This is a genomic window from Streptomyces bicolor (assembly GCF_000719285.1).
In the GTDB taxonomy this organism is placed as follows: domain Bacteria; phylum Actinomycetota; class Actinomycetes; order Streptomycetales; family Streptomycetaceae; genus Streptomyces; species Streptomyces bicolor.
This window is the reverse complement of the sequence record NZ_JOFS01000016.1, coordinates 1-55771: the sequence shown is the minus strand read 5'-3', so window position 1 is coordinate 55771 and position 55771 is coordinate 1. Positions and strand designations below refer to the sequence as shown.

The 55771-nt window shown below is 69.2% G+C and carries 58 protein-coding genes, 1 rRNA gene and 1 pseudogene (1 of these 60 cut by a window edge); 33 read left to right on the top strand and 27 right to left on the bottom strand.

Features of this window, described 5'->3' with window-relative positions:
- Both IF78_RS0121555 and IF78_RS0121550 read left to right on the top strand, forming a co-directional pair.
- A protein-coding gene (locus IF78_RS0121555) for a pectinesterase family protein (RefSeq protein ID WP_031479149.1) crosses the window boundary here: on the top strand, positions 1-1336 show its 3' portion. It extends 761 nt beyond the left edge of the window; 1336 of the gene's 2097 nt are visible here — the last part of the coding sequence; its start codon lies beyond the left edge, outside the window; it ends in the stop codon at positions 1334-1336.
- Between the two features lie 163 nt (positions 1337-1499).
- Complete coding sequence (locus tag IF78_RS0121550; RefSeq protein WP_031479151.1) at positions 1500-2270, top strand: carbonic anhydrase; 771 nt, start codon at positions 1500-1502, stop codon at positions 2268-2270.
- Positions 2271-2292: 22 nt separating this feature from the next.
- On the opposite strand, the gene IF78_RS0121545 is transcribed toward IF78_RS0121550, so the two are convergent.
- From IF78_RS0121545 to IF78_RS0121535, 3 genes are all read right to left on the bottom strand, one after another.
- Positions 2293-2493, bottom strand: coding sequence for a hypothetical protein (locus IF78_RS0121545; protein ID WP_031479153.1), 201 nt, complete (start codon positions 2491-2493; stop codon positions 2293-2295).
- Between the two features lie 20 nt (positions 2494-2513).
- The gene (locus IF78_RS0121540) at positions 2514-3734 is read right to left on the bottom strand and encodes an LmeA family phospholipid-binding protein (RefSeq protein ID WP_031479155.1); all 1221 of its coding nucleotides are present in this window, start codon (positions 3732-3734) and stop codon (positions 2514-2516) included.
- Positions 3735-3827: 93 nt separating this feature from the next.
- A complete protein-coding gene (locus tag IF78_RS0121535; RefSeq protein ID WP_031479157.1) occupies positions 3828-5648 on the bottom strand; it encodes a bifunctional metallophosphatase/5'-nucleotidase in 1821 nt (606 codons plus the stop codon).
- A 202-nt stretch (positions 5649-5850) separates the two neighbouring features.
- Between IF78_RS0121535 and mshD the strand changes: the two genes are divergently transcribed.
- Entirely contained in the window at positions 5851-6777 is a 927-nt protein-coding gene (gene mshD, locus IF78_RS0121530; RefSeq protein ID WP_031479159.1) for a mycothiol synthase, read from the top strand.
- 27 nt (positions 6778-6804) lie between these two features.
- Here mshD and IF78_RS0121525 read toward each other — a convergent pair whose 3' ends face one another.
- Genes IF78_RS0121525 through IF78_RS48505 form a run of 3 tightly spaced genes read right to left on the bottom strand, consistent with a single transcriptional unit; the run spans position 6805 to position 8152 of the window.
- Positions 6805-7506: a hypothetical protein gene (locus IF78_RS0121525; RefSeq protein WP_158751464.1), complete on the bottom strand. Its 702-nt coding sequence runs from the start codon at positions 7504-7506 to the stop codon at positions 6805-6807.
- The gene (locus IF78_RS0121520; protein ID WP_234439770.1) at positions 7503-7892 is read right to left on the bottom strand and encodes a hypothetical protein; all 390 of its coding nucleotides are present in this window, start codon (positions 7890-7892) and stop codon (positions 7503-7505) included. The genes IF78_RS0121525 and IF78_RS0121520 overlap by 4 nt, the downstream gene beginning before the upstream one ends.
- Entirely contained in the window at positions 7889-8152 is a 264-nt protein-coding gene (locus IF78_RS48505; protein WP_158751462.1) for a hypothetical protein, read from the bottom strand. The genes IF78_RS0121520 and IF78_RS48505 overlap by 4 nt, the downstream gene beginning before the upstream one ends.
- A 190-nt stretch (positions 8153-8342) precedes the next feature.
- Here IF78_RS48505 and IF78_RS0121510 point away from each other — a divergent pair, with 190 nt between their 5' ends.
- The 4 genes and pseudogenes from IF78_RS0121510 to IF78_RS0121495 all read left to right on the top strand — a co-directional run bounded on the left by IF78_RS0121510 (position 8343) and on the right by IF78_RS0121495 (position 10102).
- Positions 8343-9167 carry a helix-turn-helix domain-containing protein gene (locus IF78_RS0121510; RefSeq protein ID WP_031479167.1) on the top strand — a complete coding sequence of 275 codons (825 nt, stop codon included), beginning with the start codon at positions 8343-8345 and terminating at the stop codon, positions 9165-9167.
- Positions 9164-9367 carry a DUF397 domain-containing protein gene (locus IF78_RS0121505; RefSeq protein ID WP_031479169.1) on the top strand — a complete coding sequence of 68 codons (204 nt, stop codon included), beginning with the start codon at positions 9164-9166 and terminating at the stop codon, positions 9365-9367. The genes IF78_RS0121510 and IF78_RS0121505 overlap by 4 nt, the downstream gene beginning before the upstream one ends.
- Positions 9364-9572: pseudogene (locus IF78_RS45100) on the top strand (DUF397 domain-containing protein). Before IF78_RS0121505 ends, IF78_RS45100 begins: the two are co-directional and overlap by 4 nt.
- The gene (locus IF78_RS0121495) at positions 9521-10102 is read left to right on the top strand and encodes a CbrC family protein (RefSeq protein WP_234439771.1); all 582 of its coding nucleotides are present in this window, start codon (positions 9521-9523) and stop codon (positions 10100-10102) included. Before IF78_RS45100 ends, IF78_RS0121495 begins: the two are co-directional and overlap by 52 nt.
- Positions 10103-10195: 93 nt before the next feature.
- On the opposite strand, the gene IF78_RS0121490 is transcribed toward IF78_RS0121495, so the two are convergent.
- From IF78_RS0121490 to IF78_RS0121475, 4 genes are all read right to left on the bottom strand, one after another.
- The gene (locus IF78_RS0121490) at positions 10196-10720 is read right to left on the bottom strand and encodes a hypothetical protein (protein WP_158751460.1); all 525 of its coding nucleotides are present in this window, start codon (positions 10718-10720) and stop codon (positions 10196-10198) included.
- Between the two features lie 75 nt (positions 10721-10795).
- Positions 10796-11389, bottom strand: coding sequence for a hypothetical protein (locus IF78_RS0121485; protein WP_031479175.1), 594 nt, complete (start codon positions 11387-11389; stop codon positions 10796-10798).
- A gap of 150 nt (positions 11390-11539) precedes the next feature.
- Complete coding sequence (locus IF78_RS0121480; RefSeq protein ID WP_031479177.1) at positions 11540-12223, bottom strand: Lsr2 family DNA-binding protein; 684 nt, start codon at positions 12221-12223, stop codon at positions 11540-11542.
- Positions 12220-16917: an RHS repeat-associated core domain-containing protein gene (locus IF78_RS0121475; RefSeq protein ID WP_031479179.1), complete on the bottom strand. Its 4698-nt coding sequence runs from the start codon at positions 16915-16917 to the stop codon at positions 12220-12222. The genes IF78_RS0121480 and IF78_RS0121475 overlap by 4 nt, the downstream gene beginning before the upstream one ends.
- Positions 16918-17193: 276 nt before the next feature.
- On the opposite strand from IF78_RS0121475, the gene IF78_RS0121470 reads away from it, so the two are divergent.
- The 12 genes from IF78_RS0121470 to pstB all read left to right on the top strand — a co-directional run bounded on the left by IF78_RS0121470 (position 17194) and on the right by pstB (position 30102).
- Positions 17194-17604: a GntR family transcriptional regulator gene (locus IF78_RS0121470; RefSeq protein WP_031498428.1), complete on the top strand. Its 411-nt coding sequence runs from the start codon at positions 17194-17196 to the stop codon at positions 17602-17604.
- Complete coding sequence (locus IF78_RS0121465) at positions 17601-18491, top strand: ABC transporter ATP-binding protein (protein ID WP_031479183.1); 891 nt, start codon at positions 17601-17603, stop codon at positions 18489-18491. The genes IF78_RS0121470 and IF78_RS0121465 overlap by 4 nt, the downstream gene beginning before the upstream one ends.
- Positions 18488-19492: an ABC transporter gene (locus IF78_RS0121460; protein WP_031479186.1), complete on the top strand. Its 1005-nt coding sequence runs from the start codon at positions 18488-18490 to the stop codon at positions 19490-19492. Before IF78_RS0121465 ends, IF78_RS0121460 begins: the two co-directional genes overlap by 4 nt.
- Positions 19489-20475, top strand: coding sequence for a hypothetical protein (locus IF78_RS0121455; protein ID WP_031479188.1), 987 nt, complete (start codon positions 19489-19491; stop codon positions 20473-20475). Before IF78_RS0121460 ends, IF78_RS0121455 begins: the two co-directional genes overlap by 4 nt.
- Entirely contained in the window at positions 20472-21389 is a 918-nt protein-coding gene (locus IF78_RS0121450; protein WP_031479190.1) for a hypothetical protein, read from the top strand. Before IF78_RS0121455 ends, IF78_RS0121450 begins: the two co-directional genes overlap by 4 nt.
- Positions 21390-21573: 184 nt before the next feature.
- Positions 21574-23946, top strand: a complete 2373-nt coding sequence (locus tag IF78_RS0121445) for an RNA degradosome polyphosphate kinase (protein WP_199921373.1) — start codon at positions 21574-21576, stop codon at positions 23944-23946.
- Positions 23927-25087, top strand: coding sequence for a CHAD domain-containing protein (locus tag IF78_RS0121440; RefSeq protein ID WP_031479194.1), 1161 nt, complete (start codon positions 23927-23929; stop codon positions 25085-25087). The genes IF78_RS0121445 and IF78_RS0121440 overlap by 20 nt, the downstream gene beginning before the upstream one ends.
- Before the next feature lie 78 nt (positions 25088-25165).
- The gene (locus IF78_RS0121435; protein WP_031479196.1) at positions 25166-25588 is read left to right on the top strand and encodes an NUDIX hydrolase; all 423 of its coding nucleotides are present in this window, start codon (positions 25166-25168) and stop codon (positions 25586-25588) included.
- A 364-nt stretch (positions 25589-25952) separates the two neighbouring features.
- On the top strand, positions 25953-27080 hold the full coding sequence (gene pstS / locus IF78_RS0121430; protein WP_031479198.1) for a phosphate ABC transporter substrate-binding protein PstS: 1128 nt from the start codon (positions 25953-25955) through the stop codon (positions 27078-27080).
- A gap of 141 nt (positions 27081-27221) precedes the next feature.
- Entirely contained in the window at positions 27222-28226 is a 1005-nt protein-coding gene (pstC, locus tag IF78_RS0121425; protein ID WP_031479200.1) for a phosphate ABC transporter permease subunit PstC, read from the top strand.
- The gene (gene pstA / locus IF78_RS0121420; protein ID WP_031479202.1) at positions 28223-29284 is read left to right on the top strand and encodes a phosphate ABC transporter permease PstA; all 1062 of its coding nucleotides are present in this window, start codon (positions 28223-28225) and stop codon (positions 29282-29284) included. The genes pstC and pstA overlap by 4 nt, the downstream gene beginning before the upstream one ends.
- Positions 29285-29325: 41 nt before the next feature.
- A complete protein-coding gene (gene pstB / locus IF78_RS0121415) occupies positions 29326-30102 on the top strand; it encodes a phosphate ABC transporter ATP-binding protein PstB (RefSeq protein WP_031479204.1) in 777 nt (258 codons plus the stop codon).
- Between the two features lie 279 nt (positions 30103-30381).
- On the opposite strand, the gene IF78_RS0121410 is transcribed toward pstB, so the two are convergent.
- Together IF78_RS0121410 and IF78_RS0121405 are read right to left on the bottom strand one after the other, a co-directional pair.
- Positions 30382-31380, bottom strand: a complete 999-nt coding sequence (locus tag IF78_RS0121410; RefSeq protein ID WP_031479206.1) for an inorganic phosphate transporter — start codon at positions 31378-31380, stop codon at positions 30382-30384.
- Positions 31381-31389: 9 nt separating this feature from the next.
- On the bottom strand, positions 31390-32010 hold the full coding sequence (locus IF78_RS0121405) for a DUF47 domain-containing protein (protein WP_031479208.1): 621 nt from the start codon (positions 32008-32010) through the stop codon (positions 31390-31392).
- Between the two features lie 237 nt (positions 32011-32247).
- Here IF78_RS0121405 and IF78_RS0121400 point away from each other — a divergent pair, with 237 nt between their 5' ends.
- Positions 32248-32604: a metal-sensitive transcriptional regulator gene (locus IF78_RS0121400; RefSeq protein WP_031479210.1), complete on the top strand. Its 357-nt coding sequence runs from the start codon at positions 32248-32250 to the stop codon at positions 32602-32604.
- A gap of 24 nt (positions 32605-32628) precedes the next feature.
- On the opposite strand, the gene IF78_RS0121395 is transcribed toward IF78_RS0121400, so the two are convergent.
- The 5 genes from IF78_RS0121395 to IF78_RS0121375 all read right to left on the bottom strand — a co-directional run bounded on the left by IF78_RS0121395 (position 32629) and on the right by IF78_RS0121375 (position 35422).
- A complete protein-coding gene (locus tag IF78_RS0121395; RefSeq protein ID WP_031479212.1) occupies positions 32629-32820 on the bottom strand; it encodes a hypothetical protein in 192 nt (63 codons plus the stop codon).
- Positions 32821-32930: 110 nt separating this feature from the next.
- Positions 32931-33770 carry an SCO4651 family lipoprotein gene (locus tag IF78_RS0121390; protein ID WP_031479214.1) on the bottom strand — a complete coding sequence of 280 codons (840 nt, stop codon included), beginning with the start codon at positions 33768-33770 and terminating at the stop codon, positions 32931-32933.
- A 342-nt stretch (positions 33771-34112) separates the two neighbouring features.
- Entirely contained in the window at positions 34113-34553 is a 441-nt protein-coding gene (locus IF78_RS0121385; protein WP_031479216.1) for an SRPBCC family protein, read from the bottom strand.
- Positions 34554-34622: 69 nt separating this feature from the next.
- Complete coding sequence (locus IF78_RS0121380) at positions 34623-34961, bottom strand: ArsR/SmtB family transcription factor (RefSeq protein WP_031479218.1); 339 nt, start codon at positions 34959-34961, stop codon at positions 34623-34625.
- On the bottom strand, positions 34958-35422 hold the full coding sequence (locus IF78_RS0121375; protein ID WP_031479220.1) for an SRPBCC domain-containing protein: 465 nt from the start codon (positions 35420-35422) through the stop codon (positions 34958-34960). The genes IF78_RS0121380 and IF78_RS0121375 overlap by 4 nt, the downstream gene beginning before the upstream one ends.
- A gap of 355 nt (positions 35423-35777) precedes the next feature.
- Here IF78_RS0121375 and IF78_RS0121370 point away from each other — a divergent pair, with 355 nt between their 5' ends.
- On the top strand, positions 35778-37346 hold the full coding sequence (locus tag IF78_RS0121370; protein WP_031479222.1) for an FAD-binding oxidoreductase: 1569 nt from the start codon (positions 35778-35780) through the stop codon (positions 37344-37346).
- Positions 37347-37403: 57 nt separating this feature from the next.
- Here the strand turns inward: IF78_RS0121370 and IF78_RS0121365 are convergent, their stop codons facing one another.
- The 6 genes from IF78_RS0121365 to IF78_RS0121340 form a co-directional block, all read right to left on the bottom strand.
- Positions 37404-38120, bottom strand: coding sequence for a phosphatase PAP2 family protein (locus IF78_RS0121365; protein ID WP_031479224.1), 717 nt, complete (start codon positions 38118-38120; stop codon positions 37404-37406).
- 197 nt (positions 38121-38317) lie between these two features.
- Positions 38318-39262, bottom strand: coding sequence for a C40 family peptidase (locus IF78_RS0121360; protein ID WP_078662541.1), 945 nt, complete (start codon positions 39260-39262; stop codon positions 38318-38320).
- A gap of 113 nt (positions 39263-39375) precedes the next feature.
- Positions 39376-41073, bottom strand: a complete 1698-nt coding sequence (locus IF78_RS0121355) for a serine/threonine-protein kinase (RefSeq protein WP_031479228.1) — start codon at positions 41071-41073, stop codon at positions 39376-39378.
- 22 nt (positions 41074-41095) lie between these two features.
- Complete coding sequence (locus IF78_RS0121350) at positions 41096-41863, bottom strand: trypsin-like serine peptidase (RefSeq protein WP_031479230.1); 768 nt, start codon at positions 41861-41863, stop codon at positions 41096-41098.
- 36 nt (positions 41864-41899) lie between these two features.
- Positions 41900-42223, bottom strand: a complete 324-nt coding sequence (locus tag IF78_RS47765) for a Uma2 family endonuclease (RefSeq protein WP_051828065.1) — start codon at positions 42221-42223, stop codon at positions 41900-41902.
- 97 nt (positions 42224-42320) lie between these two features.
- Positions 42321-42752, bottom strand: coding sequence for an ATP-binding protein (locus IF78_RS0121340; protein WP_031479234.1), 432 nt, complete (start codon positions 42750-42752; stop codon positions 42321-42323).
- A 196-nt stretch (positions 42753-42948) separates the two neighbouring features.
- Between IF78_RS0121340 and IF78_RS0121335 the strand changes: the two genes are divergently transcribed.
- The 4 genes from IF78_RS0121335 to IF78_RS0121320 all read left to right on the top strand — a co-directional run bounded on the left by IF78_RS0121335 (position 42949) and on the right by IF78_RS0121320 (position 44669).
- Complete coding sequence (locus IF78_RS0121335; RefSeq protein WP_031479236.1) at positions 42949-43794, top strand: helix-turn-helix domain-containing protein; 846 nt, start codon at positions 42949-42951, stop codon at positions 43792-43794.
- A 10-nt stretch (positions 43795-43804) separates the two neighbouring features.
- Complete coding sequence (locus IF78_RS0121330; protein ID WP_031479238.1) at positions 43805-43987, top strand: DUF397 domain-containing protein; 183 nt, start codon at positions 43805-43807, stop codon at positions 43985-43987.
- Positions 43980-44207 (top strand): DUF397 domain-containing protein, encoded by a 228-nt coding sequence (locus IF78_RS0121325; RefSeq protein WP_031479240.1) that lies wholly within the window; start codon positions 43980-43982, stop codon positions 44205-44207. Before IF78_RS0121330 ends, IF78_RS0121325 begins: the two co-directional genes overlap by 8 nt.
- 114 nt (positions 44208-44321) lie before the next feature.
- Positions 44322-44669 (top strand): DUF1330 domain-containing protein, encoded by a 348-nt coding sequence (locus IF78_RS0121320; protein WP_031479242.1) that lies wholly within the window; start codon positions 44322-44324, stop codon positions 44667-44669.
- 46 nt (positions 44670-44715) lie between these two features.
- Here IF78_RS0121320 and IF78_RS0121315 read toward each other — a convergent pair whose 3' ends face one another.
- Positions 44716-45054, bottom strand: a complete 339-nt coding sequence (locus IF78_RS0121315) for a hypothetical protein (protein ID WP_051828063.1) — start codon at positions 45052-45054, stop codon at positions 44716-44718.
- Positions 45055-45198: 144 nt separating this feature from the next.
- Here IF78_RS0121315 and IF78_RS43780 point away from each other — a divergent pair, with 144 nt between their 5' ends.
- Complete coding sequence (locus IF78_RS43780) at positions 45199-45615, top strand: hypothetical protein (RefSeq protein ID WP_234439772.1); 417 nt, start codon at positions 45199-45201, stop codon at positions 45613-45615.
- A 119-nt stretch (positions 45616-45734) separates the two neighbouring features.
- Here IF78_RS43780 and IF78_RS0121305 read toward each other — a convergent pair whose 3' ends face one another.
- Positions 45735-46682 (bottom strand): oxidoreductase, encoded by a 948-nt coding sequence (locus IF78_RS0121305; protein ID WP_031479248.1) that lies wholly within the window; start codon positions 46680-46682, stop codon positions 45735-45737.
- Between the two features lie 90 nt (positions 46683-46772).
- Between IF78_RS0121305 and IF78_RS0121300 the strand changes: the two genes are divergently transcribed.
- The 7 genes from IF78_RS0121300 (at position 46773) to IF78_RS0121270 (ending at position 55067) form a co-directional block, all read left to right on the top strand.
- Positions 46773-47384 (top strand): TetR/AcrR family transcriptional regulator, encoded by a 612-nt coding sequence (locus IF78_RS0121300; RefSeq protein ID WP_031479250.1) that lies wholly within the window; start codon positions 46773-46775, stop codon positions 47382-47384.
- Between the two features lie 490 nt (positions 47385-47874).
- On the top strand, positions 47875-48183 hold the full coding sequence (locus IF78_RS0121295; protein WP_007494892.1) for a hypothetical protein: 309 nt from the start codon (positions 47875-47877) through the stop codon (positions 48181-48183).
- Between the two features lie 198 nt (positions 48184-48381).
- Positions 48382-49212: a hypothetical protein gene (locus IF78_RS0121290; RefSeq protein ID WP_031479253.1), complete on the top strand. Its 831-nt coding sequence runs from the start codon at positions 48382-48384 to the stop codon at positions 49210-49212.
- Complete coding sequence (locus tag IF78_RS0121285; protein WP_031479255.1) at positions 49202-50530, top strand: membrane protein; 1329 nt, start codon at positions 49202-49204, stop codon at positions 50528-50530. Before IF78_RS0121290 ends, IF78_RS0121285 begins: the two co-directional genes overlap by 11 nt.
- Positions 50527-52083, top strand: coding sequence for an SCO6880 family protein (locus tag IF78_RS0121280; protein WP_031479257.1), 1557 nt, complete (start codon positions 50527-50529; stop codon positions 52081-52083). Before IF78_RS0121285 ends, IF78_RS0121280 begins: the two co-directional genes overlap by 4 nt.
- Before the next feature lie 6 nt (positions 52084-52089).
- On the top strand, positions 52090-53499 hold the full coding sequence (locus IF78_RS0121275; protein ID WP_031479259.1) for an ATP-binding protein: 1410 nt from the start codon (positions 52090-52092) through the stop codon (positions 53497-53499).
- Between the two features lie 17 nt (positions 53500-53516).
- Positions 53517-55067, top strand: a complete 1551-nt coding sequence (locus tag IF78_RS0121270; protein WP_031479261.1) for a type IV secretory system conjugative DNA transfer family protein — start codon at positions 53517-53519, stop codon at positions 55065-55067.
- Between the two features lie 8 nt (positions 55068-55075).
- Here the strand turns inward: IF78_RS0121270 and IF78_RS0121265 are convergent, their stop codons facing one another.
- Both IF78_RS0121265 and rrf read right to left on the bottom strand, forming a co-directional pair.
- The gene (locus IF78_RS0121265) at positions 55076-55621 is read right to left on the bottom strand and encodes a GNAT family N-acetyltransferase (RefSeq protein ID WP_031479263.1); all 546 of its coding nucleotides are present in this window, start codon (positions 55619-55621) and stop codon (positions 55076-55078) included.
- Between the two features lie 70 nt (positions 55622-55691).
- Positions 55692-55771, bottom strand: a 5S ribosomal RNA gene (gene rrf, locus IF78_RS0121260); the annotation flags it as partial.

Here is a 55771-nt window from a genome sequence, read left to right as displayed (position 1 = left end):
CGCCGCCCACGCGCACCTGTACAACAACTTCCTCGAGGACGTGGCGAACACCGACATCAAGTCCTCGTACGGCAACTACTCACGCGGCAGGACGGCCATGGCCCTGGAGAACTCCTACTTCCAGGGCATGACCAACCCCGTCATCAAGGACAGCACCGCAGCGCTCGTCCAGCGCGGCAACGTGTTCTCCGGCACCAGCGCGCGGAATGAGAGTGGGGGTACGGCCTTCGATCCGAAGGCTTACTACTCGTACACGCTCGACCCGGCGGCGAATGTTCCCGGGTTGCTCAAGTCGGGTGCGGGCCCGCGGAGTTCGATAGGGACGACCACCGCGACCGCCACCGCGACCGCCACCGCGACCGCCACCGCGGCCGCCGCCGCGACCACCCTCACCGTCGCCAAGGACGGCTCCGGCCAGTACTCCACCGTGCAGGCCGCCATCAACGCCGTACCGGCGAACAACCCCTCCCGCGTCGTCATCCAGGTGAAGCCGGGCACGTACCGCGAGGCCGTGACCGTGCCGGCGAACAAGCCGCACGTGACGATCGTGGGGACGGGCGGCAGCCGCAGGGACACCGTCATCGTCGAGGGGCACGCCGCCGGCATGACCAAGCCCGGAGGCGGCACGTACGGGACGCCCGGCAGCGCCACCCTCAGCATCAAGGCCGACGACACCCAGGTCCGCAACCTCAGCGTCACCAACGACTTCGACGAGGGCGCCAACCAGTCGCTCTCCGGCCACCAGGCCGTCGCCCTGCTGACCCAGGCCGACAAGGTGTTCCTGGACAGCCTCATCATCACCGGCGACCAGGACACCCTGGAGATGGAGACGGCCGCCAAGGGCACCCTCGGCCGGGTCTACGTCAAGAACTCCTACGTTCTCGGCAACGTCGACTTCATCTTCGGGCGCGGCAGCGCCGTCATCGACCAGTCCGTCATCACGCTGCGCAAGCGCTGGGACGGCTCGTCGGCCGGGTACATCACCGCGCCGAGCACCGAGGCGGGCCGCAAGGGCATCCTCATCACCCGCTCGACCGCGAACGGCGACGTGAGCAACGGCAGCTTCTTCCTCGGCCGCAACTGGCATCCCGGCGGCGACACGACCGTGGACCCGCAGACCACGGTGCGGGAGACGAGCCTGAGCGCCGCGATCAAGTCGACCCCCTGGTCGGACATGGGCGGCTTCTCCTGGAAGGACGACCGGTTCGCGGAGTACCGGAACACCGGCGCGGGCGCGGGCGATGCGAGCAGCGAGCGACCGCAGCTGACCGATGCGCAGGCCGCCGGCCAGGAGGTCGCGGACTGGCTGGGGGACTGGACGCCGACAGCATCCTGAGCGGCAGATCGAGCGGTGGCTGATCGAAAGACTGATTGAAAGGTCAAGAAAAGCGCGGGAGAACGCCAAGGACGGACCAAGCTCCGGCCAGGACTTTCCCGCGCCCGGCCATGATTCAGTAACACGAACGTTCGCCGCCGGAATCGGGCATACGTTCCTCTCCGTGAACTCCGACAGAGGTGCCGGCGTCAAGCCGGCCATATCCACCTTCGCCCGGCGCGCACTCCTTCGCGCCGGGCTGACGGGGGCGGCGGCCCTGGGTGCCGCGACCACCCTCGGCTCCACTCCCGCCTCCGCCGCCTCCGCCGCTCCCGGGTCCGCCGCTCCGGCCGCCACCAGCCGCCGCCGGCCCAGCACCCCCGAGGAATCCCTCCGGGAGCTCGCGGCGGGCAACCGGCGCTGGCGCACCTTCTGCGAGCGCCATCCCGACGAGTCGCCCGCCGTGCGGCAGAGCCTGACGTCGGGTCAGCACCCGTTCGCCCTCGTCCTCGGCTGCATCGACTCCCGCGTACCTCCGGAGCTGGTCTTCGACCAGGGCCTCGGCGACCTGATGACCGTACGCAGCGCCGGTGAGGTCCTGGACGAGGCCGTGCTCGGCAGCGTCGCGTACGGGGTGCTCGAGCTGGACATCCCGCTGGTCGTGGTCCTCGGCCACCAGTCGTGCGGCGCGGTGAAGGCCGCGGTCGAGGTGGACGAGACCGGCGAGCGGCTGCCTGCCCACATCCAGTACATCGCCGACCGGATAGCGCCGAACATCGACCACAGCAAGGAGGGCACCGCCCGCGTCGACTCCACCATCGACGCCAACGTACGGGCCGTCCACGCCCACCTCGCCGCGGAGCCCGACCTCGCCGCGAAGGTGGCCTCCGGCAAGCTGGCCATCGTCGGCGCCCGCTACGAGCTGGACACGCAGCTGGTGCACCGGGTCGCCTGACGCCGCCGGCTGAGCGAGCCGCTCAGCTGTCCAGCAGCGTTCCCGGCAGGTCGAAGCTCTTCGTCCGGCCCGTGGCCGGGTCCACCCGGGTCACCGCCTTCTCGGTGTAGAGCAACCAGCCCGCCGAGGAGGCGGTGATGTCCAGGGAAGCCGCCACTCCCTTCACGCGGACGCGGTGGAGTTCCTTGCCGGAGGATCCGGAGGACGTGGACGTCGAACCCACAAATCGGGGGATTCTGGGCGTCAGCGGCCGCGGCCGACCGTCAGCCCCGCCCCCTCCAGCCGCACCCTGATCCCGTCCTTCTCCACCCGCACATCCCGCAGCCTCAGCTGCCCGCTCGGCGGCTCGGGCAGCCGGAAGCCCAGGGACAGCTGGTCGGCGAGGACCGGGCGGGTGAGGCGGGGCAGGGCGTCGAGGAGGGCGGGATCGAAGCCCAGGAGCTTGAGCAGCTGGGGGTGTTCGAGGGCCAGGTCGATGAGGTTGAGCTGCATCGCGCGGTGGGCGAAACGCGGGGTACCGGTCAGCTCGCTGAGCTTGGACTCGTTGCGCAGGGCCTCGCGGACGACGGAGTCGGGGACTCCGAGGCGCCGTACGACCGACGGGACCGACAACAGCTCCTTCGCCTTGCGGGTCTCATGGGCGAGGCGGGCCACCGACTGCCGGCTCAGGTGCAGGCCGTCCGAGGCGCGGGCGCCGGGGCGGTACGTGGCCAGGTCCCCGATCTCCAGGCGCATCCCGCCGATGTGCGTCGCGATGCCGCTGTCGCCCTCGCGCACGATCCGGGCCTCGGCACGCACCCGCAGATCATGCCCGGCGACCGGCAGCGTGCCCCGCGCCCGGACCCGGTCATGCCCCTCGCCCGTGAACGTGACCTGGGACGCGCCCAGTTCACGGTTCAGATCCGCGAAGGAGAGCAGGACGTCACCCTCCAGCTCCGGGACGTCGGCGCCGCGCACCGACGTAGGGCCGTCGGTGTCCAGTCGTACGCCTCTGGCCGTCGCCGTCACCTGGGCGAGAGAGACCCGGTCGGCGGCCACGTCGGGGACGGTCACCTTGACCGAGTCCAGCCGTTCGTCGGCGAGTTGGGTGAGGAAGGGGAAGCCGCCGATCTCGACTTCGGGGGCCGCCGCCAGATTCAGGCGGTCCTTGAGGGTGTCCGCCGCTCTGCGCTCGGCGTACAGCAGGGCCCAGCGGTCCGCGAGGCCGAGGAAGGCGGCGAGGACGACGACGGCGACCACGGCCTTCAGCGCGAGCGGCAGGCCCGCGAACCGGCCTCTCCGCCTGCGGCGGCCGTTACGGCGGTGGTTGGGCGGGGCCCAGGGATCGTCCTGGGCCTCCGCCTCTTCCCGCTCGTCCTGCCGGTCCTCGTGGAGGAACTCCTCCAGCGGACCGTCATCCAGTCTGCCGAGTTCCTCGTACGGGTTTGCATAGGGATGCGCCGTTATGTGGTGGGGGGAACGCATCGGCCCATCCGACCATGCGCACGCCCCCCACCCGCAACCTCTACCGGGGGTTTGCGATCTAGTTCACGCCACTTCACCCAGTACTGCGTTGAACTACTTCACGACCGTGATCCGGTTCGCCGCCGGCGGCGCGATCGGGTTGGCGGCCGAGGAGTTGGCCGTCAGGTACTTCTCCAGGGCCGTCAGGTCGTCCGAGCCGACCAGGTCGTTGGTGCCCTGGCCCAGCGTCGGGAAGCCGTCGCCGCCGCCCGCGAGGAAGCTGTTGGTGGCGACGCGGTAGGTGGCCGTCGGGTTGACGGCCTCGCCGTTCAGCTTGATCGAGTCGGTCACGACCCGGTCGGTGCCCGACTTCGTCAGGTCCAGCGTGTACGTCAGACCGGACGAGACCTGCAGGATCTTCGGCGCGGCGGCGTTCGTCCCGCTCACCTGCTCCTTGAGCACCTGGATCAGCTGCGCTCCCGTGAAGTCCTGGAGGTTCACCGTGTTGGAGAACGGCTGCACGGTGAAGCCCTCGGCGTACGTCACCACACCGTCGCCCTCGCTGCCCTTGGCCGCGTAGGTCAGCGGTGCCCGGACACCGCCCGGGTTCATCAGCGCCAGGTCCGTCTCCGGGTCCAGCTCCTTGCCGTGCGCGAGCTGCGCGTCCGCGATCAGGTCGCCGATCGGGGACTCGGTACCGGTGTTGGAGATGTCGGCGGATATGTAACCGATGGCGCGGTTGCCGATGGGCGCCGCGAGGGTGTTCCACTTGCTGATCAGCTCGGTCATGTCGGGCGCCTTGGGGACGTCCCGGGTGACGACGCGGTTCGCGGACTTCACGGACGTACGGGCGATGTCGCCGGTGAAGCGGTCGTACGTCAGTGTCGTGTCCGTGTAGAGACGGCCGAAGGACGCGGCCGACGTCACCATGCGCGGCTTGCCCGACGGGTCGGCGATCGAGCAGACGTACGCGGCGTGCGTGTGGCCGGTGACCAGCGCGTCGACCTGCGGCGTGATGTTCTTGGCGATGTCGACGATCGGGCCGGAGATGCCGTCGCCGGCGCCCGGCGCGTCACAGTCGTAGTTGTACGACGCCGACGCCGGGGCCCCGCCCTCGTGGATCAGGGCGACGATCGACTTCACGCCCTGACGCTGGAGCGCCTTGGCGTACTTGTTGATCGTCTCGACCTCGTCCTTGAACTTCAGGCCCTTGACGCCCTCGGCGGAGACGACGCCCGGAGTGTCCTCCAGGGTGACGCCGATGAAGCCGATCTTGACGTCCCTCTTCTTCCACACCCAGTAGGGCTTGAGGATCGGCTTGCCGGTCTTCTCGTCCAGGACGTTCGCGGCGAGATACGGGAAGTCGGCGCCCTCGAACTCCTCGCCCTCGACGTAGCAGCCGGCCGTGGGGTGGCAGCCGCCGTTCTGCAGGCGGGCCAGTTCCCTGGCGCCCTCGTCGAACTCGTGGTTGCCGACCGAGGTGACGTCCAGGTCGAGCTTGTTCAGCGCCTCGATGGTGGGCTCGTCGTGGAAGAGACCGGAGATGAGCGGGGAGGCGCCCACCATGTCACCACCGGCGGCGGTGATGGAGTACTTCTTGCCCTCGCGGGCCTGACGCAGATGGGTGGCCAGGTACTCCACACCACCGGCGTCGATGGTCTTCGTCGTGCCGTCGTGCTGCAGCTCGGTGACCCGGCCGGAGGAACCGGCCGGTGGCTCCAGGTTGCCGTGCAGGTCGTTGAAGGACAGCAGCTGGACGTCCTGGTAGCGGCTGAACTGCTGGCCGCCGCCGTACTTCTGGGAGCTCTCCTCCGCGGTCGCCGTCGCGGGGAGCGCCGCGGCCAGCGCGCCCGCGGTGGCGAGACCGGCGGCTCCGGCGAGAAGAAGATGAGTACGGCGTTTGCGGCGCTGGTGCGCGCGTGACTCGGCTGGCATACGCCCCCCTGTGGGTCGAAAGTGACATGGCCCCGTCGGGCCGCAGCCTAGAGTCAACGCGCGTAGCGCGACAGAGGTTCATGGTTACTTTCTGGTTTCCCTTTGCCTGGACCTTTGCCGGCGCCCTTGCCTGGGCCGTCCCGGCCCCCGTGCCTGAGCCGTTGCCGCCACATTGCCGGGCACGCCCTTTACCCTCGTACGCATGACCAGCGACGACAGCGCACGCCCCCTCCCCACCCGTTCCATCGAGACCCACTCCGCGCTCTCCCCGGAACGGACCGAGGCCGTACTGGAGCTGCTGGCGGAGGCCGCCCGGAACGACGGGCAGCAGGCGGTGTCCGAACAGGGCAGGTTGCAACTGCGCGGCGGCGAACGCGAAGGCGTCTCGCATCTGCTGCTCACCGTCGCCGACGAACTCGTCGGCTACGCCCAACTGGAGGACACCGATCCGGTGGAGGCCCCGGCCGCCGAACTGGTCGTCCACCCCGCGCACCGCGGCCACGGCCACGGCCGCGCACTGGGCTCGGCCCTCCTCGCCGCGTCCGGCAAACGACTGCGGGTGTGGGCCCACGGCGGTCACGCCGCCGCCCGCCACCTCTCCCAGGTGCTCGGCCTCACCCTCTTCCGCGAACTGCGCCAGATGCGCCGCTCGCTGGCGGACCTCAACCTGCCGGACCCGGTGCTCCCCCAGGGCGTGACGGTCCGCGCCTTCGTACCCGGCCAGGACGACGCGGCCTGGCTCGACGTGAACGCCGCCGCGTTCGCCCACCACCCCGAACAGGGCTCCCTGACCCAGCGCGACCTCGACGACCGCAAGGCCGAGCCGTGGTTCGACCCGGCCGGCTTCTTCCTGGCGGAACGGGAGGGCGAGCTCATCGGCTTCCACTGGACGAAGGTCCACGCGGAGGAGGCGCTCGGCGAGGTGTACGTCCTCGGCGTACGGCCCGGCGCGCAGGGCGGCGGCCTGGGCAAGGCGCTGACGACGATCGGGCTACGGCATCTGGCGGCACAGGGGCTGCCGACGGCGATGCTCTATGTCGATGCCGACAACAAGGCGGCGGTGTCGGTGTATGAGCGGTTGGGGTTCGTGACGTATGAGACGGACCTTATGTACCGGACGGAGACGTGATGGTGGTGGTCGTGGACGTGAGGGCCGTTACTGCACGACCGGCCGGGCGCGTACGACGAGTACGTCCAACCCCAACTCGTCGTCCCCGATGTCCAGCCCCGCCCACAGGGCCTGCGCGGCCAGCAGGTTGAACGCCCGCTGCGGGGCGCACACCACATCACTCTCACGTCCGCCGACCAGCCGCTCCGCCACCACCCGGGCGGCCGCCTCGGCATCGGCGGCGTGCTGTCCGAGGACGGTGGCCACCGGCTTCCCGGCCCCTGACACGAAGGCCTCCACGAGCAACAGCCGGGCGGCACCCGGCCTCCCGGCCCCCCACCGCCGTACCTGAGTCGTGACCGACAGCCCGCTCACCACCCGACCCAGCTCGGCGAGCATCCACGCGCCCTGCACGAGCCCCGTCCCCAACGCCCCGGCCCCCGCGCTCGCGGACCAGGGCCGGTTCCCCTCACCGGCACGCCCCTTGCCCAGCAGCGCCCAGTCCCCCGGCACGGGCACGGCCATCGGCGCCTCCAGCGCGAGCACCGCACACCCACCACCCACCAGCCCGTCGGCAACCGCCTCGACCGCCGTCGCCGGGTCACTCCCGAACCCGGCGAGCGCCTCCGGCAGCGGACCGTCCTGCGGCACGTCGACGGCCGCCCAGGCGAAGGAGCCGGTCCGTACGGAGCCGATGTCGACGGCGACCACTCGTAGGTCTCGCGGGGCTGGGAGTCCGGTCGATGTCACGGACGGTTCCTCTTCTCCGGCTGGGGTGAGACGGGAGGGCCGGAGATCCACGGTAGAACGCGAGAGGGGTCCGGCGACGCTGGATGGCCGTGCCACCTGTCGGCTGCCTTGATGCGTTCGCCGCGGCTGACGGCGATGCGGAGTACGTCCTCCAGAGACTCCGTGGCACGAGTGAGCGCGAAACGCACGGCACGTTCGCCTGCCTTGGAGTCGGCGAGGACGGCCCTGGCGCCGACGAGTACCTGGTCACCCGAGTCCAGTTGGGCCGCCTCGATGTCATCGGCGAGCCGGGAGAGCCTGCTGTCTTCGCTGTCGGCGCTGAGGTAGCAGGGTTTGCCGTCGGGAGTGGTCCAGGGGAGGAGGCGGAGCACTTCGGGAACGTTCATGCGGAGACCGCCCCTCCGTGGTGGCGGCGCGGGACGGCGTCGATGCCGTAAGTGGCGATCCAGTGGGCGCGGCGGCGCTGCAGGATTCGTTCGCGCTCGCAGGGGCAGACGTGCACGGGGTAGCGGGGAGGTGCGGCCAACCGCTGCTGGACGAGCGGGGGTTGGGGACCTACCGCTCGGCGGCGGCCGTGGGTCGGCAGCAGTGATCGTACGAGTGCAATCAGTAGCGATTCGATGAGGCGGGCGGTACGTTCGCGCATGTCGGCGTTCCTTGGGTTTTTAGCGTCGGCCACGCCCCCGGGCCGAGGTGCATTCGGCTGCGGGGGTTTTGGCATGGCAGGCGGTTTGACGAGCGGTGATTACCGTTCGTGCCTAGATCGTCACTGATTCTGCGTACGCTGCGGAAGAGGTTGGGTGTTGTCTGGCGCGCAGACAACGGAGAGGGGTGACGTGGGCGAAAAGGTTGACGCTGAGCCTGTTTCCGGGCGGGCGATGCTGGGGCAGACGCTGAAGGTGCTGCGGGAGAAGGCCGGGAAGTCACTGGGGCAGTTGGCTGACGAGACCGGGTACGAGAAGAGCTATCTGAGTCGGCTGGAGTCCGGGGATCGGCTGTCCAAGGTGACGGTCATGGAGGACCTGGACGGGTACTACGGCACCGGTGACCTGCTGTTGAGCCATTGGAAGGCTGCTCGGCTGGACGCGTTCAAGGACCAGTACAAGGAGTACATAGCGCTGGAGGCGACCGCACGGATCATGTGGGTGTTCGCGCCGGGGATTCCAGGGCTTCTCCAGACCGAGGACTTCGCTCGGGAGGTGTTGTCTGGGGCTCAGACAACGGCTGACGGTGACGAGGTCGTCGAAGAGCAAGTGGCCGCACGGCTCGGGCGACAGTACCTGCTGAGGCAGAGGCCGGAGCCCGAGGTCCGGGTCATCGTCGACGAATTCGCACTCCGGCGTCCCGCTGCCGTGGGCAAGACCTGGCAAGACCAACTGCTTCATCTGGAGACGGCCGCGCTGTGGCCCAATGTGACGCTCCAGGTACTGCCGTTTGTGGCAGGAGCGCACCACCATATGAACGGGTCGTTGACGCTGCTCTGGCAGAGAGACGGAAGTGCCGTTGCCTACAAGGAAGGTAACGGCTGCAGTCGGTTGATCGAAGATCCGGACGAGGTTCTTCGCCAGCGACTGTCCTACGATCGGCTCCGCGACCTGGCGCTGTCCCCGTCGGACTCGCTCGCCTTCATCAGGGACGTACTGAAGGAGCAGAGATCATGACGCGCACCCCCGACCTCAGCACGGCCGTATGGCGCAAGTCCAGCTACAGCGAAGGGGGAGCCAACGACTGCGTCGAGGTCGCCGACGGCTACCCCGGCATAGTCCCGGTCCGCGACAGCAAGGCTCCGGAAGGCGGTGTCCTGGTCTTCGGCGCGTCGTCCTGGTCCGCGTTCGCGCAGGGAGTGAAGGAGTCCGCATGACCCTCGACCTCGGCACCGCCGTGTGGCGCAAGTCGTCCTACAGCGACGGGGGCGGCACGAATTGCGTCGAGGTCGCCGACGCCTACCCGGGCGTCGTCCCGTCCGCGACAGCAAGCTCCCGGACGGACCAGTCGTCGTGTTCGGGTCAGCTCCGTGGGCGTCATTTCTGAGGACGCTTCGGGCCGGCAGCTCGACGCACCGGTGAGCGCCGACCTGCCCACCTTCCGCTACCACCCCGATCCGCTCGCCAGCGGGTCCATCCGCGAGAGCACCGAGACATGCGAGTGCTGCCACCGCACCAGGGGATGGATCTACACGGCGACTTTCTACACCGCCCAGGATGTCAACGGCCGCTTCTGCCCCTGGTGCATCGCGGATGGCAGTGCCGCGGAGCGATTCGCTGGTGAATTCACCGACTCCTACGGACTCGAAGGCGTCACCGAGGCGACCCTGCACGAGGTCACCCGCCGCACTCCCGGCTTCCGCGCCTGGGAGGATCCGCACTGGCTCGTCCACTGCCACGACGCCGCCGCCTTCATCGGCGAGGTCGGATACAGCGAACTGGAGGCCCACCCCGAGGCCCTCGACCAGCTCAGGCAAGACCTGCGCATGGACGGCTGGCACGACGCAACTCAACTCGAGCGGTTCCTGAACCACCTCGGTGAGGGAGCCACCGCCATGCTCTTCCGCTGCACCATCTGCGGCACCCACCTCGCCTACGCCGACGCCTCATAACCCGCCGCCAGCCTGGCAAAAGGGCAGTCCAGCTGATCGTGCCGCTGAACGACAAGGCGGCCGGCGACGGCTGCCGTGGCGGGGCTGATCTGGTCAGAACCCCATCGGATCCCGGTGCGGCTTGGCTTCTGGATCTGTGGACCAGACGAGGCGCAATTCGAGGTTGTCCCTGCCAATGAGGTCGCACAGGAGATCTGCCGCCCAGCCGTTCCAGTGCACGGACCAGGCGCTTCCGGGGACTCGGAAGGCAGGCAGGTGGAGAGGCAGGGCCTCGGGGCGGAAGACGGCTCGTTCGATTTCGTCAAGGGGCATCCGCGGTTCGGACGACTGCTCGTGGTCAAGGCAGTCCACCACCTGCTCGGCCACATACAGCTCGTAGGCCCCCTCGGGCTTGCCCGGGAGGTCAACGGGCACGAACGTGCCGCCGTCGGCGAAGAGTTCTCTCACGCGGTCGGCAATGCGCCGACTGAAGACGGGCGCGGCGGCGGAGATGGACGGATAGTCCATCTCCTGCCACTCCGGCGGACCCTGCCAGTCGCGCAGCCGCGCGCTGGGGGAAGTCAGCGGGGTCGCCCTTGTACTGCCAGCGGGCCAGCTGTGTTCCTTCGACGAGGACAAGGCGAAAGGTTGTCCCGGAGGGGGGCATGATGCGGTAGACGGCGAGCGGTTCGCTGTGTCCTTCGCTCACCCTGGTCAGAAGCCCATCGGAGCCCGGTGCGGCTTGGCTTCCGGATCTGTGGACCAGACGAGACGTAGTTCCAGGTTGTCCTCGCCGATCAGGTCGCGCAGCAGGTCCACGGCCCAGCCGTTCCAGTGCACGGCCCAGGGGCATTCGGGGATACGGAAGGCGGGCAGGTGGTAAGGCAGGGCGTCGGGGCGGAAGACCACTCGTTGGATCTCGCCCCTGGGCATGCGCGGTTCAGACGACTTCTCGTGGTTGAGGCAGTCCACCACATGCTCAGCCACAAACAGCTCGTAGGCCCCCTCGGGCTTCTCCGGGAGGTCGACGGGCACGAAGGTGCCACCGTTGGCGAAACGGTCGCGTACGCGGTCGGCGATGCGCCGGCTCAGTACCGTGGCGGAGCTGCTGCTGGAGGGGTAGTCGATCTCCTGCCACTCCGGCGGACCCTGCCATTCGGCAGTGACGCGTGCGGGGAAGTCGTCGGGGTCTGCGTGCCGCTGCCAGCGGATCAGCTGCTCGCTGAGGACGAGTACGGTGCGCAGGTTTTCCCGGAAGGGGGGCATGATGCGGTAAACAGCGAGTGGCGGGGTGAGTACTTCGGTCACGGTGCTATCCATATGGCTGAGGATCTGGCGCCCGCCGGTCAATTCCGACTGGATTGTCTGCCTACGCGACAGCCGACCAACAAGCTGCCCATGCAGAATTCTCCGCTCTGGACGAGCAGAACAGGGTCCCGTCCCAGCAGGGGACTCGGGTCACCTTCCTCCTGGACCATCTTGGTTGGCCTCCCTCCAAGCGTCGATGATGGCTGCGGGTACTCGGCCGCGAGGAGGGAGATCGTCGTAGCCGTTGGCCCAGGCCCACTCCCGGATGACGTTGGTGTCCACGGGCAGCGGAGCAGGGCCGGGGGACTGAGTCGAGGGGCGAACGGCTGAGGGAACGAAGTCCATGGGCCCGCGAAGTAGACCTTCGGGGAACTGGGGTACGGCTGTTTCTCCGCTCAGCACGGAGACAAGGAAGTCGGTGAGCGTTCCCTCGAAGGTGAACCACTCACGGCCGTCCCTGTCATTGACCGCGATGTGCCAGTTGTTGGGTTCGGTCTCGGGATCGGTGATCCAGAACAGGTGATCGCCGTTGTCGGTCACGCCTACGACGACGAGTAGCCGAGGGTCGTGTGGGACCGGGAAGTTGCTCCGGTTGCGGTCGCGGTCGCGCTGGAGTTGTCGTTGAAGGTCGGCCACCGCAGGTCCTGTCAGACCGCTGAGCGGGTGATGGACACGGATGAAGCGGCAGAAGCTGCCAGGGCCGTACACCGTGGCAAGCTGTTTGTAGTCGGCTGGTAGCCGCCGATCGAGAGAGCTCTCTACGGCGGGCCAGTCGACAGTGGGCGGCGAGGCCGGGGGTGGGCACAGGCGAATGAGATCGTCGATGCTGGTCACAGGAGTCCTTGGCGGCGTAGCTGTTGTTGCGCGTGTGCGGGGTTGGTCAGGGGCACGTCCAGTTTGAATCCGCGGTTGCCTTCAGCTTCGAGCTGGATGTATTTCGGTACGGAGTCCTTCAAATCGTCGGTGTACTCAAGGTAGACGTTGTAGTTGATGACCTCCCCCTTGCTCACTGCGTCGTAGATGTCCTGTTCCCAGTCGCGCATCTCCGGGCTGTTTGTCGGGTTCTGGGTGATGGCGAACAGGTTCTCTGGTATGTCACCGGATCCGCCCAGCATCTTGGCCAGTAGGTGGCCGCGCGCCTGGTTGTAGTCACCGCCGAGGAAGCCGGGCGGATGGATCGACTGGTTGGCACTTGTGCCTTCGTCCAGCATGTCCCGGGTGAGGACCGCGTTCATCTCGTACGGGCGGCCGTGCTCGTCGGAGGTCCACTTGACCCGTCCGCCCCAGGTGGGGTCGTTCTCGCAGCCCGCGAGTCCCAGGGGGTCGGCCAGGATGAAGGGGTTCGGGACGTAGGCGTAGTGATTGACGGCCGGAGCCAGGCCCAGCGGGTCGGGGGTTGTATAGCGGCCCAGGTCGGGGTCGTAATAGCGGTTGAAGTTGTAGTGCAGCCCCGTCTCCGGATCGAAGTACTGCCCGGGATAGCGCAGCGGGGTGTACGCCGTGGCTGCGCGGTGGGACTGGGTGGCACCCCAGGCGGTACTACGGCCGCGCCATGCGATCGTTCCGTCGGGAGCAATGAGTTCGCTGGGGGTGCCGGTGAGGTCGCTGACGATGGCGAAGAACCGGCGGTCGATCTCTTCCTGGGAGGCGGAAAGGCTCTTGACCTCGCGCTGTGCCAGGGGCAGCAGGCCCAGGTAGTCCCAGACCAGGGTGACGCCGTTGCTGTGCTGTTCGGCCAGTTGGGCGCCGTCCCAGCAATAGGTCGTGGCTTCTGCGACGTGGCCCTCAGCGCTGAGGCGCTGCTTCGCGATGCGGCGTCCGAGAGCATCGTAGAGATAGCGCCAGGAGGTGTTGCCGGGAGCCTGGACTTGAGTGAGGCGGTCTTCGGCGTCCCAGGTGAAGGCCCAGATAAGGGTCTTGCCGCTGAGTGTGGTGGTACGGCGCTCGACGAGGCGGCCTTGGGCGTCGTAGCGGTAGCGCGTGCGTCCGGCCTGCGCGACGCGGCTTCCGGTGTAGTGGCGTTCTCCGGTGGTGTCCTGGCCTGGGGCTTCGGCAGGAACTGTGGCGTGCGTCTGGTCGCCCGCGGCGTTGTAGGCGTAGCGCTCGCTCCAGCCTTGCGCGGTGACGCCGGTGATACGGCCGGCCGCATCGACGGTATAGGTCCGTCGGCCGGTGAGACTGTCGTCGACGGTGTGTGGTGTGCCATCGTCGTGATAGGTGACAGAACGTTCAAGCAAGGTGTCCTGAGGGTTGCCGAGAGCCTGGCGCACGATGCGTCCGACGGGGTCCCAGGCCTGTCGCAGGGCAAGGTGGTCGTCGAGGGTGCGGCTGGTTTCACGGCCCAGGGCGTCGCGTTCGAAGCGGAAGGTGTGCTCACCCGCCGTGTAGGCGGCCAGCCCCTGCTCGTCATAGGTCAGAGAGCTGGTCGCGCCGGAGGGGGTGCGCCGGTGGGTGGGCCGCCCGAGGGCGTCGAAGGCACGGGTGAGTGTGTGGCCGTTCACTCTCTCCACCACGATGCGCCCCACCCGATCACGTTCGAGGTCAATGCGGGCGTGCGGGTTGGTGATCTGGACGGCGTGGCCGGTGACGTCGTAGGAGAACGTGGAAGTGGTGCCGTCGTCGTGCTGGAGCCGCACGACGCGGCCCATGACATCGCGTACGTAGGTCAGCGACTGGCCGGCGGCGTTGGTACGTCGGATCAGGCGGCCAAGAGCGTCGTGTTCGTAGGTCAGCGTACGACCGTCGAAGTCCGTCTCGGATATGAGGCGACCGGCCGCGTCGTCGTGGTATTGCCAGTCATGGCCCTGGGCGTTGGTGACGTTTATCAGGCGCAGCTCGGTGTCGTGGGTGAAGCGGTAGTCGCCGCCATCAGTGGTGTGGGTGGTGGCGGGCCGGTCGAAGTGAGTGACGGTGTATGTGCTGGTGCGGCCGGTGCGGTCGGTGTGGCTGATCAGGTTGCCTTCGCCGTCCCAGGTCCATTCCTCACGGGTGCCGTCGGGAAGTTCACGCCAGGCGGGTTTGCCTTCGACGGTCCAGCCCTGGCGAACCATTTCACCCATCGCGTCGGTGGCAGCAGTGATGCGGCCGAAGTGGTCGCGGGTGAAGGTGGCACGGGCGCCATCAGGCGCAGTGATTTCCACGGGCAGGCCAGCCGCATTGTTCCGTATGCGGGTGACGGCTCCATTCGCTTTGCGGACAGCGGTCACGTGGCCGCGCTCATCGACCTCGTACTGCGTACGGGCACCGTTGACCTCCACGGTGGCGGTTCGGTTTCCGCTTGCGTCGTACTCGTAGCAGCGCTGGCGGCCGGCCCGCTCCGTGATGACCACGGGTAGGTCGAGGTCGTTGAACGCAGCGGTGGTTCGAACTCCATCGGCGGCAATGAGGCCGACGAGATTGCCGCGGTCATCGCGTTCAAAGCGCGTGGTATTGCCCAGTGCGTCGGTGTGTTCCAGGATCCGGTCGCGGGCGTCGAACGTGAAACGGGTGGTGTGCCCCAGGGGATCGATCTCGGCAATCACCTGGAGGTGGCTGTTCAACTGGTAGACGGTCGTAGCGCCGGTCGAGTCGGTGTAACGGGTTGTCCGGTTGGCAGTGTCGTAGGTAAACGTGGAGGAGAGGAATCCCTCCGGTCCGATCGTCTGGGTGACACGTCCGGCCGAGTCGTACACGTACCGGAACGTCGAGCCGTTGCGGTCAGTCCAGGAGGTCATCCGTCCTGCACTGTCGTACTCGAACTGCAGGGGCAGACCGGAGGAGTTGGTGACGGCGACCAGGTCCCCGGCTTGGTCATAGTCGTAGCTCCTGACCAGGACTGTGGGGTCTGAGCCTTCGGGGGTGCTGATTGACAGGCCACCTATTCGGCCCGACTCTCGTTCGGCCGTGAGCTTGACGTCGTAGCCGCCGTTGTGAGTGACCGACAGCGGCATGCCCGCGGGATCCCGGTGAATGTCCACCTGATTGCCGTTGCGGTCCTCGATGGCTACCAGCCACAGCCGCCAATCCCGCTGCGTTCTGGCGAAGTAACGGGTGAGTCCGCTCTTGGGATCCGTGACAGCGAACTCCATGTCCCCGCTGCCGAATTCACTGGTGCGGCGCAGCGGGATGCGCGGCCCCTCGATCGGCAGTACCTCGGGCTGCTGCGGAGTGGGCAAGTGGTCGTAGACCAGCAGGCAGCCGTCTTCGCGTGCCCAGATGGCCTTGTTACGGATGTCGACTTCTATGCGTTCATCGAGCGTCGAGGCCCAGGAACGACCGAACCACACGCCGAAGGTGTAGTCGGACAGATGGGTGCGCTTGAGCGCGAGGGAAAGAACCCCGGGCAGGCTCAGGTCGGTCTGGGAGAGCACCAGCTGCCCCGTCGCCACGTCGACAGGATCGTTCTTGCACTTACGGACGTTGAGCGGGACACCGTGGTGTCGAGGATCTTCCAAGGCCTTGTTCAGAGGGTCTGTCCTGGACCCTGCAGCGCTCTTGTTACTTCCGGGGCCCTTCGAAGGTGAGTTGGGGCCGCCCTTCCCATCCTGTCCGCCCGTGATCCTGTTCAGCGCGTCCTCGGTGGCCGATTCGTTGCGCCGATGGTTCTCCGAGGTGTTCCGCAGGGTCTTCGGGATCGTCTCGCCGGTGTGCTTGACGATCCTCTGGACCGCCTTCTTCATGCCCTTCGTCGCCCCGTCCACCACGGCGTCGATGCCCTGCGTGAAGGGATCCTTGCCGCGAGTACGGTCGTTGGCGCCCGCCGCGCGGTCCAGTGAACCCGTCAGACGGGTCAGCGAGCTTTCGCTGATCCGGCCCAGGTCGCCCGCGGCCCGGTCGTACTCGGCGTGGTCGATCCGCATACGGCCACCGCCACCGCCGCCTCCGCCGCCACTGGGGCCGTCGGCCGAGTTCAGGCGCATCCCCGGCCCGCCCGTGCCGTGGCCACCACCGTCGCCGCCTGCGCCGTCAGCCGGGGAGATGGCGCCGGACGCCAGGTCCAGCACCGCGTCCGTGATCATGGTCTCGAGCCTGGCGGCGACCGGTTCGGTGACCATCGCCATGATCCGGTCGACGATCTCGTCGGCCGCCTCCTTGATGATCCGGCGCACGACCTCCCGCATCGCCGTGACCTGCGCTGCGCCGATCAGTGCTGACAGACCGCCGGTGACGAAGGCCAGGCCGATGGCAACGCCTGCCGACGCGGCCATCGCCCCGAGTTCGATCTCGGCCTTGACCTTCATGCCGTAGATCACGTCCGCGACGACGTCCATCGCGTCCGCGAACAGTCGGGCTGCTTCCGGGAGTTGCTCCAGGTGCGAGGTCTTCACCTTGCCCCAGTGCTCCTGCAGGGCGTCCACCGCCCAGCCCTCGCTGGAGGACAGGAGGCGGTTCACCGCGGCGTGGGCTTCTCCCGCGTGGTCGTCGAAGGCGTCCGCGAGTTCGCGCATCGCGTCCGCCATCTCGCGGTAGTCGTCCTCGTCGACATTCGGCCAGTTGATCCCGATGAAGTCCAGGATCTCGTCCAGCCAACCGGGCAGAACGTAGCCCATCCCCCGTCAACCTCCCCCTGAAACCGTGACCGTGACGCCAACCCCATGGTCATCACATGTGCGAATCCGACCGTAACTGATCGCACTGACAGCCGACATGGGCACACTGCGGCCCCCTCGGAACATGGCGTGAAATCCCCCCGAGCGCAGAGGTGCTCTCACTTCACGACGGCCCACATGACCTCGCCCGGCCCTCGCCTCACCAGCCCACTTGACTTCCAAGCCCCCCTTCCACCACCCTTTCACTACTCAATTAGTGAAAGGGTGGTGCAACGGATGGTCGAGTACCGCATCGACCGACGCTCCGGCGTCGCCACCTACGTGCAGATCGTCCAGCAGACCAAACAGGCCCTGCGCCTGGGCCTGTTGGAGCCCGGCGACAAGTTGCCCACGGCCCGGGAGGTCGTCGAGGCGACCGCCATCAATCCCAACACCGTCCTGAAGGCCTACCGGGAACTGGAGCGCGAGGGCCTGGTCGAGGCACGGCGGGGGCTCGGCACCTTCGTGCGGCGGGCGCTGGGGGCCGCCCCGGCCGACTCGCCTCTGCGGGCCGAACTGGACGCGTGGGCCGTGCGGGCCCGCGAGGCCGGGCTGGACCGCGACGACGTGGACGCTCTCTTCACTTCCGTACTGGACACGCACTTCGACACGCGCTTCACCACGCACACCAAGGGGGACGAGTCATGACCGAGACCGCCATCGAGGCGGCCGCGCTGAGCAAGGGCTTCGGACGCCGGCGCCGCAAGCCGGCCTTGGACGACTGTGCCTTCCGGCTCCCGGCGGGCCGGATCTGCGCCCTCGTCGGACCGAACGGCGCGGGCAAGTCGACCCTGCTCTCCCTCGCCGCCGGCCTGGCCCGGCCCAGCGAGGGCACGATCAGCGTCCTCGGCCAGGCCCCGGCGGCCGTTCGGGAGCGAGTCGCGTACGTCGCCCAGGACAAGCCCCTGCACCCCCAGCTCACCGTTGCCGACACCCTGCGCTTCGGCCGCGAGCTGAACCCCCGCCGCTGGGACGCCGCCGTCGCCGAACGGATCGTCGCCGAGGGCGGCCTCGACCCGGACGCGAAGGTGCGCACGCTCTCCGGCGGCCAGCGCACCCGCGTCGCACTCGCCCTCGCCCTCGGCAAGCGCCCCGAAGTGCTGCTCCTGGACGAGCCGATGGCCGACCTCGACCCGCTCGCCCGGCACCAGCTGATGGCCGCGCTCATGGCCGACGCCGCCGAACACGGCACTACGGTTGTCATGTCCTCGCACGTCGTCGCCGAACTGGACGGCTCCTGCGACCACCTCCTGCTGCTCGGCGCCGGCCGCGTCCGCCTCGCCGGCCCCCTGGACGACCTCCTCGCCGCGCATCGGCTCGTCACCGGGCGGGCGGACGCGTCCCTGGAGCCGCACACCGTGGTCGAGTCCCGTACGACGGGTCGTCAACTCACCGCGCTCGTACGGCCGGAGGGTTCCCTCGGCGACGGCTGGCAGGTCACCGCCCCGACCCTGGAGGAGCTGGTCCTCGCCCACCTGCGCACCCCCGAGGCCCCGGCCCTGCGGCTGGACTCCGCGCGAGAGGCCGCCGTATGACCACCGCCCTGACCGTCGAGACGCCGTCCACCGGCGTCGCGCCCTCCCGAGGGCCGCGCGGACTGGTCTGGGCGATGCTGCGCGTGCACCGCTGGGCGCTGTGGTTCTGGGCGCTGCTGGTGGCCGTCGGTGCGGGGGCTCTGCTGTTCACGTACGGGCCGGGGACGGACGCCGCCTGGGCCGAATACCGGGCGATGGGCTGCCACTTGCGGGACGTCGGCCCGGACTGCGACTTCTCGGGTCCCGCCATCAGCCGCCTCAACCTGGCCAACACTCTCGGCGACCCCCTCCTGAGCTTCGTGCCGCTGCTCGTCGCCGCCTGGGCCGGCGCCGCGCTCATCGGGCGCGAACTGGAGAGCGGAACCGCCCAGTTGGCCTGGACCCAGTCGGTGTCCCCGGCCCGCTGGCTGGCCGCCAAGCTCGCCGTGGCGGCCGTCCTGCTCGTGTCGGGCACGACCGTGCTCACGCTGCTGCACCGCCTGGCATGGTCGTCGACCGGCCGGCTGCGGTCGATCACGCCTTGGCGGGAGTGGTACGAGGACGACATCTTCCTGGCCAACGGCACCCTCGCCACCGCGTACGCCCTCCTCGGCCTCGCCGTCGGCGTCCTCGCGGGCCTGCTCCAGCGCCGCGCCCTGCCCGCGCTCGGCACCGCGGCCGTGGGGCTCCTCGTCCTCATGTACACGCTCTCCGCATGGCGCCCGCACCTGTGGCCGGTCGAGACGCTGACCAGCAAGGACGGGCACCCCGAGGGCGTCGGCATGCCCCTCGGCGAGGGCGCGCTCACCTCCACCGGCGCCCGCATCTCGGACCCCGTCTGCCTCGAGGACACCAAGTGCCTCGCCGAGCACGACGTCGTCGGCTACTACCGCGACCACCACCCGGCCTCCCACTTCTGGCCCCTCCAGCTCATGGAGACCGCCCTCGTCCTCGCCGTCGCGGCCCTGGCGGTCCTAATCGCCTTCCGGCTGCTGCGCCGCCGTACCGGAGCCGCCGTATGACCACCGCACTCCCCGCCACGGCGGCCCCCGCCACCGGCCGTCCGCCGCGCGGGCCCCGTGGCCTGACCTGGACCGTCCTGCGCCTGCACCGCTCGGCCCTGATCGTGTGGGCGGTCGTCGTCCTCGGCGGAGCGGCCGTACTGCTGTGGGCGTACGGCCCGGGTGCCGACGCGGCGCAGGCGGAGTGGGACCGGGTGTGCGCCGGCCGCGAGGCCTGCGTGTGGGGCGACCCGATCCACGACTACGACCGCCTCTTCAGAGCCGCCGGGTTGGGCCTGAACTGGCTCCCCGTGCTGGTCGCCGCCTGGGCGGGCGCCGCCCTCGTCGGACGGGACATGGAGAACGGCACGGCACGCCTCGCCTGGACCCAGGGCATCACCCCCGTCCGCTGGCTGGCCGCCAAGCTCGCCGTCCCGGCGCTCCCGGTCGCCGTCGGCATGACCGTCCTCGTCCTCCTGCACCGCCTGGTGTCCGACGCGCACCCGCTCTCGCTGGGGAAGTGGTCCTGGTACACCGAGGACAACTTCCAGGCCAACGGCACCGTCGCCATCGCCGCACCCCTGCTCGCCCTCGCCGTCGGCGCCCTCGCGGGCCTGCTCCTGCGCCGCGCGCTCCCGGCACTCGTCGCCGCCCTGGTCGCCACCGGCGCACTGGAGGAACTCGCCACCGTCGCGAGCCGCAACCTGGTGCCCTGGGAGACCGCGACCGGCACCGGCTACCAGTCACCGGATCACGTCATCGTCCAAGGCCCCCAGGGCGCCCTCACCTCCACAGGCGCCCGCGTCCCCAACCCGATGTGCGGCGACGACGGCGGTACGTGCCTCGCGGCCCACGACATCGTCGGCTACTACACCCACTACCACCCCGCCTCACACTTCTGGCCGCTCCATCTCGTCGAGACCGGCCTCCTGCTGGGCGCCGCCGCGCTGGCCACCGCCGCCGCCTTCTGTCTGCTGCACCGCCGTACCGGAGCCGCCGTATGACCACCGCACTCCCCGCCACAGCGACCCCCGCCACCGACCGGCCGCCGCGCGGAGCACGGGGCCTGACCTGGACCGTCCTGCGGCTGCACCGCTCGGCCCTGATCTTCTGGTGCCTGGCCGTGGCCGCCGCCACTGGCGTACTGATCTGGATGTACGCCATCGGCGACGAGGCCCGCCGGGGCGTGGGCGGGTGTGCCGAACCGGTCGCCGTCGACGGCCTGCCCTCCTGCCGGGCCATGGAGGCGGTCACCGCCGACGACACGTACCGCACCTTCATCGCACTGATCGCCGGGGCCCTGTCGTACGCGATCTTCGCCGTGGCCGCCTGGGCGGGCGGCGCGCTCATCGGGCGCGAGCTGGAGAGCGGCACCGCGAAGCTCGCCTGGACCCAGTCGGTCACCCCGGCCCGCTGGCTGGCCGCCAAGCTCGCCGTACCGGCCGTGCTGCTCACCGCGGGCACGGGCGCGGTCACGCTGCTGGGCCTGTGGGCACGGGGGGACGACGACCCCAACCTGGTCGGGGACTGGTACTACCCGGACGTCTTCCTCAGCACCGGCCCGACCGCGGTCGCGTACCCCTTGGCGGGCCTCGCCCTCGGCGCGCTCGCCGGACTGCTGCTGCGTCGGGCGCTGCCCGCGGCCGGGGTCGGGTTCGGGGCCGCGCTCGTCCTCTACAACGTGCTGGAGCGTTACCGCTGGGAGTTCTGGCCGACGGTCACCCGCGCCGAAGCGGGCGGCTTCGAGCTGCCTCGCTCGGCCTGGCAGCTGGGCTGGGCCGACAGCCTCACCCGAGCGACGTTCCACCCCCACTCCCACTTCTGGCCTCTCCAGTACGTCGAGACCTGCCTCGTCCTCACCGTGGCCGCCGTCGCGACCCTCGCCGCCTTCTGGCTGCTGCGCCGCCGCACCACGTAGACACCGGCGCATCACACAGCGACCGGCGCGTCCCACAAGACCAACCGCACGTCCCTCCACGGGGGGAGGGACGTGCGGTCTGGACAGCCGGCCGGACACGTAGACGCCCGCGAGCCGCCCCCCGCTATCCCACACGCCATGTCTCCGTAACCATTGGTTCAGACGGGCTTGTGACCCTTAGCCAATGACCGCCGCCGTGCCAGCGCCTTCGCCGCCCCCGGAGGGGAACGCGAGGAACGGGGACGCCCGACACCTCCCCGCGCCGCTCCCACCCGCGCTTTCCGACGCGCCCATAAACCTCGACGCGCGGAACAATGGGCATATGAGCCAGTCCACAAACGCCCAGGCCAAGGTCCAGCACGCGCAGCCCTCCGTGGGCTCCATCGCGGCTCACCGCCCGCACACGGTCTCCGCGGTCGTCTCCGACCTGGAACCGGACATCGACGCCGACCTCGACGCTTACGAGGAGTCACTCGTCGACGGCGTCCAGCTGCCCCAGGGCCGGTTCCTGGACCGGGAGCGCAGCTGGCTCGCGTTCAACGAGCGCGTCCTCGAACTCGCCGAGGACCCGAACACCCCGCTCCTGGAGCGGGCCAACTTCCTGGCGATCTTCGCCAGCAACCTGGACGAGTTCTTCATGGTCCGGGTGGCCGGACTGAAGCGCCGTATCGCGACCGGTGTCGCCACCCGCTCCGCGTCCGGCCTGCAGCCCCGCGAGGTCCTGGAGATGATCTGGGCCCGCTCCCGCGAGCTGATGGCCCGGCACGCCGCCTGCTACCACGAGGACGTCGCCCCCGCGCTCGCGGAGGAGGGCATCCACCTGGTCCGCTGGAACGAGCTGACGGAGAAGGAGCAGGCCCGCCTCTTCACCCTGTTCCGGCACCAGATCTTCCCGGTCCTGACCCCGCTGGCGGTCGACCCCGCGCACCCGTTCCCGTACATCTCCGGCCTGTCCCTGAACCTGGCCGTGCGGGTGCGCAACCCCGTCACCGGCACCCCGCACTTCGCCCGCGTCAAGGTGCCGCCGCTGCTCTCCCGCTTCCTGGAGGCCTCCCCCGGCCGGTTCGTCCCGCTCGAGGACGTCATCGCCGCGCACCTGGAGGAGCTGTTCCCGGGCATGGAGGTGCTGGAGCACCACGCCTTCCGGGTCACCCGCAACGAGGACCTGGAGGTCGAGGAGGACGACGCCGAGAACCTGCTCCAGGCCCTGGAGAAGGAGCTCATGCGGCGCCGCTTCGGGCCGCCGGTGCGCCTGGAGGTCGAGGAGAACATCAACCAGGAGGTCCTGGACCTGCTGGTGCGCGAGCTGAAGATCAGCGAGGCCGAGGTCTACCCGCTGACCGGCCCCCTGGACCTCACCGGCCTGTTCCGCATCGCCTCCATCGACCGGCCCGAGCTGAAGTACCAGAAGTTCGTCGCGGGCACCCATCGCGATCTCGCCGAGGTCGAGTCGGCGTCCGCGCCGGACATCTTCGCCGCGCTGCGCAAGCGGGACGTGCTGCTGCACCACCCGTACGACTCCTTCTCCACCTCCGTGCAGGCCTTCCTGGAGCAGGCGGCCGACGACCCGGACGTCCTCGCGATCAAGCAGACCCTGTACCGCACCTCCGGCGACTCCCCCATAGTCAACGCGCTCATCGACGCCGCCGAGGCCGGCAAGCAGGTCCTCGTCCTGGTCGAGATCAAGGCCCGCTTCGACGAGCACGCAAACATCAAGTGGGCGCGCAAGCTGGAGGAGGCCGGCTGCCATGTGGTCTACGGCCTCGTCGGCCTGAAGACCCACTGCAAGCTGTCGCTGGTGGTCCGCCAGGAGGGCGAGACGCTACGGCGCTACAGCCATGTCGGCACCGGCAACTACCACCCGAAGACGGCCCGCCTCTACGAGGACCTGGGTCTGCTGACGGCCGACCCGCAGGTCGGCGCCGACCTGTCCGACCTGTTCAACCGGCTCTCCGGCTACTCGCGCCGGGAGACGTACCGGCGGCTGCTGGTCGCCCCCAAGTCCCTGCGTGACGGCCTGGTATCGCGGATCAACAAGGAGGTCCAGCACCACCGTGCCGGGCGTCCCGCCTACGTCCGCATCAAGGTCAACTCCATAGTCGACGAGGCGGTCATCGACGCCTGCTACCGCGCGTCCCAGGCGGGCGTGCCGGTCGACATCTGGGTCCGCGGCATCTGCGCGGTCCGCCCGGGTGTGGCGGGGCTGTCGGAGAACGTCCGCGTCCGCTCGGTACTCGGCCGCTTCCTCGAACACTCCCGGGTCTTCGCCTTCGGCAACGGCGGCGAACCCGAGGTATGGATAGGCAGCGCCGACATGATGCACCGCAACCTCGACCGACGTATCGAAGCCCTGGTCAGGGTCACCGACCCGGCCCACCGCGCCGCGCTCAACCGGCTCCTGGAGACCGGTATGTCCGACACCACCGTGTCCTGGCACCTCGGACCGGAAGGCGAGTGGACCCGGCATGCGACGGACGCGGACGGCCAGCCCCTGCGCAACGTCCAGGAGATGCTCATAGACGCCCGGAGGCGCCGGCGTGGCACAGCAACACCTTGACCCGACGGATCCCACGGCCGGGGCTGTGACCGGGGACGCCCTCGCGGGCTACCTGCGCGCCCAGGCCACGGAGTTCCTCCGAGCCCTGCGCCTGCACCGGGAGACCGGTGGGGGCGCGGCCAACGGCTCCCAGGAGTCCGTCGACGCGGCCCGGGCGCTACGCCGCTCGGCCCGCCGTATCAGCGCCAGCCTGCACACGTTCCGCCCCTTGCTGGACACCGACTGGTCGGAGGCCATCCGCCCGGAACTGGCCTGGCTCTCGGGCACGCTCGCCATGGAACACGCATGCGCGGCCCGCCTGGACCGCCTGTTGCTGGCCCTGCACCGCTTGTCGGGGGCAACGGTGCTGCCCGCCCAGATGGGCACGGCGGAGGTGCCCGGGCCGGGTTCGGCGGGCGGCTCGGCGGAACTCGCCGACTCGGCTGGAGGCAGTCGTGCCGCCGGGGCGGCGCCCGTCCCGCAGCGAGCGGCACCGTCCCACTCGGGCCCGCCCACCCCGACGCCCACTCCGGAACGCGGCAACCTCACCGTGGGCGCGGCCAAAGCAGGCGCCCTGCTCGAGCGCCAGCTCACCCTCGCCCGGACCCGAGCGCACAGCACCGCCCTCCAGGCCCTCGGCTCCTCCCGCTTTCACGCCGTCGCCGACAACATCGCCGTACTGGCCAGCGAGGTCCCCCTCACCCCCGCCGCACCCACCGCCACCCTGCGCCCCCTCGCCGCCGCGGCCGAGGAGCGCCTCACGGACGCGGTCGCGGCACTGCCCCTGGTGACCGCCGGCCACCCCTACAACGCCGAGGCCCTGATCCACGGCCTGTCCCCGGACCCGGCCCCGCACCCGCAGGACGCCCCCTGGCACCAGGTCCGCCTCCTGCTGCGCCTGCACCGCTACGCCCGCGAGGTCCTGTACGGCGACAGCGCCCCGGTGGACGTACGGCTGCTGGCGGCGGGTCAGGCACTCAACCGGCACCGCGACGCCTCCGAGGCGGCGGCCGCCGCGGCCCAGGCGGCCCGCACCCCGCGGATCGCCCCGGCGACGGCGTACGCCCTCGGCGTGCTGCACGCCGACCAGCGGCACGAGGTGGAGGCGGCGCGTTTCGCGTTCCAGCAGTCCTGGCAGATGCAGACGGTGGGCACCGCGTAGGCGACCTGAGCAGGGCAGGCACCCCGAGCCCCTGAAGACGGCAGGCACCCCCGGGCCCCCGAAGGAGGCACACCCCCGGTGACTCACGCGAAGGACCTCACCGTCCACGCGGCCGGCTGCGTCCTGTGGCGCCGTTCGCCGGTAGACGGTGAGCTGGAGATATGCCTGGTCCACCGACCGAAGTACGACGACTGGTCCCACCCGAAGGGCAAACTCAAGCGCGACGAGGACCCCCTCGACGGGGCCCTGCGCGAGGTGGCCGAGGAGACCGGCCACACCGCCCGGCCCGGCGCCGAGCTGCCGACGCTGCGGTACATGGCGAACGACCGCCCCAAGGAGGTGCGCTACTGGGCTGCCGAGGCGGGCCCCGGCACGTTCACCCCCACCACCGAGGTGGACCGCCTGTTGTGGCTCTCCCCGACGGCCGCCCGGCTCCGGCTGACCCAACCCCGGGACCGCACCCTGGTCGACGCCCTCCTCAGCTCCCTGCACAGGACGTAGCCGACACGGCACCCTCGACCGCACGGACCGCCCGGACCGCACGAGCCACAAAAGGCCGCACGCGTGTCCGAAAAAGGCCCCTCCAGTTCCCCGGCAGGAAGCGCGCCACTACTCAGAGTGCCCAGGCCGGAACGGTTGCCGTCGGTATCCCGCCGTGTCCCCAACGTGAGCGTTCCGTTACCTCACCGCACCGTCCCCAGGGGTTCACCCCCCGTTCATTTACGCCCATCGGCGGCTTCACCTGTTCTGCCTAATTTCGGCCCTGCACGATGACGGACTGCGGCCCCGGGGGGACGTGTCCGCATCCCTCATTCTTCGCACGCCGCCGATTCAGGACGGCGGCTCCTGGAAGGAACTCCCTCAAGTGAAGCTTCAGCGCAAGAACCGGCGGGCACTCGCTCTCGGCGCTCTCGCCGTCTCCGGCGCCCTGGCCCTCACGGCGTGCGGCTCCGACGACACCGGCACCAACGGCGGCGGGGACACCACCTCCAGCACCGGCGCCAGCAACATCAAGTGCGACGACGCCTCGGGCCAGCTGCTCGCCGACGGCTCCTCCGCGCAGAAGAACGCCATCGACGCCTGGGTCAAGCAGTTCACGGCCGCGTGCAAGAACGTCCAGATCAACTACAAGGGCGGCGGCTCCGGCGCCGGCGTCACCGCGTTCACGCAGGGCCAGGTCGCCTTCGCCGGCTCCGACTCCGCGCTGGACGAGGAAGAGATCACCGCCTCCAAGCAGGTCTGCAAGGGCGGCCAGGGCATCGACCTCCCGATGGTCGGCGGCCCGATCGCCGTCGGTTACAACGTCCCGGGCGTCGACAACCTCACCCTGGACGCGAAGACCATCGCCCAGATCTTCAACGACAAGATCAAGAACTGGAACGACCCGGCGATCGCGAAGCTGAACCCCGACGCGAAGCTTCCCGACCTCAAGATCCAGGCGTTCCACCGCTCGGACGAGTCCGGCACCACGGACAACTTCACCAAGTACCTGATCGCCACCGCCAAGGCCGACTGGCCGTACGAGGGCGGCAAGGCCTGGCAGGCCAAGGGCGGCCAGTCCGCCTCGGGCTCCACCGGTGTCGCCCAGCAGGTCAAGCAGACCTCCGGCGCCATCAGCTACATGGAGCTGTCGTACGCCAAGGACGCCATCAAGTCGGCCCAGATCGACACCGGCGCCTCCGCCCCGGTCCAGGCCACCACGGAGAACGCCTCCAAGATGGTCGCCGCCGCCAAGCGCGTCGGCACCGGCAAGGACATGGCGCTCGAGCTCGACTACGCCACCAAGGCCGAGGGCGCCTACCCGATCACCCTGGTGACGTACGAGATCGTCTGCGACAAGGGCAACAAGGCCGAGACCCTGGCCGCGACCAAGGCGTTCCTGCGCTACATCGCCTCCGAGGACGGCCAGAAGGTCCTCGCCGAGAACGACTACGCCCCGATGCCCGAGGAGATCATCTCCGAGGTTCGTACCACCATCGAGGGCCTGAGCTGACCTGAGTGCGGTCCGGTCCGGGCGTCGAGAACCCGGACCGGACCGCACCGTCCGGTGCACCGCCGCCCGGAGCCGTGTGTCCCATACGGCTCCTCCGAGCCGCCGTAGACCCGCGTGTGGCTCCGCAGACCGGAGAACCCGATGGACATATCGACACAGAACACACAAGCACCCCCAACTCCACAGCCCTCCCCGGCCGAGCAGAAGCGCGCGGCCCGTGGCGCCACCCGACCCGGTGACCGGATCTTCCTCGGTCTGTCCCGGGGTTCCGGCATTTTCCTGCTGGTGATCATGGCCGCCATCGCGGTCTTCCTCACCTACCGCGCGACCCTCGCCATCAGCAAGGACGAGGGCAACTTCCTCACGACCTTCGAGTGGAACACCGGCACCGTCCCGCCGGTCTTCGGTATCGCCGTCCTGGCCTACGGCACGATCGTGTCCTCGATCATCGCCATGGTCATCGCGGTCCCGATCGCCGTCGCCATCGCGCTTTTCCTCACGCACTACGCCCCGCGCAAGCTCGGCGGCCCGATCGCGTACGTGATCGACCTGCTCGCCGCCGTGCCGTCCATCGTGTACGGCCTGTGGGGCGCGCTGATCCTCGTACCGCACATGGACGGCCTCTTCCACTGGCTGAACGACTACTTCGGCTGGACCGGGATCTTCTCCTGGGAGGAAGGTCCGGCCCGCTCGATGCTGACGGTCGGCATCCTGCTCGCGATCATGATCCTGCCGATCATCACCAACGTGAGCCGTGAGGTCTTCCGCCAGGTCCCGCAGATGCACGAGGAGGCGGCCCTGGCGCTCGGCGCCACCCGCTGGGAGGTCATCCGCATGGCGGTCCTCCCCTTCGGCCGCTCCGGCGTGATCTCCGCCTCGATGCTCGGCCTCGGCCGCGCCCTCGGCGAGACCATGGCCGTGGCCACCGTGCTCTCCCCCGACTTCGACATCCACGCCAGCCTGCTCAACCCGGGCGGCGGAACCTTCGCCCAGAACATCGCCAGCAAGTTCGGTGAGGCGTCCGAGTTCGGCCGTGACGCGCTGATCGCCTCCGGTCTGGTCCTGTTCGTCATCACCCTGCTGGTCAACGGCGCGGCCCGCGCGATCATCGCCCGCCGCAAGGAGTACTCGGGGGCCAACGCATGAGCCACGCCACCATCGCCGACAAGCGCCCCAGCACCCTGCGCGGCGCCCGTCTGCCCAAGTGGTCCCCATACGCCATCGCCCTCGGCTCCATCGCCGTCGCGATCGGCATCGGCCTGGGCGCCGGCCTCGACAGCCGGATCCAGATCGGCCTGATCGCCGGTCTCCTCTTCCTCCTCGGCACGTACGTCATCGCCGCCCGCGTCGAGGGTTCCCGCCAGGCCAAGGACCGCATCGCGACCTCGCTGGTCTGGGTCGCCTTCCTGCTCGCCGTCGTCCCGCTGGCCTCCCTGGTCTGGTCGACCGTGGTGCGCGGCATCAAGGTCCTCGACGTCTACTTCCTGACCCACTCCATGGGTGTGGTCGCCGACTCCGAGCCGGGCGGCGGTATCTACCACGCCATCCTCGGCACCCTGGAGCAGGTCGGCCTCGCCACCCTGATCGCCGCGCCCGTCGGTGTGCTCACCGCGATCTACCTGGTGGAGTACGGCCGCGGGAAGCTCGCCCAGGCCATCACCTTCTTCGTCGACGTCATGACCGGCATCCCGTCGATCGTCGCGGGTCTGTTCATCCTCAGCATCATGCTGATGCTGGACATGCAGCCCTTCGGCTTCGCCGGCTCGATGGCCCTGGCGATCCTGATGATGCCGGTGGTCGTGCGCTCCACCGAGGAGATGCTCAAGCTCGTCCCGAACGAGCTGCGCGAGGCCTCCCTGGCGCTCGGCGTCCCGAAGTGGCGCACGATCCTGAAGGTGGTCGTGCCGACCTCCATCGGCGGCATCACGACCGGCATCATGCTGGCGGTCGCCCGTATCACCGGTGAGACCGCTCCGGTTCTGCTGCTGGTGTTCGGCAACTCGTTCATCAACGCCAACCCCTTCGAGGGCGCGCAGTCCTCGCTGCCGCTGTACATCTACCAGCAGTACGCGAACAGCGCGGGCTCGGAGGCGGCGTTCGACCGAGCCTGGGCGGCGTCGCTCACGCTGATCGCCTTCGTGATGATCCTGAACCTGGTGGCCCGCGGCATCGCCCGCTGGAAGGCCCCGAAGACCGGTCGCTGACGCGGCCATACAGCGACCGAAGATCTGGAAGTGAAGTAGTCATGGCCAAGCGAATCGACGTAAGCGGACTGACCGCCTACTACGGCTCCCACAAGGCGATAGAAGACATCTCGATGACGGTCGAGCCGCGCTCGGTGACGGCCTTCATCGGCCCCTCCGGCTGCGGCAAGTCGACGTTCCTGCGCACGCTGAACCGCATGCACGAGGTGACGTCGGGCGGCCGCGTGGAGGGCAAGGTCCTCCTGGACGACGAAGACCTGTACGGCGCCGGCATCGACCCGGTGTCGGTCCGCCGCGAGGTCGGCATGGTGTTCCAGCGCCCGAACCCGTTCCCCACGATGTCGATCTTCGACAACGTGGCGGCGGGCCTGCGCCTGAACGGCAGCTACAAGAAGAGCGAGCTGCAGGACGTCGTCGAGAAGTCCCTCAAGGGCGCCAACCTCTGGAACGAGGTCAAGGACCGCCTGAACAAGCCCGGCTCGGGCCTCTCCGGTGGTCAGCAGCAGCGTCTGTGCATCGCCCGCGCGATCGCGGTCGAGCCCAACGTCCTCCTCATGGACGAGCCCTGCTCGGCCCTGGACCCGATCTCGACCCTGGCGATCGAGGACCTGATCGGTGAGCTGAAGGAGCGCTTCACGATCGTCATCGTGACGCACAACATGCAGCAGGCCGCCCGTGTCTCCGACCGCACCGCCTTCTTCAACCTGGCGGCCGTCGGCCAGCCCGGCAAGCTGATCGAGATCGACGACACGGAGCGCATCTTCTCCAACCCGTCGGTCCAGGCCACGGAGGACTACATCTCCGGCCGCTTCGGCTGAGCCGACGCCCGGCGATATGAACCCCTCGCGGTGCTGCATGGCGGTGCCACCGCGAGGCAGATAAAGGGCCCGCCCCCTGGCTCCCGGGGGGCGGGCCCCTCTGTGTGCCCAGCCTGCGGGCAGTCGTGCCTCCCCCAGTGCCTAAAGGGCCTGGGAGGTACCCCCATGGGCGGCACGGGTGGGCGCTGGGGGTACCCCCAGCTCGAAGAGCTTGGGGGAGGCACCCCGTCGCGCCGGGCTGCGCAACCCCCCGACCTCAGCCCCGCACCGGGCTGCCGCCTACAGGAACGCCAGGTGGACGACCCCGAACGCCCCCGCCGCCACCAACGCAGCCGCCGGCATCGTGATGAACCACCCGAGGACGATGTTCTTGGCCACACCCCAACGCACGGCGTTCACCCGCTTCGTCGCGCCGACGCCCATGATCGCGGAGGTGATGACATGCGTCGTGGAGATCGGCGCCTTGAACAGAAACGCCGTGGTGAACATGATCGACGCCCCGGTCGTCTCCGCGGCGAACCCCTGCGGCGGATCCAGCTCGATGATCTTCCGCCCCAGCGTCCGCATGATCCGCCAGCCACCGGCGTACGTCCCCAGCGACAGCATCACGGCGCACACGATCTTCACCCAGACCGGGATGGGATCGCCGTAGTCCTCGACATCGGCGATGACCAGCGCCATCACCACGATGCCCATGGTCTTCTGCGCGTCCTGCAGACCATGCCCGAGCGCCATCCCGGCGGCCGACACGGTCTGCGCGATCCGGAACCCCCGCTTGGCCTTGTGCGGATTGGCGCGCCGGAAGATCCACATGATCGCCGTCATCACCAGATACCCCGCGCACAGCCCGACGAGCGGCGACACGAACATCGGGATGACGATCTTCTCCAGGACCCCGTCCCAGTACACCGTCGTCCCGCCGGCCAGCGCCGCTCCCACCATGCCGCCGAACAGGGCGTGGGAGGACGAGGACGGCAGGCCGTAGTACCACGTGATCAGGTTCCACGTGATCGCACCCACCAGCGCCGCGAAGAGGATGCCCATCCCCTTCGAGCCCTCGGGTGTCTGGATCAGACCCTCACTGACGGTCTTGGCGACGCCGGACCCCAGAAAGGCACCGCCGAGATTCATCACCGCGGCCATCAGCAGCGCGGCCCGCGGTGTCAGCGCCCGCGTCGACACGGACGTGGCGATCGCGTTCGCCGAATCGTGGAAGCCGTTGGTGTACGTGAAGAAGAGCGCGACCAGGATGGTCACGACCAGCGCGAAGGTGTCCATGGCGTGGGCTCAGGACTCCTTGACGGCGATGGTCTCCACCGTGTTCGCCACATGCTCGAAGGCGTCCGCCGCTTCCTCCAGCACATCCACGATCTGCTTGAGCTTCAGCACCTCGATCGCGTCGTACTTGCCGTTGAAGAGGTGGGCCAGGAGCTTGCGATGTATCTGGTCGGCCTGGTTCTCGAGCCGGTTGACCTCGATCCAGTACTCGGTGAGGTTGTCCATCGTGCGCAGGTTCGGCATCGCCTCGGCCGTGAGCTCCGCGGCCCGCGCCAGCACCTCGATCTGCTGCTCGACGCCCTTGGGCAGTTCCTCGACGTTGTAGAGGACGACCAGGTCGACGGCCTCCTCCATGAAGTCCATGATGTCGTCGAGGGACGATGCGAGGGAGTAGATGTCCTCGCGGTCGAACGGCGTGATGAACGAGGAGTTCAGCTGGTGGAAGATCGCGTGTGTGGCGTCGTCACCTGCGTGTTCCGCGGCCCGCATACGCTCTGCGATCTCGGCCCGGCCGGCGTTGTCCGCCCCGAGCAGTTCCATCAGGAGTTTCGAGCCCGTGACGATGTTGTCCGCGGATGCGGCGAACATGTCGTAGAAGCTCGTCTCCCGGGGGGTCAGACGAAAGCGCACGTGAGGGTCCTCAAGAAGCGTCGGTTCGGTCAGGCTGATGCTAGGCGCATCATCCGGCCACGGCTAATGGGCCGTCCTCCAGTGTCGCCCATCAGGCACAGTGGTCGGCACGGGGGCTGCCCAGTGGTCCAGTCCAGCGGCCGTTCCGCGGCGTCGGCCACAGGCCCTATACCCAGCAAAGTTCGGTACGATATACCCAGTAGGGGTATATGAAGCGGTTTACGTCTGGAGGACGCGATGACGACCACCGAGGCCGGCGCGACGGCGCCCTCCGAGGACACCGGAACCGTGGTGACCGACCACGACCGCGGCATCCACGGCTACCACAAACAGAAGGACGAACACCTCAAGCGCCTGCGCCGCATCGAGGGCCAGATCCGCGGTCTGCAGCGCATGGTCGACGAGGACGTCTACTGCATCGACATACTCACCCAGGTGTCCGCGTCCACGAAGGCCCTGCAGTCCTTCGCCCTCCAGCTGCTGGAGGAACACCTCCGCCACTGCGTCGCCGACGCCGCCCTCAAGGGCGGTGCGGAGATCGACGCGAAGGTGGAGGAGGCGACGAAGGCGATCGGCAGGCTGCTGCGGACCTGAGTTCCGCGACCGGCGAGGGCGGACTCACCCGCCCTCGGCACCCCGCCCCTCCCCAGCCCGCTCCTCCGCGACGCGCAGCACCTCGTCGATGCTCTCCAGGCTGAGCCGGTCCTCACGGGCGGCCGAGGCCGCGATGATCAGCTCTCCGCACAGCTCGATCTCGGCGAGGGCGACGTGGTCCTGAACTGCCGTACCGCCGACCGGAGCCACGTGCATCACCTCTTCTCTGCCGTTACCGACTTCCTAGAGTAGGGAGCGGCCTACAGACCGCGCATGGCACGGACGGGCTAGTTCTTGACGCCCGTCACGTAGGCATGCGCCGACCCTCACTCCTCGGCGATCTTGCCCGCGTAGATGTCCTCACGGTCCGGAAGGCGTACGTCGACGGGGGCCCCGAAGTCGTAGAGCAGGGTCGTGGAGGCCACGGCGACGGCATCGCTCTGCTGCCCGTTGACGAAGCTGAACCGATGCCGGACCTTCCGGATCCGGCCGGCGTCGTCGAGATACACATCGAACGGCACCTCGTCCGTGGCGAACCCTTTCGCCGCCGCCGTCAGGGATTCCTTGTTGCCGTCGGACGCCTCCCGCGCCGCGACACCGAGATCAGCGGTCCCCCGGTAGTGCCGCACGGGCGTACCCCCGACCTGCTCGTCCCCCACATAGGTCGCGGTCCGGGCCCCCCGCAGCACTTCAGCGGCGGCGAACGGATCGGTGGCGCCACCGGTGACCAGGTTCCCGTCCGAGAGCGAGCGCGTGTCGACGCGCACCCACTTGTCGGCGGGCACCCCGGCACCGCGGTTCTTCATGAACAGCGCCCCGGGAGCGAGGAGCTCCCTGATCGGCCGGTGGGCGGTCGCACCCGCGGGATCCTGGGGCAGCAGCACCTTCAACTCCCCCAACTGCTTGTGGAAGTCGTACACGCCCTCGCCGCGGATGGTGACGCGGGTGCCGCCGGTGGCCATCTCCATGGACGTACGGGCCTTGGAACTCCCGGCCCCGACGAGCGCGTCGGCGGCACGCCGCACGACCTCCACGGCGTCCCGCCCGCGCGAATCCTCCGCAGCCGCCCCGCGCTCCGCGCACCCGCTGCCCGCCAGACAGAGACACAGGACCCCGGCCGCAACGCCCGCCCCATGCCTCCGCCTGTGCTGCTGCCGCTCCGTCATCGCCTGCCTACCCCCAGCCGGTACGTCCGTCACGGGCCCCTCGTCGTTCCGGTTAACGACGGGTAGGTGCCCCCGTCACGCCGCCCGGAGGCGTTGCGCTTACTTGCCTTGGGTAACGTTGTCGGCGTGGCGCCTCAGGACGGAACGAAGTCCCCCAGAAAACACCGCAACCCCGAGGAGCACCGCACGACGACGGTGGAGAAGGGCCCTTTCTGCACGGCCCGCTGCACCTGCGGCTGGCACGGCCCGGCAAGACGCGCACGCAGCCTGGCGCGGGCGGACGCGGAGGCGCATACGGGGTAGGGAGACGGGTGCGGGTTGGGCGCAGGCGCGATATCGAGATCAGTGCCAGTTGCTGATCTTGACGTCCTGCGGCGCGGGCTCGCCCTTGCCGGTTTCGACCAGCTTCTTGAGACTCATCAGGAAGGTCGCCCACTTCGTGCTGCAGTGGTACATGAACTCCACCGGCTCCTTCCAGCCCTCGTGCCGGAACAGCACGACCGTGAAATCGCCCTCCCGCTTGAGCTCGAAGCGAATCCGCGTACCGATCCACTCCTCGGGACCGTCGACGACCTCCCAGCACACACGCTCGGCGGGCCGGGCCTCCAGCACCTTCATGTCGAACCCGCCCGCGTCGAAGCGGAACCGGATCACTCCTCCGACGTCCGGATCGCCGTCCGTGTCCTGCGTCCACCAGCTGGACAGCCCTTCGATCGTGGTCAGGGCCGCGTAGACGTCACCGGGAGCCGCTGTGGCTCCGATCCTGTGCAGGATGTCCACCATCTCGGTACCTCTCTCTTGACTCGTGGTGCCTGGTACTCGTTGTGCCTGGTAATGGCTCGTTCGTGTGGGTCAGTCCTCCTGACGGCGCTGAATCGCTTCGGCGATCCGCTTGATGCGCTGGAGCCGGGCGTCCCACGCGGCCCCGACCGACGACAGCTGCGCTACGGCGCGGGCGAGCTGGGCCTCGTCGACCTGGTAGAGGCGCTCGCGTCCGGACGGCGTGACGTGGACCAGCCCGACCCGGCCGAGTACGCCGAGGTGCTTGGCGACCGCCTGCCGCGTCACCGGCAGCTGCTCGCTCAGCGTGGTCGCCGTCCCGCCGCCTCCGGTCAACAGCAGATCGAGCATCCGCCGCCGGATGGGGTCCCCCACCGCCGACCAGAGCTCGTCGTCGACGGTGACACTCATGGCGTCGACACCTGCCGGGCGATGTAGGCGACGAGGCGCGGCAGGAAGTAATCCCATCCGGTGACGTGCTCGCGGTACTGCTCCTCGAGTACGGCCGCCTCCCAGCCCTTCTCCCGGAACCCCTCCTCGGAGAAGCGCAGCAGCGTGCCCGCGCCCGAGGGGGCCAGGTCGAAGGTCACGAGGAGCGAGTTGGAGGGAGAGGCGGCCTCACCCTCGTCGTACACCCACCGAAAGGAAAACCGCCGGGGCGGGTCGGCCTCCACCACCGTGACCGGCACGACCTTCACCTCCGGCGCCGCACTGTCCCCGAACGAGATGACCCCGGTGGCACCGGGCACCGGCTCGAGCTCCGCCTCGTCCGGCCACCACTCCCGCAGGTGTTCCGGCCTGCTGACGACCTCGTAGACCACCTCGGGCGTGGCGTCGATGTAGATCTCCCGCTCGATGCTGCCGTACTCCATCAGCACCGCTCCTTTCGCAACCTTTGGTTGCACATTACTGTAGAACGCCGAGTCGGAACGCGCAACCATTGGTTGCCAAATGAGGTCCACCCCCGACGCCGGTCACGGCAATTCAGCCCGTCTGGGGGTGCCCCCTCTGGGGGAGCTTGAGGACGAGGCCCCTTCAGGGCCGAAGCGGGGGTCTGGGGGCGGCAGCCCCCAGGAGGGGCCGGGGTCGAAGGGGCAGCGCCCCTGGGGGATGGGACGGGTAGGGGCGGCGGGGGCGAGGAAAGTCCCGCTCACCCCGGAGGGCCCCGCAGCATGGAACCCCGACCCCCACCACCCCGTCTCGTTCCACGTAACCCCAGGAGGCGACATGGAACGGCGTACCTTCATCGGCGGCGGCGCAGCAGCCCTCACCGCCCTGGCAACAACCGCGTGCAAGGGCAGCACAGACTCCGCCACAGGAACCGGCGCGGACACAGCCACCCGCACACAATCCACATCCACGACCACCAGCAAATCCGCCGCCCCCGCCAACTGGACCGCCCTCGCCCGAGACCTCGACGGCCCCCTCATCCGCCCCGGCGACGCCTCCTGGAAGTCCGCCCACCAGCTCTACAACACCCGCTTCGACGCCCTGAAGCCCGCCGCGGTCGCCTACGTCGCCCACCCCGACGACATCCGCACCACCCTCGCCTACGCCCGGTCCCACAACCTCCACGTCGCCATCCGCAACGGCGGCCACTCCTACGCCGGCTGGTCCTCCGGCAACAACCGCCTGATCATCGACGTCTCCAAGCTCAACCGCATCCGCGCGAGCGGCAACACCGCGGTGATCGGCGCCGGCTCCAAGCTCATCGACGTCTACCGCGCCCTCGCCGCGAAGGGCGTCACCATCCCCGCCGGCTCCTGCCCCACCGTCGGCGTCTCCGGCCTCACCCTCGGCGGCGGCCACGGCGTGACCTCCCGCGCCTACGGCCTGACCTGCGACAGCCTCACCCAGGCCACCCTGATCACCGCCGACGGCAGGCAGCTCACCGCCAACGCCACCACCAACAAGGACCTCTTCTGGGCCCTGCGCGGCGCCGGCAACGGCAACTTCGGCGTCGTGACGGAGCTGCACTTCAAGACCCACCCCGCCCCCCAGGCCGTAACGGCGTACATGACCTGGCCCTGGTCGAAGGCGACCGCGCTGATCAAGGCCTGGCAGGAGTGGGGCCCGACCCAGCCCGACGAGATCTGGTCGGCACTGAGCATCTCGAACCATGCGGGCGGCAACCCGACCATCACCGTCGCGGCGTTCTCGCTGGGCACCTACGGCGAGCTCCAGAACGCCGTGGACCGCCTCGCCGACCGCCCCGGCGGCCCCGGCCCCGCGAGCAACGTCACCCTCAGGCGCCGCTCGTACGAGGAGTCGATGGAGCTGTACGCGGGCTGCTCGTCCTTCGCCACGGACGCCCAGTGCCACCTCCCCGGCTCAACGCCCGGCCGCTCCCCGCAGGGCGCACTGAGCCGCGAGACATATACGGGGAAGTCTGACTTCTTCGACCGCTCCCTCTCCTCGGCGGGCATCCAGACCCTGCTGAAGCAGATGCAGTCGGTCCGCGGCGGCTCCGGCAGCATCGCCCTCACGGCCCTCGGCGGCGCCGTCAACCGCGTCTCCCCCACGGCGACGGCCTTCGTGCACCGCCGCTCCCGCTTCCTGGCCCAGTACATCGCCTCCTGGCGCGCCGGCACCACGGGTTCCGCGGCCCAGGCCTGGCTGAAGCAGGCCCACGACGCGATGCGGCCGTACGCCTCGGGCGCCGCGTACCAGAACTACACCGACGCGGGCCTGAGCAACTGGCGCAAGGCGTACTACGGGGATGCGGCGACGCGCCTGACGAGGCTGAAGAAGCAGTACGACCCGGAGAGGTTCTTCACGTACCCGCAGGCGCTGTAGCCGCCGGGCGTCGGCGTTCGAAGGCAGGACGCAGGACGCAGGACGCAGGACCGGAGCCTAGGCCGCCAGATCCCGCTCCTCAGCCCCGGCCCCCGCGGTCTCCTTCCGAGCCCCCGGAATCAACGCGTCCTGCCCACCCACCCGGGACTGTCCCCGCGACTTGATCAGCCACCCCACTCTCGGCGACCGCTCGATGGCGGACATCACAGGCGTCAGCAAGGCCATGGCGAGTGGCGACAGCAGCAGCGCGACGGCCGTACCGAGCGCGAACCCGCCGACCACATCGGTCGGATAGTGGACGCCCATGTAGACCCGGCAGAACCCTTCGAGAAGAGCCAGCCCGATCCCGACGAGGCCGAACTTCCGGTTCGCGACGAACAACCCGACCCCCAGGGCCATGGCGATAGTCGCGTGATCACTCACGAACGAGTAGTCGGTCTTGCCGTTGACCAAGACTTCAAGCCCCTGATGATCCTTGAACGGCCGAGGCCGCTCGACGAACCCCCGTATCGGCACGTTCACGAGCACCGCGACGGCGGCGGCCAGCGGCGCCCACACGAGCGCGGCCACGGACGAGGCGGCGTCCTCAACGCGCCTGCGCCGCACGGACCACCAGCACCACATCACGAGCAGGACCAGCGCGAGCAGCAGCCCGTACTCACCGACGTACTCCATGACCCGGTCGAACCAGCTCGGCGCGTCCTTGGCCAGGCCATTGATGTCGAAGAGCAGCTCGACGTCGGGGTTCGACCCGGATTCTGCGAGTCCAGCCATGATGCCGCGGCCCCTTCGTCGTCTCACCGGCGTATCTTGCGTACGCCGTCCCGCCCACCCCCGTGGTTGTAGATCCGGCTACGAAACCAGGAACGCACGGCCCCTGGAGATACGTTCCACACTCCACTGAATGATCACGCAGACGTTATCGAAGAGAGACCCATCGCCGCAGCTCAGGGGGTGGGTTCACGCTCCGTCTAAACCGCCGTGGGCAGCGCTTTCGCGCCATCCGCGGTCACCCGGGTGGCCCCGAAGTACTCGGGGGTGTCGATCGGGTCGAACCGGATCACAGCACCTGTTCTCGGCGCGTCGATCATGTAGCCGCCACCCACATAAATACCGACATGGTGGATGGCCCGGGAGTTGTTGAGGTCCTTCGAGAAGAACACCAGATCGCCGGGGAGCAACTCGTTCCTGGCCGGATGCGGCCCCGCGTTGTACTGATCATTGGCGACCCGCGGCAACGAGATCCCGACGCTCGCGTAAGCGGCCTGAGTCAACCCCGAACAGTCGAACCGCCCACCGTCCGCGGCGGTGCCCTCACCGCCCCAGAGGTAGGGGGTGCCGAGCTTCTTCTGGGCGTAGTCGATGGCACCGGCGGCCTGCTTGGTGGGGTCGACGCGGCCGACGGGCGCGGCGAAGCTCTTCTCCAGGCTGCGGATTCTCGTGACGTAGTTCTGGGTCTCGGTGATCGACGGCACCCCGCCCGCCTTTATGACGCGGTACGCGCCCGCGTTGTAGGCGGCGAGCATGTTGTTCGTGGTGTCGCCGGGGACGTCCTTGACGTACTTGGCGAGTTCGCAGTCGTACGACGCCGCCGACGGAATCGCGTCGTTCGGGTCCCAGATGTCACGGTCGCCGTCGCCGTCGCCGTCGATGCCGTGGGTGGCCCAGGTGCTCGGGATGAACTGCGCGATGCCGCGGGCGTCGGCGTGGCTGACGACGTCCGGGTCCCAGCCGCTCTCCTGGTAGAGCTGGGCGGCGAGCAGGGCGGGGTTGATGGCGGGGCAGAGGTTGCCCCACTTCTGCACGAGCGCCTTGTACGCACCGGGCACGGAACCCTTGGCCAGTCCGACGCTGCCCTTTCCGACGCCGTTGAGCAGGTTCCCGGCGACGATGTACACCCCGACCACGAGCAGCATCACGAAGCTCAGGCCGAGCGCGACCGCGACACCACCGGCCACCCATACTTTTCGCACGGCTCAACCCTCCCCCATATCGCCGCTGTTCAAGACCGTTTTTGCTGAGAGTGGCGTTATTTCACCGTGAAGCCAAGACAGAAGACGCTCGAGTAGTCGTCAGGCGTACGGATGTGATGGAACTGCACGGTCCAATCGCCCGGATCATTGGTCACGGGGATGGCGGGGGACGGCTCGGCCCTCGCCCAGGACTTGAAGTCATCCGGATAAGTGACGTACTTCCAGTCGCCCGGAGCGCTACCGCTGTACAGGTCGATGGGCTTGCTCGTGTAGCCCACCCGAACGTTGTCGACCAGCAGCCCCTCGACGGGCTTACCGGTGGACGGGTCGATGTCGTGCGGTGGCTTCACGCTGATGGTGACGTAGTAGGGCTCCGCGTCCTCGGTCGCGTTCTTGTCGCGGAACCCGATCCGCACCTTGCCGTCGAGGGGGAGCGTCTCCGACACGGCGTCCGGGTTGGCGGCGTCGCTGACGGAGCCCATGAAGCCGTTGCCCGCCCGCTCCTCCGGCGGCAGTTGGCACGCACCAGTGTCCGAGACCCATTGCGTACGGTCGATCTTGTCCGCCGCATACGCGGGAGCACCGTTCGACGCCGCCGCGGATGATGACGTGCTGGGCGACTTGGTGACCCCTGCGGCGGAACCACCGTCCTTGTCGTCGTCCGGCAGCAGCACGAAGGCCACGCCCACGCTGACCGCGACCCCGGCCGCCACGGCGACCATCCAGGGCGCGACACGGCGTCGGTCGGTGACCGGCGTCGGCCCGTTCACCTGTGTGGGCGTATAGCCGTATCCGTACGCCGCCCCAGCCGTGGGCAGTTCATGCGCCCCCGGCGGCGGATGCGACGGAGGCGTCGGCAGCGCGGCCGCCCCCGCGTGCCCGCCCGGCGGCGTCTGCGGCACCGCCTCGGCCAATTGGGCGAACCCGGCGTAGAACGGGTCCTCGACGAGGGCCGCCCGTACTCCACACCGCGCGATCACCTCGCCGAGCTCCGGCCGCACCGCCGGATCCTTGGCCACACACGCCTCGACGAGGGCCGCCAACTCCGGCTCCACGCCGACGAGGTCGATGGGCTCATGCACCGCCCGGTAACTGACCCCGGCCGGCTCGCCCATGCCGAACGGCGCCCGCCCGGTCGCCGCGTACGCGAGCGTCGCGCCCAGCGCGAACACGTCCGCCGCCGGACCCACCTCGTTGCGCAGCAGCACCTCGGGCGCGGCGAAACCGGGCGTGCCCGGCGCGAACCCGGCCTCGGTGAGCGCCGTCTGACCGGCACCGCGCGCGATCCCGAAGTCGATGAGCTGGGGCCCTTGAGCGGCGAGGATGACGTTCTGCGGCTTGAGGTCCCGGTGCGTGACACCGTGCGCGTGCACCGCCGCGAGACCCTCGGCGAGGGCGGCGAGCACCCCACGGCACGTCTCGGCCGGCAACGCCCCCCGCTCCCCCACGGCCCCGCTCAGAGTCGGTCCCGACACATACTCCGTGGCCAGCCAATACGGCGCCGCATCCAGCGAGGCGTCGATCAGGTTCGCCGTATACGCACTCCGCACGGCCCGCACCGTCTCCACCTCACGCCGGAACCGGGCCAGCGCCTCCGGATGGTCGGTGATCTCGTCCCGGATCACCTTGATGGCGACCAGCCGCCCACCTGGCGACCGCGCGAGATAGACCTGCCCCATACCGCCCGCCCCGAGCCGTGCGAGCAGCGTGTACGCACCTATGTGCGCGGGGTCCCGATCTTTCAGTGCGTCCACTGAACAGACCTTGCCACAGAGATCAGTTGGACGCGGAGTCCCTTTCCGCTTCCTGGTACAACTCCGCCGCCCGCACCCCCAGCACCGCGCTGTACGACGCATCCGCCGACGTCCCGCCATCGTCATGCCCACCGAGCACACCCACGACCGCCCCGTCCCCGTCGACCCAGGGGCTCCCGCTGCTCCCGCCACCGAACCCGGGGCATTCGATGCGCTGCTGCGTATGCCTGAAGAGGCGAGGCCTGTTGGTGCAACTCACAGCTTTCTCAAGGTCGTTGGGATACGCGGTAACGGTCACCGCCATGGTCCCGGCGGCCGTGTCCGTGGCCAACCGATTGCCACCCACCACATCCTCGACGCCTTTCCCGCCCCGATCCCCCACCACCAGGAACGCCACGTCGCTGTCCTCGTCCCGCCTCTCCTCCCACGCCTTCGACAGGAACCGTCTCCCCACCTTCCAGACTCCGTACGGCTCCTCGCCGTCCCGGTACCGCGGCACGAACACGAGTTCTCGCGGCTTTCCGCCCAGACAGTGGGCGGCGGTGACGATGAGGTTCCGGTGTGGGCTGTGCACGACGGACGCGGTGCAGAAGTGACCACCGCGCAGGCGGTCGCGACGGTCCGCCGCGAACAGCGCACCGACCCGCGCACTGCGCGCCTGCGCCGCGGCAGGCGCTGTCACGCCGAAGGGACCTGAACCGGCGTCGGCCGCCGCGGAGGCCGAGGTGAAGGCGAGGAGGAGGCTGGCGGCGTACAGGGAGAGGCGCGAGGGACGCGAGGTGGGCATCATCGTGGGCCACTGTGGCCCACGAAGGTGAGAGGAACGTCAGACGTCGCCCTCGCGGCCTTCGCCCCCTCGCCGCCGGCGCGGTGAAGCACCGTACAGAGGGAAGCCGTCGGTGGAGACCTCGATGCCGAGCGGCTCGGGCAGCCGTACGGCTTCTCCGAACTTGCCGGGGAGTACGTCCTGGTAGACGCCGTTGTCCGGACGGGTGTGCAGGGCCCAGGTGCCGTTTCGGGGGTCGATGACGAGGAGGACGGGGACGCGGGCGACGGCGTACCAGTCGGCCTTGTCCCTGATCTCGCGGGACTTCTCGGACTGGGAGATGACCTCGACGGCGAGCGCGGCGTCCTCCGGGGCGGCGAGCATCGAGGAGGGGACATCACGAGCTTGCCGCCCACAATCTGCACCCGCAGCCCGGTCAGGCCTTCAATCCTCTCGGCCGTCTCGCGCAGCCTTCCCGGCCTCACCACTGGCACTCGGCCCACAACAACTTCCCACCCTTCGACGCCCCCAGCTCTCGCAGCACGGAGACCCCGACGGAGTCCGCGCATGCGCGTACGAGCTGCAGGCCCCGGCCGTTCTCCGCGTCGTCCGGCGGTACGGCGGGCAGATCGCCGTCGACCGCGAAACCGGGCGGGACCCTCGGGTCCGTGTCCCATACCGCGACCCGGAGGCGCTCGGCGTCCATCGGGCGCACACGGAGGGCGTACGGGCCGGTCGTGTGGCGGTGGGCGTTGGCGAGGAGTTCGGCGGCCAGGAGTTCGGCGGTGGGGGTGACGTCGGTGAGGCCGTGGGCGGCGAGGACGGTGCGGAGGGTGGCGCGGGCGATGCCCGGTGCGCGTGGATCGTGCGGGAGTTGGAGGGTGTAGGCCCAGGACGGGGATACGGTGGCCATGGAAGTCTCCGATCACTGAGGGGAGTTGGGAGGATGCGGGTGGTTGTTGCCCAGTGGCCTGCCACTCCGTCGAGCGGTGCGCTTCTGGGCGGGGGCCCAGTTGTAAGGTAGTGGGCATCAGTAAATGCATTCACCGTTTCCCCGGAATCGCATTCATTGCCACCCGTGTGAGTGACAGCGAGGAGGCTGCAAGCCCGTGAGAAACCCGACGGGTCGCCAACTGCGGTTCGGTGCCGAGCTGCGCAAACTCCGTGAACGTGCGGGTCTGAACGCCACCGAGGCGGGTCAACTTCTGGGCATCAAGCAGGCACAGGTCAGCAACATGGAGGCCGGTCGCGTCGGCATGAGTTCCGAGCGGGTACGCCAGGTCGCCTGCCACTACGACTGCTCCGACAAGCCCCTCGTCGAGGCGCTGAGCGAGATGACCTCCCAGCGCACCGGCGGCTGGTGGGACCAGTACCGCGAGATGCTTCCCACGTCGCTTCTCGACCTCGCCGAACTGGAGCACCACGCCCAGTCGTTGCGCGACTCGACGACAGCGCGCATCCCCGGCCTGCTGCAGACCCGCGAGTACGCACTCGAGATCTTCCGGCAGGCGGTCACCGAACTCCCGCCGCCCGACATCGAGCACCGCTTGTCGTTCCGTATCAAGCGACAGGCAGTCCTCTTCCGCGAGGACGAACCGACCCCCTACAAGGCGATCATCCACGAGGCTGCCCTGCGCATGAAGGTCGGCGGCCCCACGGTTGCCCGACAGCAGTTGCAGCACCTGCTCGACATGAGCGAGCGGGACCACATCACCCTGCACGCCATCACCTTCGACTCCGGGGCCTACCCGGGATCAGGGCAGTCGATCCACTACGCACACGGCCCGGTACCGCAACTGGACACCGTCTACCTCGACCAGGCTCACGGCCTGGCGTTCCTCGACGCCGAGGCACAGTTGCACAAGTACCGCACCCTGTTCAGTCGTATCGAGGCCCTTGCGCTCGCGCCGGAGAAGACCCGGGACCTCATCCACAACGTGATGCGAGACATGTGAAGGAAAGCCCATGAACCTCTGCTGGCAGAAGTCGTCGTACTGCTCCGAAGGCGCTTCGTGCGTCCACGTCGCCACCACCAGGGAAACGATCCATCTAACCGAAAGCAGCGACCCGACCGGCGCGATACTCACCTCCACCCCCGCCGCCTTCCACGCCCTCCTCACCAGCCTCAAAAAGGTCCCGCATGCCTGAAATCCCCCCGAACCTCACCTGGGAACGAGCCGCCCCACCCGACGCCCCCGGCCCGGGCCCCTGGATCGAGATCGCCTTCGGGGAGGGCGATGGCGGCGAGACCCCCGTCTACATCCGCGAGACCAGCGATCCGGACAACGTGGTCACCACCAACCGCCGCAAGTGGGACGCCTTCGTACTCGGCGTACAGGCGGGCGAGTTCGACCACTTCGTGGAATGACGATGCCGCCGGCCGGATTACCCGGCAGGTAATCGATCCCGGCCTGCCCGCGTGCCACGATCGAGAGCACAAGCACAACGTGAGCACAGGAGCCCGACCGACCGGAAGGACACCATGCCCGCCTACGCCATCGCCCACCTCCGAAACGCCACCCCGCACCCGGAGGTCGCCGAGTACATCGAGCGCATCCCCGCCACCTTCGAGCCGTACGGCGGCCGCTTCCTCGTGCACGTCACCCCGCACGAGACGAAGGAGGGCAGTTGGCCGGGGGCCGTCGTGGTCATCGGCTTCCCCGGGATCGCCGAGGCGCGGGCATGGTGGGACTCGCCCGCCTACCAGGAGATCGCGCCCCTGCGCTCACGGCACATCGAGGGCGACATCATCCTCGTCGAGGGCGTCCCGGAGGGCTACGACCCGACCGTGACGGCGAAGGCCATGCGGGAAGCGTTGGCCGCCGAATAGCTCTGGAGCCGGTCGGTTTTCGGCTCCCGCCTCGGTGCGTTGTCGCTCAAGCGGTCAGTTCCGTCTGGGCGGACACAGGGGAGACCGCGTCCTGCCGGGTGTACCACTCTGTGGAGAGAAACCTCTCCCGGACGTCCGGCGCGAAGCCGGCGAGCAGGCCGGGCGCCGCCCCTCGCTCCACCTCGCTGCGATGGGCCACCGTGTTCATGCCCTTGCCCGCACGGGCCAGTTCCTCCGGGCGGAACTGCCGTATGTGAGCGACCAGCCGCCCTACCGACTCGTCGAGCGGCGCGTCGAGCAACCGCGCGCCGCCCGGGGCGGAATGCGGCACGCGCGCGTCGGCGTAGCCGAGCATCCGCGGCTCACCGGCACCGAGGATCCGCACCGCATCGGCATCGATCGACCACCTCCGAGCACGGCCTACCTCTGAGTACGAATACTCAGGCACCAGGTCATCCGTCACGGCAGACTGCACCACGACCGACCGACCAATTGACCGACCGGCAAACCAACTTGAGGGGGAACGCACGTGAGACGAACCAGCCGTGCCCTGGCCATGACGGCACTGGCGGCCTGCGGACTTACCGGCCTGGGGGCGGCGCCCGCCGCCGCGTCGGCCGATGTCCTGCTGCCCCATCCCGGGCCGGAGGGCCTGGTGTGGGTGCCGGAGCAGACCGGAGACGGCGGTGTCGCGTCCGGTGGCGCGTGGGAGGGGCTGCCGACCGTGCTCACGGTGGCCTGCGAGGGCGGCGGCGATGTGCGGGTGCGGATGTCCCAGGAGACGGAGGTCGCCGCGTTCTCGGTCGACTGCCCGGCCGGAGAGGCCGGGGTGGGCTCGGTGACCATGGATCCCGGCGTGGTCCGCTCCGGGTCGTTCGTGATCGGCGTCGACGCTTCGTCGGACAACATTCGGTGGGCTCTGACGGTGACCCAGCCGGAGTCGTGACGCGCTCAGGAGTCCAACCTGGTCAGCCTCCTGACCTGCTCAAACTCCTGACCTGCTCATACTCCTGACCTGCTCAAACTCCTGACCTGGCAGAAGTCGTGTCGGGGCGGCGGAGCCCACTACCGCTCCGCCGCCACCCGCTCCACCTCCCCCAACGGCCAGCTCACCCCCGTGAGTTCCTCGGACACCGTCCACAGCCGCCGCGCCGCCTCCGCATCGCTCGCCGCCCGGGTGCGGCCCACCAGCGTCGGCGCGCCCCGCCACTCACCCAGTCCGTCCGGCCCGACGTAACTCGCGCCGGGGATGTCCTGCGTCGCGGCGAACAGGGTCGGCAGAGCACCCGCCCGGTCGTCCTGGGCGAACAACTTGTTGCCGACCTGCATGAACCCCCGCACCAACGGATTGCCGTGGTGGCTCTGGAGGTTGGTGGCGGCCCAGCCGGGGTGCGCCGCCACCGCCCGGACGGAGAACCCCGCCGCCGCCAGCCGGCGCTCGAGTTCCAGCACGAACAGCAGGTTCGCCAGCTTGGACTGGGCGTAGGCACGGGCCGGGCCGTAGTTCGCCGTCAGGTTCAGGTCGTCGAAGTGGATCTTTCCGTCGCCCATGCGGTGGGCGGACGAGGAGAGCGTGACGACCCGGTCCGTGATGTACGGCAGCAGCAGGTTCGTCAGCGTGAAGTGGCCCAGATGGTTCGTGCCGAACTGCATCTCGAAGCCGTCCCGCGTCCGCTGCTCCGGCAGCATCATCACGCCCGCGTTGTTGATCAGCAGGTCCAGCGGCCGGCCCTCCCAGCCGTACGCGAACTCCCGCACCGAGGACAGGTCCGCCAGGTCCAGCCGCCGTACCTCCGTGCTGCCGTTCACGGTCGCCGCCGCTGCCCGGCCCCGTTCCAGGTCTCGTACGGCGAACACCACATGCGCACCGGCCCCGGCCAGCGCCTCCGCCGCCCTGAGGCCGATGCCGCTGTTGGCCCCGGTAATGACGGCCGTGCGGCCGGTGAGGTCGGGGAGGCGGGTCGCGTCCCATGTCCGGTTCATCGGGTTCATCTGCTTCGTCTTGTCAGCCATGACTACGAATGTAGGCGCCGCCAACAATGCTGTCAATGACAACAATGATGACGACGCCAACAAAGATGGCACCGCCAACATCAAGCTACGATGGTGCGCATGCCAGAAAGTCCCGAGAGCCGCCGCTACCACCACGGAGACCTGCGCGCCGCCCTGCTCACCGCCGCGGAACGCACCCTGCGCGACAAGGGCGCCGCCTCCCTCTCCCTCCGGGAACTGGCCCGCGAGGTCGGCGTCAGCCACGCCGCCCCCGGCCGGCACTTCAAGGACAAGCAGGCCCTGCTCAACGCCCTGGCGTTGGCCGGGTACGAACGGCTCGGCCAGGCCCTGGGCGCGGCCGACGACCGGGCACTCCCCCTCGAACGCCGCCTCACCGCCCTGGCCCGGACCTACCTCGGCTTCGCCATCGACAACGCCGAGCTCCTGGAGCTGATGTACGCCCGCAAGCACGATCCCGATGCCTCGGAGCAGATGGCGGCCGCCGTGGAGCAGACGGTCGGAAGCCTGGAGCGGGTCCTCGCGGACGCCCAGAACCGCGGCGAGATCATCGAGGGCGACCCCGAGGAACTCAACCTGGTCACGGGCGCCGCCCTGCACGGCATGGCCGCCTTCATCGCGGGCGGCTGGCTGACGCCGGAGGCGGCCCTGGCGGGGGTGGAGGGCCTGGTCCACCACCTGCTGCACGGCCTGAAGCCCCGCTGACGGCACTGAGGCCCGCGAAAAGCACCGGGGTCAAGCCGAGGCCATCCCCCGGCATTCACCGCCGGCACCGGCTACGACGGCCCCACCGGCTGGGGCACCCCCCAGGGCCTGGACGCCTTCACCGGCTGACGCTCAGTCACCATCCCTACCTGCTACGGGCCACGGCACCCCGCCGTGGCCCGTTGGCGCTGCCGGGATAGCCTTCACCCGCAGAACACGGGCGCGACCACTCACCCGACCGGCCGTCAGAAACGGCTACCCGGCGTGAAGGGAGCTAACGACGGAGCCACACGACAGGTTCCGCTCAGGCATCATTGCCCGGCGTGACCTGCCGTGATACACAGAGTAACCGTACGAGCTATTCGTACGAATCCCGCCCATCAATGACGCCAAGTCGACATACGACGGCGACAATGTCGGCGAGAATGAGGCCTGACCTCTGCGCACCGCAGGGGGACTGCGGAACTACCCAACAGGGGCGGTGACTTACATGCTCTTTGCGGCCGACAAGGGCGACATCAACACCATCATCGGCGGGATCGCTCCGGACTGGGGTCCCTTCGGGGCATTGGGGAACGAAGCCAAGACGATGATCCAGGTCGTCATGGCGGTCGCCATCCTGCTCTGCCTCGGCATCGCCATCTGGGGCGCGGCCAAACAGCGTATCGGCGCCACGGCCCTGCGCGACACGTTCAGCGCCGAGCAGGGCAAGGGTCTGATCGTCGCCGGTCTGACGGGCGTCTTCATCATCGGCTCACTGGGCACGCTGTTCACCATCGTGTACGGCATGGCCGTCTAGCGGTCCGCTCCCCTCCGTCTCCTCCATACGCTCCGGGCACGCCCGGCCCCCCTAGTCCCCGACCCACCCGTCGTGCTCACCGGCTGAGGTTGCGTTTTCCCTGATGTCGAGTCACCACACCGCGCCCATGCGGGAACCAGCCCGGCTACCGTCGTACTCCAACGTGTTTTCGTCCGACGCCGAGGGGGCGTACGCGGCATGAGTCTCGGAGACGAGCGGGAGTCCTCCGGCGGTTACGGAGGCACGGGCCAGACCCGCACACGGCTGCCCGAGAGCGGCGGTGACGTGTACGGGGGCGCGCGGCGAGGCGGCCGCTCGTCGTCCCGGAGCCTGGTCACCGTGGTCGGCGTGGTGGTCCTCCTGATCGCAGCGATCGCCTTCGCGAACCGTGGAGGCGACGACTCCGATTCCCCGGCCGGGGACGAAAACCAGCCGAAATCCTCCACTACGGCGGCGAGTGGGGCACGGCCGGTGGACGGGAAGGCCGGGGGGATTCCGGCGGGGTTCGCTCAGGATGAGCAGGGTGCGCAGAGTGCGGCGGCCAACTATGCGGTGACGCTGGGTTCAACCGGCATGTTCAACCAGGCCACCCGGCACAGCATCGTCGACACCATCTACACGCCGACGGCAGCTGCCAAGCTCCAGAGCGCGATGGACCAGGCCTACTCGCCGGACTTCCTCAGCAAGCTCGGCCTCGACGAGAACGGCGCCGCCCCCGAGGGCAGCACGTTCGTATCGCGCACCGTGCCGGTAGGCACAAAAGTCGAGCAGTACAGCACAAGCAGCGCCAAGGTCTCCGTCTGGTACATGGGCCTCATCGGCATGTCAGGCCAAAGTTCAACCGACCCTGTGAGCTCGACCTGGAAGACCTGGACCTTCGACCTGCAGTGGGTCAACAACGACTGGAAGATCACCGCGGACACCCAGAAGGACGGGCCTGCGCCGGTGCCCGGTGACGACAGAGCCGCCGGCTCCGACGAGATCAGCAAGGCCATCGAAGAGTACGGAGGGTTCACGTATGCCCGGTAGCCCGCGTCGCGTACTCAAGCTCACGGCCTTGTTGGCCGCCGTACAGACCAGTGCCGTGCTGCTGGCCACGCGCGCCTACGCGGCTCCCACACCTACGCCAACGCCGAGCAACGACCCCTGTGACCTGCTCATCGGTCCCGCCAAGCAGTACTGCGAAGAAGACAACGGCGGCGGCAGCAATCGAACCGGCACCCCCTCCCTAACCGACCCCACCTCCACCCTCGACCCCCTCTCCTCCCTCGCCAAGGGCTGCGCAGACGCCGCGTCCTGGACCATCAAGCAGCTCAGCGAAGCCGTAAAAGACACCGCGAACGTCGACTTCACGAACCCCAAGTTCCTCCAGCAGTACGCCGTCGTCTTCGCGGCGTCGACGATCCTCACCCTCCTCCTCTGGCTCCTGGCAGTCGCCAAGCGAGCAGTCCGCGGCGTCCCCCTCACCACCGCCATCTCCGAGGCGATCGGCTTCCTCTGGCTCACGGTGCTCGCGTCCGCGTTCACGCCGCTGATCCTCTACACGGTCGTATCGGCGACCGACGGCATCACGGACGTCCTGGCGAAGACGACCGGCGACCAGACGGACACCTTCTTCGGCACCTTCGCCGGCGCCCTGGAGAAGGGCGAGGACATCGGCGGCGGCCCGATCATGCTGATCGTCGTCTCCCTGGTCAGCATCCTCGCCGCCGGCATCCTGTGGCTGGAGCTCGTCATCCGCGCCGCCCTGCTCTACGTCGGCGCCCTCCTCGGCACCGTCGTCTACGCGGGCCTGGTCGACAAGAACCTGTGGGGCCACGTCCGCCGCTGGGCCGGCATCATGATCGCGGTCATCCTGGTGAAGCCGGTCATCGTGATCGTGCTCGGCCTGGCCGGCGCCCTGTCCGCCGACGACGGCCCGAACGCCTTCTCGGCCGTCGTGTCCGGCCTGGCCATCATCCTGCTCGCCATCTTCGCCAGCGCGATGATCTACCGCTTCGTCCCGGGCTTCGGCGACGAGATCGCCGGCTCCCGCAACAACCGCATCATGCGCGGCGCCGAGGGCAAGGCCGCCGCCGTGATCAGCTCCCCGGCGACCCTCGTCGCCCAGGGCATCAAGACCCACAGCTCCCGCGCGGACAACAACGGCGGCGGAGGCCAGTCGAACTCGCCCCGCCCCTCCAATCCCGCCTCCGGCGGCGTCGCCGCGCACAGTTCGCGCCCCTCCAACGGGGGCGGCGGATCTGTCCCCTCCGCCGCACCCGCGCCCCGCTCGGGAAGCCCGGTGAACACCCCCCACGCCAGCAACACCCGCAACAGCAACAGTTCAGGAGGTGACGGGCGTTGACGACGCAGTCCCACGTGTCCCATCCGGTCACGCCCCGCCGTGCGTATCTGATCGGCCGCGCCCGGCCGAACGCGGTCGTCGGCCGCAACCGTGAGACCGGCGAGATCGCGCTGATCATCGTGGGCGCGTTCCTCGGCATGATGTGCGGGCTCCTCGTCCCCGTCCTGTCCCTGCGCATCGTGCTGCTCACGGGCTTCCCGCTGCTCGCGCTCGCCGCGGTCTACGTGCCGTACAAGCAGCGGACGTTCTACAAGTGGTTCGAGATCAACCGCAGCTACAAGCGCACCCTCCGCCGGGGCACCGCCTACCGCTCCGGCGTCATCGAGGCCGGCACCCGCATCGACGGCCGCGAGGTCGAGGTCGGCCCGCCGCCGGGCATCGGCCGCATCACCTGGCTGGCCGCCCCCTTCGGGCCCGACGAGATCGCCGTACTCCTGCACGCCGACCGCCGCACGGTCACGGCCGCCATCGAGATCGAGGGCCCCGGCGTGGGCCTGCGCGACTCCGAGGACCAGGAAGCCCTCGTCGACCGCTTCGGCACGCTGCTGAAGCACGTCGCCAACGGCGACGGCTTCGTGACGCGCCTGCAGATGCTCGCACGCACCCTTCCCGCCGACCCGGACGCCCACGCCAAGGACGTCGCCATGCGCGGCGACGAGCGGGCCCCGGGCTGGCTGCAGCAGTCGTACGACCAACTCCAGTCGATGGTGTCGACGAGCAGCGAGCAGCACCGCGCGTACCTCGTCGCCTGCATGCACTACACCCGCGACCTGGCCGCCGAGGCCATGGCGATGGCCCGCGCGGCCCGCCCGCACGGCGGCAAGGTCGACCGGGACGCCGGTCTCGCGGTCGTGATGGCCCGCGAGCTGACCGACATCTGCTCGCGCCTCCAGGAGGCCGACATCCGCGTACGGCAGCCGCTCGGCCAGGGCCGCCTCGCCTCCCTCATCCACTCCATGTACGACCCGGACCACCCCATCGACCACATCCAGGCGATGACGAAGCGCAACGCCTGGCCGGCCGAGCTGGACGCCATGGAGCCGACGTTCCTCCAGGCGAAGACCCGGGAGTCGTCCACCCGCGCGCCGTGGTGCCATGCCACCGCCTGGGTGAAGGAGTGGCCGATGACCCCGGTCGGCGTCAACTTCCTGGCGCCCCTCCTCGTCCACACCCCGGACGTCATCCGCACGGTCGCCGTCACGATGGACCTCGAACCCACCGAGGTCGCCATCGAGCGCATGCTGACCGAGAAGACCAACGACGAGGCGGAGGCCAGCCGCGCCGCCAAGATGAACCGCACCGTCGACCCCCGCGACGTCGCCGCCCACACCCGCCTCGACCAGCGCGGCGAGGACCTCGCGAGCGGTGCCGCCGGCGTCAACCTCGTCGGCTACATCACCGTCTCCTCCCGCACCCCCGAGGCCCTGGCACGCGACAAGCGGACCATCCGGGCGTCAGCCGGAAAGTCGTATCTGAAGCTTGAATGGTGCGACCGGGAGCACCACCGGGCATTCGTCAACACACTCCCCTTCGCCACCGGCATTCGGAGGTAGGACCTGATGCGGGACCCGCTGTCCGTCCTCACCGACGCCTTCACGTCCTTCCTGTTCGGGAAGGTCGAGACGACCCGGCCGCCGGTGCGCACGTCCACGGGCCAGGCGCAGGCGGTCTACCTCCCGACCGCCGCCCCCGGCCTCGGCGACTCGGGCGTCATCATCGGCCGCGAGGTCTACTCCGGAAAGGGCTACATCTACGACCCCTTCCAGCTGTACGGCCAGCAGCTCCCCGCCCCGCACTGGCTGGTCCTCGGCGAGTCCGGCAACGGCAAGTCGGCGCTGGAGAAGACGTACGTCCTGCGCCAGCTGCGCTTCCGCGACCGCCAGGTCGTCGTCCTGGACGCACAGGGCGAGGACGGCGTCGGCGAGTGGAACCTCATCGCGCAGGAGCTGGGGATAACTCCCATCCGCCTGGACCCGACGGCCGCCCTGGACATGGGTATCCGCCTCAACCCCCTCGACCCGTCGATCACGACCACGGGCCAGCTCGCACTGCTCCGCACGATCATCGAGGTCGCGATGGGCCACGGCCTGGACGAACGCTCCGGCTTCGCCCTGAAGGTCGCGCACGCCTACGTCAACGAAACGATCATCGAACGCCAGCCGGTCCTGACAGACATCGTCGAACAGCTACGGCACCCCGAGCCGGAGTCGGCCGAGGCGATGAACGTCGCCATAGACGACGTACGCGCATGGGGCCTGGACGTCGCCCTGGTCCTCGACCGTCTGGTCGACGGTGACCTCAGGGGCATGTTCGACGGCCCCACCACGGTCGGCATCGACCTCGACGCGCCTCTCATCGTGTTCGATTTGTCCCACATCGACCGCAACTCCATCGCGATGCCGATCCTGATGGCGATCGTCGGCGTCTGGCTGGAACACACCTGGATCCGCCCCGACCGGAAGAAGCGCATCTTCCTGGTCGAGGAGGCCTGGCACATCATCAACAGCCCCTTCGTGGCCCAGCTCTTCCAGCGCCTGCTGAAGTTCGGCCGACGGCTCGGCCTGTCCTTCGTCGCCGTCGTCCACCACCTGTCGGACGTCGTCGACGGCGCGGCGGCGAAGGAAGCGGCCGCGATCCTCAAGATGGCGTCCACGAGGACGATCTACGCCCAGAAGGCGGACGAGGCGAGGGCGACAGGCCGGGTGCTCGGGCTGCCGCGCTGGGCCGTGGAGATCATCCCGACCCTCACTCCCGGCATCGCGGTGTGGGACGTCAACGGCAACGTCCAGGTCGTCAAACACCTGGTCACCGAGACCGAACGCCCTCTCGTCTTCACCGACCGCGCCATGACCGAATCGGCCAGCGACCTCGCCGACGACGCCCTGCGCGCCGCCGAACTCGAGGCGGAGGAGCGGGCGGCGGCCTTCGTGGAACAGCACCTCGGCGACTCCGAATCGACGGTGGCGTAGGCGAAGGGGAGGGCAGCGTGAGACCGGACGACCGCCTGCGACACCGGGACGGCCGTGACAGCCGTGACCGCCGTGACAGCCAAGGGGGCATCCCCGACGGCCTGCTGATCGGCATACTCGCCTTCCTCCTCGGCATGACGCTGCTGGTGTGGACGGCGACGGGCCTGGCAGCCCTGTTCTCGCACGGCACCTGGCCGTCCGGAGTCACCTTCACCCGCACACCGCTCGCCATGCGCTCCCTGATCGCCGAGCCCCACGACATGGCGGGCGCGTGGCCGGACACGCCGGCCGGTCAGCTGTCGGGGTACGGGCTGTTCTGGGGCGTGTTCATCGGCCAGTTGATGGTCCTCGTCGTACTGACCGTGTTCGTGATGGGGACGGTGGCACGGTGGCGCGCGGTCAGGGCCGGCAGGCGTGCGGGCAAGACGGGGAGTGCGGGCCGGACAGGGAGTGCGGGAGAGCCTGGACAGCCCTCGGACGACACCGGGACCGCCGCCCCTGCACCGGCACAGGCCGGGGTGCCCGCGCCACGGACGGAGCCCGACCCGACGGGGACGACGATCGCGAGGGCGACGGAACGCGGCGAGGGGGCGGTGCCCGACGCGGACTCCCACAGCCCCCTGCTCGCCGAACCGATGGCCGGGTGGGAAACAATCCTCGTAGCCCCGAAGGAAAGCCGCCTGCAAACGGCCACCCGAGCAGTACGCGACGCGGAAGGCCCCGCCCTCGTAGTCACGTCGAACCCAGCCCTCTGGCAGGACACAAAGGACGCCCGCTCGAAGCTGGGCCCGGTCCTCCTCTACGATCCGACCCACCTCTGCGACACCCCGGCCCGCCTCCACTGGTCCCCCACCGCAGGCTGCGAGGACAGGGATACGGCGACCCAGCGAGCCGCCGCCCTCCTCGCCCCGATCCGCCCGACCGCCAAACTGGACCAGGCCCTCGCGGCGGTAGCCGAAACGCTCCTGCGCAGCTACCTGCACGCCGCGGCCATCGACGGCCGCACCATCCGCCACGTCCACCGCTGGTCCCAGGGCAACCAGGTCCAGGACGCCGTACGAACCCTCCGTACGAACCCGAAGGCGGCCCCAGGCGCGGCAGGCGAGCTCGAAGCCGCCCTGACGGCCCACCCGGAACGCCGAGACATGGCTCAGGAGTTGACCACCCGGGCCCTCGCCGCCCTGCACACCGTCAACATCCGAGAGGCCTGCACTCCAAACCGAACTGATGCCCTCACCTTGGATTCCTTCGTCCATGAAGCGGGCACGCTTTATCTGGTGGGTGAATCCATCGAGGATCCCCGAGCGAACCCGGGCGCCATGCCACTCCTGACGGCCCTCGCCGCAAGCGTGGTCGAGCGCGGCCGGCGCATGGCCGAACGGTCATCCTCCGGTCGCCTCGACCCACCACTGACGCTCGTCCTGGACGACGTCGCCGCCGTGGCTCCGCTTCCCCAGCTCCCGGAGCTGCTGGCCACCGGAGCGGACCGGGGTATGCCGACCCTGGCCCTGCTCCGGTCCCGGGAACAGGCCCGCTCCCGCTGGCCGCACGACGAACTGCCGGTGTAGGCCTGCCACTAAGGCCGCTCGATGACGAACTCCAACTCGGACTCCCCCGACCCCTCGCCGAGCGGCACGGTCACCCCACTCGGCACGAACCCGACCTTCCGATAAAACCGCTGTGCCCGCCTGTTCTCCTCGTGCACGATGAGCCGGACCCGCTCCGCGCCCCGCGCCCACGACCACTCCAGGGCGGCATCGAACATCACCTCGGTCAGCCCGTTCCCCCGCTCCTCGGGACGCACGAACACAGCGACGACATGCCCCTGCTTCCGCTCCACCGGAAATCCGGCCCAGTCCGTCGTCCCCGGCTCCTCCACCAACACGGTCAAGGTCCCGACCCACACCCCGTCCGGCCCCTCGGCGATGATCTGCTGCGCCCCTTCGGCGCCCTCGCAGGCGCCGGCTGCCTGCTCCTGCCAGAAGGAGTCCGGCCGGGCCACGGCCTCCTCGTAGGTCGTGAGAAAGGCGATCGGCGCAACCGGATCCCGCAACGCGGCAAGCCGCAACTCCCTTGCGGCGGGCCACTCGTCGGCACGTATGGACCGGATCTTGTAGCTCATGTCAGACACCGTAGCCGAACGCAGAAAACCCCCGTACCGATTTACGGTACGGGGGTTTTCTTCAAAATTTGTTCGGCGGCGTCCTACTCTCCCACAGGGTCCCCCCTGCAGTACCATCGGCGCTGTAAGGCTTAGCTTCCGGGTTCGGAA

Coding starts and splice junctions, on each gene's coding strand:
- IF78_RS0121540 (WP_031479155.1), bottom strand. CDS start 3,734: ATGCGTTCCCCCCACCACATAACGGCGCATCCCTATGCAAACCCGTAC.
- IF78_RS0121535 (WP_031479157.1), bottom strand. CDS start 5,648: ATGCCAGCCGAGTCACGCGCGCACCAGCGCCGCAAACGCCGTACTCAT.
- mshD (WP_031479159.1), top strand. CDS start 5,851: ATGACCAGCGACGACAGCGCACGCCCCCTCCCCACCCGTTCCATCGAG.
- IF78_RS0121520 (WP_234439770.1), bottom strand. CDS start 7,892: ATGAACGTTCCCGAAGTGCTCCGCCTCCTCCCCTGGACCACTCCCGAC.
- IF78_RS48505 (WP_158751462.1), bottom strand. CDS start 8,152: ATGCGCGAACGTACCGCCCGCCTCATCGAATCGCTACTGATTGCACTC.
- IF78_RS0121505 (WP_031479169.1), top strand. CDS start 9,164: ATGACGCGCACCCCCGACCTCAGCACGGCCGTATGGCGCAAGTCCAGC.
- IF78_RS0121475 (WP_031479179.1), bottom strand. CDS start 16,917: ATGGGCTACGTTCTGCCCGGTTGGCTGGACGAGATCCTGGACTTCATC.
- IF78_RS0121470 (WP_031498428.1), top strand. CDS start 17,194: ATGGTCGAGTACCGCATCGACCGACGCTCCGGCGTCGCCACCTACGTG.
- IF78_RS0121465 (WP_031479183.1), top strand. CDS start 17,601: ATGACCGAGACCGCCATCGAGGCGGCCGCGCTGAGCAAGGGCTTCGGA.
- IF78_RS0121460 (WP_031479186.1), top strand. CDS start 18,488: ATGACCACCGCCCTGACCGTCGAGACGCCGTCCACCGGCGTCGCGCCC.
- IF78_RS0121455 (WP_031479188.1), top strand. CDS start 19,489: ATGACCACCGCACTCCCCGCCACGGCGGCCCCCGCCACCGGCCGTCCG.
- IF78_RS0121450 (WP_031479190.1), top strand. CDS start 20,472: ATGACCACCGCACTCCCCGCCACAGCGACCCCCGCCACCGACCGGCCG.
- IF78_RS0121445 (WP_199921373.1), top strand. CDS start 21,574: ATGACCGCCGCCGTGCCAGCGCCTTCGCCGCCCCCGGAGGGGAACGCG.
- pstC (WP_031479200.1), top strand. CDS start 27,222: ATGGACATATCGACACAGAACACACAAGCACCCCCAACTCCACAGCCC.
- pstA (WP_031479202.1), top strand. CDS start 28,223: ATGAGCCACGCCACCATCGCCGACAAGCGCCCCAGCACCCTGCGCGGC.
- pstB (WP_031479204.1), top strand. CDS start 29,326: ATGGCCAAGCGAATCGACGTAAGCGGACTGACCGCCTACTACGGCTCC.
- IF78_RS0121410 (WP_031479206.1), bottom strand. CDS start 31,380: ATGGACACCTTCGCGCTGGTCGTGACCATCCTGGTCGCGCTCTTCTTC.
- IF78_RS0121400 (WP_031479210.1), top strand. CDS start 32,248: ATGACGACCACCGAGGCCGGCGCGACGGCGCCCTCCGAGGACACCGGA.
- IF78_RS0121395 (WP_031479212.1), bottom strand. CDS start 32,820: ATGCACGTGGCTCCGGTCGGCGGTACGGCAGTTCAGGACCACGTCGCC.
- IF78_RS0121390 (WP_031479214.1), bottom strand. CDS start 33,770: ATGACGGAGCGGCAGCAGCACAGGCGGAGGCATGGGGCGGGCGTTGCG.
- IF78_RS0121385 (WP_031479216.1), bottom strand. CDS start 34,553: ATGGTGGACATCCTGCACAGGATCGGAGCCACAGCGGCTCCCGGTGAC.
- IF78_RS0121380 (WP_031479218.1), bottom strand. CDS start 34,961: ATGAGTGTCACCGTCGACGACGAGCTCTGGTCGGCGGTGGGGGACCCC.
- IF78_RS0121375 (WP_031479220.1), bottom strand. CDS start 35,422: ATGGAGTACGGCAGCATCGAGCGGGAGATCTACATCGACGCCACGCCC.
- IF78_RS0121370 (WP_031479222.1), top strand. CDS start 35,778: ATGGAACGGCGTACCTTCATCGGCGGCGGCGCAGCAGCCCTCACCGCC.
- IF78_RS0121365 (WP_031479224.1), bottom strand. CDS start 38,120: ATGGCTGGACTCGCAGAATCCGGGTCGAACCCCGACGTCGAGCTGCTC.
- IF78_RS0121360 (WP_078662541.1), bottom strand. CDS start 39,262: ATGCTGCTCGTGGTCGGGGTGTACATCGTCGCCGGGAACCTGCTCAAC.
- IF78_RS0121350 (WP_031479230.1), bottom strand. CDS start 41,863: ATGATGCCCACCTCGCGTCCCTCGCGCCTCTCCCTGTACGCCGCCAGC.
- IF78_RS47765 (WP_051828065.1), bottom strand. CDS start 42,223: ATGCTCGCCGCCCCGGAGGACGCCGCGCTCGCCGTCGAGGTCATCTCC.
- IF78_RS0121340 (WP_031479234.1), bottom strand. CDS start 42,752: ATGGCCACCGTATCCCCGTCCTGGGCCTACACCCTCCAACTCCCGCAC.
- IF78_RS0121330 (WP_031479238.1), top strand. CDS start 43,805: ATGAACCTCTGCTGGCAGAAGTCGTCGTACTGCTCCGAAGGCGCTTCG.
- IF78_RS0121325 (WP_031479240.1), top strand. CDS start 43,980: ATGCCTGAAATCCCCCCGAACCTCACCTGGGAACGAGCCGCCCCACCC.
- IF78_RS0121320 (WP_031479242.1), top strand. CDS start 44,322: ATGCCCGCCTACGCCATCGCCCACCTCCGAAACGCCACCCCGCACCCG.
- IF78_RS0121305 (WP_031479248.1), bottom strand. CDS start 46,682: ATGGCTGACAAGACGAAGCAGATGAACCCGATGAACCGGACATGGGAC.
- IF78_RS0121300 (WP_031479250.1), top strand. CDS start 46,773: ATGGTGCGCATGCCAGAAAGTCCCGAGAGCCGCCGCTACCACCACGGA.
- IF78_RS0121295 (WP_007494892.1), top strand. CDS start 47,875: ATGCTCTTTGCGGCCGACAAGGGCGACATCAACACCATCATCGGCGGG.
- IF78_RS0121290 (WP_031479253.1), top strand. CDS start 48,382: ATGAGTCTCGGAGACGAGCGGGAGTCCTCCGGCGGTTACGGAGGCACG.
- IF78_RS0121285 (WP_031479255.1), top strand. CDS start 49,202: ATGCCCGGTAGCCCGCGTCGCGTACTCAAGCTCACGGCCTTGTTGGCC.
- IF78_RS0121275 (WP_031479259.1), top strand. CDS start 52,090: ATGCGGGACCCGCTGTCCGTCCTCACCGACGCCTTCACGTCCTTCCTG.
- IF78_RS0121265 (WP_031479263.1), bottom strand. CDS start 55,621: ATGAGCTACAAGATCCGGTCCATACGTGCCGACGAGTGGCCCGCCGCA.